Source organism: Arthrobacter sp. ZGTC131 (assembly GCF_002929275.1).
Classification (GTDB): Bacteria; Actinomycetota; Actinomycetes; order Actinomycetales; family Micrococcaceae; genus Arthrobacter.
Genome location: NZ_PJIK01000012.1, coordinates 1 through 55,051 on the forward strand (window position 1 = coordinate 1; position 55,051 = coordinate 55,051).

Annotated in this window: 55 protein-coding genes and 1 pseudogene (1 of these 56 cut by a window edge); 27 read left to right on the forward strand and 29 right to left on the reverse strand. The window is 66.4% G+C overall.

Going from position 1 to position 55,051, the window contains the following annotated elements; all coding sequences use genetic code 11:
• Nucleotides 1-30 precede the first annotated feature (30 nt).
• Entirely contained in the window at nt 31-660 is a 630-nt protein-coding gene (locus tag CXQ90_RS14970; protein WP_104140181.1) for a DUF3618 domain-containing protein, read from the forward strand.
• A gap of 415 nt (nt 661-1,075) precedes the next feature.
• Here CXQ90_RS14970 and CXQ90_RS14975 read toward each other — a convergent pair whose 3' ends face one another.
• Nucleotides 1,076-1,552, reverse strand: coding sequence for a hypothetical protein (locus CXQ90_RS14975; protein ID WP_104140182.1), 477 nt, complete (start codon nt 1,550-1,552; stop codon nt 1,076-1,078).
• 306 nt (nt 1,553-1,858) lie between these two features.
• Complete coding sequence (locus CXQ90_RS14985; protein WP_104140183.1) at nt 1,859-2,869, reverse strand: alpha/beta fold hydrolase; 1,011 nt, start codon at nt 2,867-2,869, stop codon at nt 1,859-1,861.
• A 512-nt stretch (nt 2,870-3,381) separates the two neighbouring features.
• Between CXQ90_RS14985 and CXQ90_RS14990 the strand changes: the two genes are divergently transcribed.
• From CXQ90_RS14990 to CXQ90_RS15015, 6 genes are all read left to right on the forward strand, one after another.
• Nucleotides 3,382-4,086: a GAF domain-containing protein gene (locus CXQ90_RS14990; RefSeq protein WP_104140184.1), complete on the forward strand. Its 705-nt coding sequence runs from the start codon at nt 3,382-3,384 to the stop codon at nt 4,084-4,086.
• A gap of 9 nt (nt 4,087-4,095) precedes the next feature.
• The gene (locus CXQ90_RS14995; RefSeq protein ID WP_104140185.1) at nt 4,096-4,809 is read left to right on the forward strand and encodes a GAF and ANTAR domain-containing protein; all 714 of its coding nucleotides are present in this window, start codon (nt 4,096-4,098) and stop codon (nt 4,807-4,809) included.
• A 412-nt stretch (nt 4,810-5,221) separates the two neighbouring features.
• Nucleotides 5,222-5,467, forward strand: a complete 246-nt coding sequence (locus CXQ90_RS15000) for a hypothetical protein (protein WP_104140186.1) — start codon at nt 5,222-5,224, stop codon at nt 5,465-5,467.
• A gap of 181 nt (nt 5,468-5,648) precedes the next feature.
• A complete protein-coding gene (locus tag CXQ90_RS15005; protein ID WP_104140187.1) occupies nt 5,649-6,737 on the forward strand; it encodes a calcium:proton antiporter in 1,089 nt (362 codons plus the stop codon).
• 148 nt (nt 6,738-6,885) lie between these two features.
• Nucleotides 6,886-8,475: an FG-GAP-like repeat-containing protein gene (locus tag CXQ90_RS15010; RefSeq protein ID WP_104140188.1), complete on the forward strand. Its 1,590-nt coding sequence runs from the start codon at nt 6,886-6,888 to the stop codon at nt 8,473-8,475.
• Nucleotides 8,476-8,659: 184 nt separating this feature from the next.
• Nucleotides 8,660-9,964 carry an ammonium transporter gene (locus CXQ90_RS15015; protein ID WP_104140189.1) on the forward strand — a complete coding sequence of 435 codons (1,305 nt, stop codon included), beginning with the start codon at nt 8,660-8,662 and terminating at the stop codon, nt 9,962-9,964.
• A gap of 92 nt (nt 9,965-10,056) precedes the next feature.
• Here the strand turns inward: CXQ90_RS15015 and CXQ90_RS15020 are convergent, their stop codons facing one another.
• From CXQ90_RS15020 to CXQ90_RS15035, 4 genes and pseudogenes are all read right to left on the reverse strand, one after another.
• Complete coding sequence (locus tag CXQ90_RS15020; RefSeq protein WP_104140190.1) at nt 10,057-10,302, reverse strand: hypothetical protein; 246 nt, start codon at nt 10,300-10,302, stop codon at nt 10,057-10,059.
• A 40-nt stretch (nt 10,303-10,342) separates the two neighbouring features.
• Nucleotides 10,343-10,765, reverse strand: coding sequence for a VOC family protein (locus CXQ90_RS15025; RefSeq protein WP_104140191.1), 423 nt, complete (start codon nt 10,763-10,765; stop codon nt 10,343-10,345).
• 90 nt (nt 10,766-10,855) lie between these two features.
• Nucleotides 10,856-11,668, reverse strand: coding sequence for an alpha/beta fold hydrolase (locus CXQ90_RS15030; protein ID WP_104140192.1), 813 nt, complete (start codon nt 11,666-11,668; stop codon nt 10,856-10,858).
• A gap of 254 nt (nt 11,669-11,922) precedes the next feature.
• Nucleotides 11,923-12,099 (reverse strand): annotated as a pseudogene (locus tag CXQ90_RS15035) (ABC transporter substrate-binding protein); the annotation flags it as partial.
• 241 nt (nt 12,100-12,340) lie between these two features.
• Between CXQ90_RS15035 and CXQ90_RS15040 the strand changes: the two are divergent.
• Together CXQ90_RS15040 and CXQ90_RS15045 are read left to right on the forward strand one after the other, a co-directional pair.
• Nucleotides 12,341-12,955 carry a hypothetical protein gene (locus tag CXQ90_RS15040; protein WP_104140193.1) on the forward strand — a complete coding sequence of 205 codons (615 nt, stop codon included), beginning with the start codon at nt 12,341-12,343 and terminating at the stop codon, nt 12,953-12,955.
• 192 nt (nt 12,956-13,147) lie between these two features.
• Nucleotides 13,148-14,311, forward strand: a complete 1,164-nt coding sequence (locus CXQ90_RS15045) for an ABC transporter substrate-binding protein (RefSeq protein ID WP_104140194.1) — start codon at nt 13,148-13,150, stop codon at nt 14,309-14,311.
• Between the two features lie 130 nt (nt 14,312-14,441).
• On the opposite strand, the gene CXQ90_RS15050 is transcribed toward CXQ90_RS15045, so the two are convergent.
• Nucleotides 14,442-14,879 (reverse strand): hypothetical protein, encoded by a 438-nt coding sequence (locus tag CXQ90_RS15050; protein ID WP_104140195.1) that lies wholly within the window; start codon nt 14,877-14,879, stop codon nt 14,442-14,444.
• A 215-nt stretch (nt 14,880-15,094) separates the two neighbouring features.
• The gene (locus tag CXQ90_RS15055; protein ID WP_104140196.1) at nt 15,095-15,811 is read right to left on the reverse strand and encodes a GntR family transcriptional regulator; all 717 of its coding nucleotides are present in this window, start codon (nt 15,809-15,811) and stop codon (nt 15,095-15,097) included.
• A gap of 119 nt (nt 15,812-15,930) precedes the next feature.
• Between CXQ90_RS15055 and CXQ90_RS15060 the strand changes: the two genes are divergently transcribed.
• The 7 genes from CXQ90_RS15060 to CXQ90_RS15090 all read left to right on the forward strand — a co-directional run bounded on the left by CXQ90_RS15060 (nt 15,931) and on the right by CXQ90_RS15090 (nt 23,329).
• Nucleotides 15,931-17,337, forward strand: coding sequence for a sugar porter family MFS transporter (locus tag CXQ90_RS15060; RefSeq protein ID WP_258064545.1), 1,407 nt, complete (start codon nt 15,931-15,933; stop codon nt 17,335-17,337).
• Entirely contained in the window at nt 17,337-18,368 is a 1,032-nt protein-coding gene (locus tag CXQ90_RS15065; protein WP_104140197.1) for an N-acetylglucosamine kinase, read from the forward strand. The genes CXQ90_RS15060 and CXQ90_RS15065 overlap by 1 nt, the downstream gene beginning before the upstream one ends.
• 91 nt (nt 18,369-18,459) lie before the next feature.
• A complete protein-coding gene (locus CXQ90_RS15070; protein ID WP_104140198.1) occupies nt 18,460-19,536 on the forward strand; it encodes an SIS domain-containing protein in 1,077 nt (358 codons plus the stop codon).
• A complete protein-coding gene (gene nagA / locus CXQ90_RS15075; protein ID WP_104140199.1) occupies nt 19,533-20,681 on the forward strand; it encodes an N-acetylglucosamine-6-phosphate deacetylase in 1,149 nt (382 codons plus the stop codon). The genes CXQ90_RS15070 and nagA overlap by 4 nt, the downstream gene beginning before the upstream one ends.
• 257 nt (nt 20,682-20,938) lie before the next feature.
• A complete protein-coding gene (locus CXQ90_RS15080; RefSeq protein WP_104140200.1) occupies nt 20,939-22,360 on the forward strand; it encodes an FAD-binding oxidoreductase in 1,422 nt (473 codons plus the stop codon).
• Between the two features lie 184 nt (nt 22,361-22,544).
• Complete coding sequence (locus CXQ90_RS15085) at nt 22,545-22,784, forward strand: hypothetical protein (RefSeq protein WP_104140201.1); 240 nt, start codon at nt 22,545-22,547, stop codon at nt 22,782-22,784.
• Between the two features lie 116 nt (nt 22,785-22,900).
• Nucleotides 22,901-23,329 (forward strand): SRPBCC family protein, encoded by a 429-nt coding sequence (locus CXQ90_RS15090; protein WP_146068908.1) that lies wholly within the window; start codon nt 22,901-22,903, stop codon nt 23,327-23,329.
• A gap of 104 nt (nt 23,330-23,433) precedes the next feature.
• Here CXQ90_RS15090 and CXQ90_RS15095 read toward each other — a convergent pair whose 3' ends face one another.
• Together CXQ90_RS15095 and CXQ90_RS22155 are read right to left on the reverse strand one after the other, a co-directional pair.
• Nucleotides 23,434-24,087 carry a helicase associated domain-containing protein gene (locus tag CXQ90_RS15095; RefSeq protein ID WP_104140203.1) on the reverse strand — a complete coding sequence of 218 codons (654 nt, stop codon included), beginning with the start codon at nt 24,085-24,087 and terminating at the stop codon, nt 23,434-23,436.
• A 9-nt stretch (nt 24,088-24,096) separates the two neighbouring features.
• Complete coding sequence (locus CXQ90_RS22155) at nt 24,097-24,276, reverse strand: hypothetical protein (RefSeq protein WP_146068909.1); 180 nt, start codon at nt 24,274-24,276, stop codon at nt 24,097-24,099.
• Nucleotides 24,277-24,422: 146 nt separating this feature from the next.
• On the opposite strand from CXQ90_RS22155, the gene CXQ90_RS15100 reads away from it, so the two are divergent.
• On the forward strand, nt 24,423-25,943 hold the full coding sequence (locus tag CXQ90_RS15100; protein WP_104140204.1) for a CYTH and CHAD domain-containing protein: 1,521 nt from the start codon (nt 24,423-24,425) through the stop codon (nt 25,941-25,943).
• Nucleotides 25,944-26,200: 257 nt separating this feature from the next.
• Nucleotides 26,201-27,334 (forward strand): glutamate--cysteine ligase, encoded by a 1,134-nt coding sequence (locus tag CXQ90_RS15105; RefSeq protein ID WP_104140205.1) that lies wholly within the window; start codon nt 26,201-26,203, stop codon nt 27,332-27,334.
• 89 nt (nt 27,335-27,423) lie between these two features.
• On the opposite strand, the gene ppk2 is transcribed toward CXQ90_RS15105, so the two are convergent.
• Nucleotides 27,424-28,359 carry a polyphosphate kinase 2 gene (gene ppk2 / locus CXQ90_RS15110; protein ID WP_104140206.1) on the reverse strand — a complete coding sequence of 312 codons (936 nt, stop codon included), beginning with the start codon at nt 28,357-28,359 and terminating at the stop codon, nt 27,424-27,426.
• A 105-nt stretch (nt 28,360-28,464) separates the two neighbouring features.
• Nucleotides 28,465-28,851 (reverse strand): hypothetical protein, encoded by a 387-nt coding sequence (locus tag CXQ90_RS15115; RefSeq protein ID WP_308470554.1) that lies wholly within the window; start codon nt 28,849-28,851, stop codon nt 28,465-28,467.
• Between the two features lie 189 nt (nt 28,852-29,040).
• On the opposite strand from CXQ90_RS15115, the gene CXQ90_RS15120 reads away from it, so the two are divergent.
• Nucleotides 29,041-29,739: a DNA alkylation repair protein gene (locus tag CXQ90_RS15120; protein ID WP_104140207.1), complete on the forward strand. Its 699-nt coding sequence runs from the start codon at nt 29,041-29,043 to the stop codon at nt 29,737-29,739.
• Nucleotides 29,740-29,755: 16 nt separating this feature from the next.
• Here the strand turns inward: CXQ90_RS15120 and CXQ90_RS15125 are convergent, their stop codons facing one another.
• The 6 genes from CXQ90_RS15125 to CXQ90_RS15145 form a co-directional block, all read right to left on the reverse strand.
• A complete protein-coding gene (locus CXQ90_RS15125; RefSeq protein ID WP_181038579.1) occupies nt 29,756-30,019 on the reverse strand; it encodes a hypothetical protein in 264 nt (87 codons plus the stop codon).
• A gap of 171 nt (nt 30,020-30,190) precedes the next feature.
• A complete protein-coding gene (locus CXQ90_RS15130) occupies nt 30,191-30,946 on the reverse strand; it encodes a lytic transglycosylase domain-containing protein (RefSeq protein ID WP_104140208.1) in 756 nt (251 codons plus the stop codon).
• A gap of 342 nt (nt 30,947-31,288) precedes the next feature.
• Nucleotides 31,289-31,471 (reverse strand): hypothetical protein, encoded by a 183-nt coding sequence (locus CXQ90_RS22160; protein WP_146068910.1) that lies wholly within the window; start codon nt 31,469-31,471, stop codon nt 31,289-31,291.
• A gap of 107 nt (nt 31,472-31,578) precedes the next feature.
• Nucleotides 31,579-32,172: a histidine phosphatase family protein gene (locus CXQ90_RS15135; RefSeq protein ID WP_104140308.1), complete on the reverse strand. Its 594-nt coding sequence runs from the start codon at nt 32,170-32,172 to the stop codon at nt 31,579-31,581.
• A 45-nt stretch (nt 32,173-32,217) separates the two neighbouring features.
• Nucleotides 32,218-32,877 (reverse strand): cyclodeaminase/cyclohydrolase family protein, encoded by a 660-nt coding sequence (locus CXQ90_RS15140; RefSeq protein ID WP_104140209.1) that lies wholly within the window; start codon nt 32,875-32,877, stop codon nt 32,218-32,220.
• A 43-nt stretch (nt 32,878-32,920) separates the two neighbouring features.
• A complete protein-coding gene (locus tag CXQ90_RS15145; RefSeq protein WP_104140210.1) occupies nt 32,921-33,385 on the reverse strand; it encodes an Lrp/AsnC family transcriptional regulator in 465 nt (154 codons plus the stop codon).
• A gap of 114 nt (nt 33,386-33,499) precedes the next feature.
• On the opposite strand from CXQ90_RS15145, the gene CXQ90_RS15150 reads away from it, so the two are divergent.
• The gene (locus tag CXQ90_RS15150; RefSeq protein ID WP_181038580.1) at nt 33,500-34,495 is read left to right on the forward strand and encodes a DMT family transporter; all 996 of its coding nucleotides are present in this window, start codon (nt 33,500-33,502) and stop codon (nt 34,493-34,495) included.
• A 5-nt stretch (nt 34,496-34,500) separates the two neighbouring features.
• On the opposite strand, the gene CXQ90_RS15155 is transcribed toward CXQ90_RS15150, so the two are convergent.
• Both CXQ90_RS15155 and CXQ90_RS15160 read right to left on the reverse strand, forming a co-directional pair.
• Nucleotides 34,501-34,701, reverse strand: a complete 201-nt coding sequence (locus CXQ90_RS15155; RefSeq protein WP_104140211.1) for a transcriptional regulator — start codon at nt 34,699-34,701, stop codon at nt 34,501-34,503.
• 115 nt (nt 34,702-34,816) lie between these two features.
• On the reverse strand, nt 34,817-36,154 hold the full coding sequence (locus CXQ90_RS15160) for a phosphoribosyltransferase family protein (protein WP_104140212.1): 1,338 nt from the start codon (nt 36,152-36,154) through the stop codon (nt 34,817-34,819).
• Between the two features lie 180 nt (nt 36,155-36,334).
• Here CXQ90_RS15160 and CXQ90_RS15165 point away from each other — a divergent pair, with 180 nt between their 5' ends.
• A complete protein-coding gene (locus CXQ90_RS15165; protein ID WP_104140213.1) occupies nt 36,335-37,336 on the forward strand; it encodes a CapA family protein in 1,002 nt (333 codons plus the stop codon).
• On the opposite strand, the gene ggt is transcribed toward CXQ90_RS15165, so the two are convergent.
• The 6 genes from ggt to CXQ90_RS15195 form a co-directional block, all read right to left on the reverse strand.
• The gene (ggt, locus tag CXQ90_RS15170) at nt 37,320-39,146 is read right to left on the reverse strand and encodes a gamma-glutamyltransferase (protein ID WP_104140214.1); all 1,827 of its coding nucleotides are present in this window, start codon (nt 39,144-39,146) and stop codon (nt 37,320-37,322) included. The genes CXQ90_RS15165 and ggt overlap by 17 nt on opposite strands.
• A gap of 65 nt (nt 39,147-39,211) precedes the next feature.
• Nucleotides 39,212-40,183, reverse strand: coding sequence for a carbohydrate kinase (locus tag CXQ90_RS15175; RefSeq protein ID WP_104140215.1), 972 nt, complete (start codon nt 40,181-40,183; stop codon nt 39,212-39,214).
• A gap of 2 nt (nt 40,184-40,185) precedes the next feature.
• Nucleotides 40,186-41,244 (reverse strand): NAD(P)-dependent alcohol dehydrogenase, encoded by a 1,059-nt coding sequence (locus CXQ90_RS15180; RefSeq protein WP_104140216.1) that lies wholly within the window; start codon nt 41,242-41,244, stop codon nt 40,186-40,188.
• Between the two features lie 40 nt (nt 41,245-41,284).
• A complete protein-coding gene (locus tag CXQ90_RS15185) occupies nt 41,285-42,205 on the reverse strand; it encodes a carbohydrate ABC transporter permease (protein WP_104140217.1) in 921 nt (306 codons plus the stop codon).
• Entirely contained in the window at nt 42,202-43,170 is a 969-nt protein-coding gene (locus tag CXQ90_RS15190) for a carbohydrate ABC transporter permease (RefSeq protein WP_104140218.1), read from the reverse strand. The genes CXQ90_RS15185 and CXQ90_RS15190 overlap by 4 nt, the downstream gene beginning before the upstream one ends.
• A gap of 20 nt (nt 43,171-43,190) precedes the next feature.
• Nucleotides 43,191-44,543 carry a sugar ABC transporter substrate-binding protein gene (locus CXQ90_RS15195; RefSeq protein ID WP_104140219.1) on the reverse strand — a complete coding sequence of 451 codons (1,353 nt, stop codon included), beginning with the start codon at nt 44,541-44,543 and terminating at the stop codon, nt 43,191-43,193.
• A gap of 272 nt (nt 44,544-44,815) precedes the next feature.
• On the opposite strand from CXQ90_RS15195, the gene CXQ90_RS15200 reads away from it, so the two are divergent.
• Nucleotides 44,816-45,739, forward strand: coding sequence for an AraC family transcriptional regulator (locus CXQ90_RS15200; RefSeq protein ID WP_104140220.1), 924 nt, complete (start codon nt 44,816-44,818; stop codon nt 45,737-45,739).
• Between the two features lie 25 nt (nt 45,740-45,764).
• Here the strand turns inward: CXQ90_RS15200 and CXQ90_RS15205 are convergent, their stop codons facing one another.
• Nucleotides 45,765-47,186: a xylulokinase gene (locus CXQ90_RS15205; protein WP_104140221.1), complete on the reverse strand. Its 1,422-nt coding sequence runs from the start codon at nt 47,184-47,186 to the stop codon at nt 45,765-45,767.
• Nucleotides 47,187-47,283: 97 nt separating this feature from the next.
• Nucleotides 47,284-48,471: a xylose isomerase gene (gene xylA, locus CXQ90_RS15210; protein WP_104140222.1), complete on the reverse strand. Its 1,188-nt coding sequence runs from the start codon at nt 48,469-48,471 to the stop codon at nt 47,284-47,286.
• 153 nt (nt 48,472-48,624) lie between these two features.
• Between xylA and CXQ90_RS15215 the strand changes: the two genes are divergently transcribed.
• Nucleotides 48,625-49,815, forward strand: coding sequence for an ROK family transcriptional regulator (locus tag CXQ90_RS15215; RefSeq protein ID WP_258064546.1), 1,191 nt, complete (start codon nt 48,625-48,627; stop codon nt 49,813-49,815).
• Nucleotides 49,816-49,833: 18 nt separating this feature from the next.
• On the opposite strand, the gene CXQ90_RS15220 is transcribed toward CXQ90_RS15215, so the two are convergent.
• A complete protein-coding gene (locus CXQ90_RS15220) occupies nt 49,834-50,859 on the reverse strand; it encodes a LacI family DNA-binding transcriptional regulator (protein ID WP_104140310.1) in 1,026 nt (341 codons plus the stop codon).
• Nucleotides 50,860-51,162: 303 nt separating this feature from the next.
• Between CXQ90_RS15220 and CXQ90_RS15225 the strand changes: the two genes are divergently transcribed.
• The 4 genes from CXQ90_RS15225 to CXQ90_RS15240 form a co-directional block, all read left to right on the forward strand.
• Nucleotides 51,163-52,485 carry an extracellular solute-binding protein gene (locus tag CXQ90_RS15225; protein ID WP_104140311.1) on the forward strand — a complete coding sequence of 441 codons (1,323 nt, stop codon included), beginning with the start codon at nt 51,163-51,165 and terminating at the stop codon, nt 52,483-52,485.
• Between the two features lie 4 nt (nt 52,486-52,489).
• On the forward strand, nt 52,490-53,392 hold the full coding sequence (locus CXQ90_RS15230) for a carbohydrate ABC transporter permease (protein ID WP_104140223.1): 903 nt from the start codon (nt 52,490-52,492) through the stop codon (nt 53,390-53,392).
• Nucleotides 53,392-54,291: a carbohydrate ABC transporter permease gene (locus tag CXQ90_RS15235; RefSeq protein WP_104140224.1), complete on the forward strand. Its 900-nt coding sequence runs from the start codon at nt 53,392-53,394 to the stop codon at nt 54,289-54,291. Before CXQ90_RS15230 ends, CXQ90_RS15235 begins: the two co-directional genes overlap by 1 nt.
• Before the next feature lie 88 nt (nt 54,292-54,379).
• A protein-coding gene (locus CXQ90_RS15240; RefSeq protein ID WP_104140225.1) for a Gfo/Idh/MocA family protein crosses the window boundary here: on the forward strand, nt 54,380-55,051 show its 5' portion. It continues 516 nt past the right edge of the window; only the first 672 of its 1,188 coding nucleotides appear in the window; it begins with the start codon at nt 54,380-54,382; its stop codon lies off the right edge, out of view.

A 55,051-nucleotide genomic window follows, 5' to 3' on the forward strand; every position in this document is an offset into this window, starting at 1 on the left:
GCCCACCCTGAAACCCAATGGAGACCACCGATGAGTGAAAACCCGGACGCCATCCGCGCCGACATCGAAGCAACCCGCGAACGCCTCGGCACCAACGTGGACGCCGTCGCCGACAAAGTGACCCCGTCCAACATCGTCAACCGCCAGACCGAGAAGGCCAAGGACAAGGTAAAGGACGCCGTCTTCGGAGTGAAGGAGAAAGTCATGGGAGCAGCCGACCACGCCTCAGGCAACGTCCACTCGGCCACCGGTTCTGCCGGATCAGCCCTCGGCTCTGCCGGCTCAGCCATCAGCGACGCCGGCTCAGCCATCAGCGACGCGCCGCACCAGGCAGCCGTGAAAACGCAGGGCAGCCCCCTCGCGGCAGGGCTGATCGCCTTCGGCGCCGGGCTCCTCGTGTCCTCACTGATCCCGCCGAGCCAGAAGGAACGGGAGGCAGCCGACGCCCTGAAGACCGCCGCCGAACCGGTCACCACCCAGCTGACCGAGGCCGCCAAGGACGTCGCCCAGGGCCTGAAGGAACCCGCCCAGGAGGCCATGGAAAACGTCAAGGCCACCGCCACCGACGCCGCCGAGCACGTCAAGGGAGAAGGCCAGACAGCCGTCTCCGACGTCAAGACCAGCGCCACGGACGCGAAAGACCACGTCCAGAACACCTAGGACACTGCGTGTCGTCAGCGGGGCCGTGCCATAGGAGTGCGGCCCCGCTGCGTTGCACTATTGAAGGACCTTTGGCAGCAACGTCCAAGGGCGGCAGCCCGGGTGGCAGGAAACAACCCTTCCACCGGCGGTCCAACATAACCGGCTGATTGCTGACAACAACGAAACGAGGATTCGATCGTGCTCAAGAAAGTGCTTTTCGCTCTGCTGCCCACCATCATCAGCCGCCTGGTACGCGCCCGACAGGCCCGAAAGGCCCGCAGCGGCCAAACTCAGGGCCGTCCACGCCGGTGACGCTCAAGGGTGCGCCTCTCTGTTGCCGGCAGGCACGGCGCACCTTCGGGGGCGACAAACCTCCCACCAGCAGCGGCGGTCCCGCGCCCGGCCCTAAGCCCGGCCCTTGTCAGGTCCGGGCTTAGGGTGAATCCGGCAGGGTGTTTGGGACAGGTTCGCCTTGGACTGGCTGGGCCTTCGGCGCGGCCTCGTCCTTGACTTCCGATGTCTGTCCGGTTCGCAGCACGCTCCATAGGGAAATCCCGGCGACTATTGCTGTAACGGCGGCGGCTGCGACCAACCAGGGCTTCTTTGTCAGGATGCCGCGTGTGGCTTTATCAGGGACCGGCGCTTCTGCCTCGGGAATGATCCGCGCTATGCGCTCATGGAGCCGCGGAGTAAGTGTTTCCACTCCCCCGGCCAGTTCATCGGCCATGGCCCTCAAAGTGGCTTGGAGCTGGGGTGATGCTACGTCGATGCCAGCCTCGATTCGTCCCAGTGCGCGGCGCAGGGCGGATTCGACACCGGGCGTCGCCCACTCCCTACCCTTGGCGAGACGGGCGACGAGGATTTCTTGCAGATGACGGGCTTGGACCGCCCTGTCGGTCTTTTCGGACATATGCACAGGAGCCTCCACAGGTCGATGATGTGAGGCTCAGCCTAGGGGCGAAGCGCCCTGAAAAACAGCCTTGACTAACCAGCGTGGGTTCGACCGATACGGGCTGGCGAGCTGCGGGTGCGTCGGAGTAGCTGAGATAGGAGTAGAGCTTGGTCTCCATACGGGGATGCTATGCCCGCGGCGCGGCTGGCGCGGAGGGATTCGCGGACGAGGGCGGCACCGATTCCGCTGGTGCCGCCCGTGACGAGGATCCGCATCAGGATGAGTCCGCGATCCCGATAGCGGGTTCCAGGTACCCATTTTCGGTTAGCCGTGTTTGTCGAGGAACGCTGTGATGACTTCTGCCATGCGCTGGGCTTGGGTCCAATGCAGGTAGTGTCCGCCCTTCAGCGTGACAATTTCGTGGTGTTCAACGTTATTCAGCAGGTCCTGCGTCGCGGCTGTCCGGGTGGGTGTCGAGTCTTCGTTGTCAGCGGCGATAAAGGCCAGAACGGGCAGCCCATCGGGATAGCGGACACCCCTGAGCGCTGCCGCGTTGGTGGCGATTCGAGCCGTTTCGTCGGCCACAGCATCGTTGCCGAAGTTCCAGCTCAGCATCAGGCGCATGCGTTCGAGTTCGTCGGGCGTGTAGGAATCACTGTCCGGAGCCGCGAGGGCGGGGGCGATTGCGGTGACGGTGCGGACCACCCCGGTCACTGAGAGCGCCCGTTCCCAGTTGATACCCGGTTGCGGTTCCTCTGCCGGTTCGCTCCCCGGTTTCGGTATTGTCGCGTCGATTCCAATCACTGCAGCCACTTCCGCCGGGTACTGGTTAGCGTAGTCAAGGGTGTAGAAACCGGCGATGGAGTGTCCAGCCAGGACATATGGCTGTTTGATGTGGAGTCGGGTCAGCACTTCATGGAGTTCCGTGCTGATGTTGTGGTTGGTCCGCTCGCCGGCTTTCATGTCGCTGTACCCGTAGCCGAATCCCTCAACGACAATGACGTCGAAACCTGCGAGTTCGCGGATCAGCGGGGCGAAGTCCAGACCAGGTGCCGGTGTTCCCAGGCCACTAAGGAGGACGATGGGCTGGCCGGAGTGTCCATTCCGGTACACGTTGATCCCGCCGCCGTCGATTGCGATGCGTTCGCCGTAGGGGCTGACGCTGGATTTTTCTGACTGCTCAAGGATCAGGTTTGTCGCCGTCGAGGCCAGCACGAGTCCCAGCACCATCAGTGCCGCGATGCCCGCGGTCCGTAGCGGGCGCCGGCGCTTCGTTCGAGCGCCGCCTGCGGGGTCCGGAGACTGCCTCGCAGTCCGACGAGGAAAGAGGCGCATGATGAGCCTTTCGATGCCCGAAACTGTCTATGCGTGCCCTGCCGGCCGAGGCTGTGGTTGCTGAAGCCGACGTCTTGACGTTGGCCCGGCGGTGATCTGGTCCAAGCCTAGCCCCCAAGCCCTCCCACCGAACCTGGTCCCGCCGCCGGTCAGGCCTAGAAGCGCGGCCTCCCGTGCCCGGGTGGCAGCAACTGCGAGAATGCGTGGCCGTCTACCCCGGTTGCCCAGACAAGGCGTTGCTCGCGCACATGACCGAAACCTGCCGGCAGGCCAACAGCCGCACGCGGCAGGCAGGACGCCCTTAGGCGCTCGGCGGTGAACCGCTCGGCGCAGAAGGGCCTGACCTGCAAACACTGGCAGGATGGGACTATTCTTGGCGATGAAAGACCAGTTGCTCCCGTTCGGCGCGCAACCGGATTCTGCCCGACCGGGACGACTTGGGGATCTGAGGCACACCATGGACATTGCGCACGCCGCCCCGCAGATATTCCCATTCCAACGGGGCGGGGTCCATGGCTGATTCCGACGGTTCGCCGGATGCCCAAACCGAAAACGGGGACCTGTGCAGCGCCTTCCTGAATCAACTGCCCGTGACGGGCGTTGCCGTCTCCATGTTCGGCGGTGCCGCTTCCGAGACCTTGGTGTGCGCGAGCGACACGCTGGCGGCACGCCTGGATGAGCTGCAGTTCGATCTGGGGGAAGGTCCCAGATGGGACGCACTCCAAACGCGCCTTCCCGTGCTGGTCCCTGACGTGCGGCAAACCCACCCGTACGTGTGGCCGGTGTTTACCAAGGCGCTCATGGGGACGGAGGCTGCGGCGCTGTTTGTCTTCCCGCTTACGCTCGGCGCTTTGGACCTGGGGGTCGTGGAACTTCACCACACGCAACCGGGAAACCTGAGCCAAACCGATCTTTCGACGGCAGCGAAGCTCGCCGGGCAGACTGCATGGCACCTGCTTCGACGCGTTCTCGTGGTCAACCCGGCCGACAAAGACCCCGCCGTGGAGGCCGCACTCATGTCGCGGCGGGAAATCCACCAGGCCACGGGAATGGTGCTGGCGCAGGCAGGGGCGACCGCCGCCGATGCCCTGCTGCTGTTGCGCGCGCATGCGTTTGCCAATGGATTGACCCTGCGCGAAACGGCTGATGCGGTTCTGCAGGGCCAGCTGAGTTTTGCCCCGCGGAATGACACGCGCGGCAACCCGGGCCTGCGATAAAATGGGCGCATGGTGACGACAAGCCGCGCTGAGCGCGTGAGCGCGGCCTTCGTAAGGATCACAGACACGCTGGTTGCTGACTACGACGTGCTGGACTTGCTCCACGCCCTCGTCGAGTCCTCAGTCGAACTGCTCGACGCCGCGGCTGCCGGCCTGCTTCTCGCTGGTCCGCACGGCGAATTGCAGGTTGTGGCCTCCACCAGCGAACGCAGCCAGCTGGTTGAGATACTCCAGCTGGAAGCCGGCTCCGGGCCATGCGTGGAGAGCTACCGGACCGGAACGATGGTGGTCGTGGAGGACATCAAAGCCCTGAGCGGTCGCTGGCCGGAATTCCAAGCGGCCGCGCTCTCGCAGGGATTCCGTTCAGTCCACGCCGTCCCCATGCGCGTCCACGGCAAGACCATCGGAGCAATGGGCCTGTTCGGCGAGCAACCCGGAGCCCTGAGCCGGGAGGATTCCGCCATCGGCCAGGCGCTGGCCGATGTTGCGACGATCAGCATCCTGCAGGAACGCACGCTCAAGGAATCAGCCCTCGTCAACGAACAATTGCAGCGCGCCTTGAACAGCCGGGTCCTCATCGAGCAGGCCAAGGGCGTCATTGCCTACACCGCCAGCGTCAACATGGAAGAAGCCTTCAGGCGGCTACGGACCTTCGCACGCGCCAACAACCAATCGCTGCACGACACCGCATCACAGGTCATCGACCGGACTCTGACCCTCTAGCTGAAGCGCTGGCTGACGAGTTTAGTGGGGCTCTTTCCAACTTGCCGTGCTTCCCTTAAAATTCGATTGTTGCCCCAGACCCTGGCAGCGCTTTTTGTAGCGCCATCCTAGGAGGAGCCAATCGAATCCAGGCAGCAGATGCTCAATGCGGTGCGGCTGCCGTTTTTCGAGCAGGAACGCGGGCCAATCGGCCTCCGCGGACGCCACTTCCACTCAACCAGCCACGGAAATACGCGACTCCGCGTCGCCTATAGCCTGCACCATCTGCGACTCACGGTGGACCCCACCGATCACCAGCCCAGGGCATGAACAACTCCAAGGGCTGCCCAGAATTACGACCAAGCGTGATGACACAGGAGATGCGCGATCCACAGCGACAGGCCAGCGCCGTGGTGCGGCATGGAGGCCGGTGATGACTAGCGAAGAAGCTATCCGGGCGGTTGAAGAAGCTGCCGCAAGGTACACGTTCCCAGACTTTGAACACGAGCATTCTGCCCCCGAGCTGCAGGCTGCAGTCGCGAGGGCCGTCGACCGCGGCATGCCCATCAGAGACGTGGCCGCCGCAGCCCACATGACCGCGCTGGAGGTTCTCGACGCGGCCGACGCCCTCACGTATCCCGGGCATACAGCCGCGGACATGGAGCAGTCGGTCCGATAGTTCCCGGCTGAGGGCGCGATGCACCTCACTGGCGACGCAAGCCCCAGGTCCGCAGGCTGACGGGAACCGTTGCGGTCAAGCCCGCCCCGCGGCCATAGTGGTGGACATGACGAGTGCGTTGACAGTGCCGTGTCCGCCAGCGGCAATACTGGCCCGCCCGGCCAACTGCCGAGGTTAGTCCGTGGCCGGCCCGCTCCGCTCGTCGTGGACCACCATCGTTCCGCTGGCCAGTTTGATAGTCCTCGCCCTGACCTGGCAGGTTTCCCCGGCACCGCTCCTGGCGGCCTTCATCGCCGCCGTTCTGGTGGGCGCGGTCCTCTCCGCCGTTCATCACGCAGAGATAGTGGCCCATCGGGTGGGCGAGCCGTTCGGATCCCTTGTCTTGGCTGTGGCCGTCACGGTCATTGAAGTCGCCCTGATTGTCACCCTGATAGCGTCCGGCGGACCCGGCAGCCATTCCTTGGCGCGCGACACTGTGTTCGCTGCCGTGATGATCACCGCCAACGGCATCGTGGGGCTGGCACTGCTGGTCGGGGCGATCCGCCACGGCGTCACCCGCTTCAATCCGGAAGGAACCGGCGCGGAACTGGCAGTCGTCGCCACGCTCGCGACGGTGACGATGGTGCTGCCCACGTTCACGTCCTCGCGTCCGGGTCCTGAATTCTCCCCGCTGCAGCTCGGATTCGCTGCCATCGCATCGCTGGCCCTGTATGGCGTATTCGTCCTGACCCAGACCGTCCGCCACCGGGACTTCTTCCTGCCGGTCGCCGTGCCGGGCGACACCCCGGAGGACGTGCACGCTCCCCCACCGACGGTCCGTGCCACCGTGACCAGTCTTGGCCTGCTGTGCGCAGCACTCGTCGCCGTCGTCGGCCTTGCCAAAACCGTGTCCCCTGTCATCGAGGCGGGCGTGAGCCAGGCCGGCATCCCGGAATCGTTCGTGGGCGTGGTCATTGCGCTGCTCGTGCTGTTGCCGGAGGGGCTGGCGGCCACGCGCGCGGCCGCCGCCGGCCGCATGCAGACTAGCCTGAATCTTGGCTACGGCTCCGCGATTGCCAGCATCGGCCTGACGATTCCGGCGATCGCCGTCGCCACTTTGTGGCTTGAAGGGCCCCTGACACTGGGACTTGGCGGGACCCAAATCGTCCTGCTCGTCCTGACCGTGGCGGTAGGCATTCTGACGGTGGTTCCGGGGCGGGCCACCCGCCTACAGGGCTGCATTCATCTCGTGCTGTTCGCCGCTTTTGTCTTTCTCGCCATGTTTCCCTAGCGCCTCTTTCGCCTTCCCGACATAAAATAGGGGTGGCGAAGGAGCAGGCGGAGATGGACGGAAAGGTTCATCATTGGGAGCTGGTTTTCCCCGCGTGGAAGGTCAGCGGTTGCCCGGTGCCCCAGAGCGGCGAGCGGGGGCGGCAGGCATGATGGCGGCATCGGCGCGGCGCTTCCTGACGGCATTCGTGGTCGGCATTGCGCTGCTCCTCGGTTTCGTTTCCGCGGCACCTCGCGCGCAGGCCGCTCCGCTGTACGGCCACGATATCTCCTGGCCCCAATGCCCGACGGCGGTGGGCGGCTTTGGCCTTCCCCTTCCGCCAGCGTCGTCCCAGTTCGTCGTCATCGGGCTGACGAAAGGGCTGCCTTTCACCGAGAACCCCTGCCTGGCCAGCCAGGTGGCCTGGGCAAGGACCAACGGCAAGCCCGCGCAGGCCTACACTATGGCGGCATTCCCCACCCCGGCGCAGCTCACCACCTACCGGACGCAGGGGCCTTGGTCTTCCGGCACCAGGGCCGGGCAGCTCTCCAACGTGGGCTACGCGGAGGCGCGCTTCGCGGTGGCCAGCCTGACCCGGGCCCGCTTTGCACCGCGGGTGGTGTGGATCGACGTCGAGCCCCGGCCCGCCCAGCCATGGCCCACCGCCACAGCCCAGCAGCAGCGTGAAAACCGCTACCTCATCGAAGGCCTGATGCGGGGCCTCCGCGACGCCGGATTCTCGTACGGCGTCTACTCGTTCGCCTCCGGCTGGGCCAGCATCACCGGCTCCTGGCGCCTCTCCGGCGTCCCGGTCTGGGCCACCGCCGGCCGCCTCGATTTCCCCTCTGAAGCCCTGGATCTCTGCCGGAAGGCCAGCTTCTCCGGCGGCCGCGTCTACCTTTCGCAGTGGTACGACGACGTGCGGGACTACGATCTGACCTGCGAACCCTATGCCTTCACTCCGCTGCCCGTTCCGGCATCCACACTGTCCAGGGCGACTGCAGACTTCAACGGGGACTGGAGGAACGACGTCCTCGCTCGGGTAACGGCCACGGGCGATCTGCGGATGTACCCCGGGACCGGGCTGGGCGGCAGGCTGCCCGGCGCCCGGATCGGCAACGGCTGGAACGCGTTCAATGCACTTGAAACCCCGGGCGACTTCAACGGCGACGGCCCGCTGGACGTCCTTGCCCGGGAAACATCCACCGGAGCCCTGTGGCTCTACCGCGGCAACGGGACCGGCGGATTCCTGTCCCGCGTCCGGGCGGGCAACGGCTGGAACATCTTCAACGCCATTCTGGGCCCGGGTGACTTCAACGGCGACCAGCGCGTGGACGTCCTTGCGCGGGAGACGGCTACCGGAAACCTGTGGCTCTACCCCGGCAACGGCACCGGCGGATTCCTCCCCCGCATCCGGGCAGGCAACGGCTGGAACATCTTCAACGCCCTCGTGGGTCCCGGTGACATGAACAACGACGGAGCCGCCGATGTGCTGGCACGGGAGGCGGCCACCGGAAACCTGTGGCTCTACACCGGCAACGGCACTGGCGGATTCCTGCCCCGCATCCGGGCAGGCAACGGCTGGAACGCCATGACCGTCGTCATGAGCCCCGGCGACTTCAACGGCGACCGCAACCCCGACCTGCTGGCGCGTGACGGTACTGGCGTCCTGTGGCTCTACCGCGGCAACGGATCCGGCACATTCCTTTCAAGGGTGCAGGTGGGCCCCGGCTGGAACGGCCTGGCTCCGCTCTTCTAGCCCGGCCGCCATTGGCCTGGCCCTGCCGGGAGCAGCCCTATGGTCACCGCTCGGACCCGCCCGGCGGTGACAAGCATTTTACGTACGCGAAACCCACCGCAGTTCACCGCGCCTTATGTTGTGTGGACAACGGCATTCGTCGGTCTCAGCAAGATGCCTCACCCCGATTACGAGTGGAGTTCCCGTGAACGCTGGAGATGTTGCCTGGATCCTCGCAAGTTCCGCCCTGGTCTGCATGATGATTCCCGCCCTGGCCCTGTTTTACGGCGGCATGGTGGGATCGCGCCGGATCCTGAACATGATGATGATGTGCTTTGGCGGGGCCAGCCTGGTGGCGGTGCTCTGGGCCCTGTTCGGTTACTCGATGGCCTTTGGCAATTCCGTTTACGGCATGGGCCTGATCGGGGACATCACGCAGTACGCCGGCCTCGAACCGGTGCTGGCCGATGACTCCGAGGCTGCCCTGCCCACAGCGCTTTTCACTGCCTTCCAACTGTTCTTTGCCTGCGTCACCACGGCGCTGGTCGCCGGGGCGGCCGCGGGCCGGATGAAGTTCGGGGCCTGGATGGTGTTCGCCGGCGTGTGGGCCACGCTGGTGTACTTTCCCATTGCGCACTGGGTTTTCGCGTTCAATTCCGCGGACGGCTCCGTGACGGGCGGCTGGATAGCGAACGGAATCAAGGCGATCGACTTCGCCGGCGGAACGGCCGTGCACATGAACGCCGGCGCCGCGGCCCTCGCCCTGGCCCTCGTCCTGGGCCGGAGCTCAGGCTGGCCCAAGATGGAGCACACCAAGCCGCACAGCCGGCCCCTGGTCCTGGTGGGCGCCGGCCTGCTGTGGGTCGGATGGTTCGGTTTCAACGCCGGCTCCGCTTTGACCGCCGGGCACTCCGCGTCTGTCGTGTTCCTGAACACTGCAGTGGCCGCGGCTGCCGGACTCCTCGCCTGGGCACTGGTCGAGCGGATCAGGCGCGGCGCAACCACCAGCATGGGCGCGGCCTCCGGGCTTGTCTCGGCCCTGGTGGCCATCACACCCGCCTGCGGTGCCGTCAGCCCCCTCGGGGCGGTGGCCATCGGCGCCATTGCCGGAGCCGTCTGCTCGCTGGCCATCGAATGGAAGTTCCGCCTCGGGTTCGACGATTCCCTGGACGTCGTCGGCGTGCACCTGGTGGGCGGCATCATCGGCACGCTCCTGATCGGCATTTTCGCCACTGACAGCGCCCCTAACGGGGTCAGCGGCCTGCTGTACGGCGGAGGGCCGGCGCAGCTGGGCATCCAGGCCCTTGCCACGGTGGCCGTGCTGGCCTATTCCTTCGGCCTGACCTGGGTCATTGCCAAGGTCATGGACGTCACCATGGGTCTTCGCATCCACGAGGAGGACGAGCTGCGCGGCATTGACCTGGCCGCCCACTCCGAGTTCGCCTACCTCACGGACGAGGACCCGGTGAACCTGGGATCTCCGGTTGAAGCGAAGGACGCAAACCGATAGTTTGGTTTCAGCACCTCCGCATTCCCCCAAGTGCGAAGTTGCTGTCCAGAGGAACCCCGCGCAGAATGATTTGCGCGGGGTTCTTCGTCTCTTTAGGCCGGCGCGGTGGACGAGCCGGCGGCAAGCCTGTCGGCCGACATCCCGGCAGCGGCGGCCCAGGCCTGGGGCGAACCCGCATGGTGGTACTTCACCGGGACCGGAAAGTCGGCCCGGCTGAACCCGCCGAACAGCTCGGGCAGCGTGTTGCCGAAGTGGGCAGCCGCTTCCCGCATTCCCGCCGCAACCGCCCGTGCCTCGTCGACGTGCCCGTAGGACGCCATGCCCTCGGCCGCAAGCATGGTGTCATGCGGCCAGACCGAGCCCTTGTGCGCCTGGAATTCAGCCGCCGGATCTTTCCTGCGTTCCGCGGCGGCCGAGCCCCGGTCGAAGATCTTCGACGTCCTGGACGGATCGGGACAGCAGGCAGAACTCGTTGCCCTCGGGATCAGCCAGCACCACCCAACTGACGTCCGGGCCCTGCCCCACGTCTGTGCGCCGCGCGCCGAGATCGAGCAGCCGCTCGAGCTCCTCGGCGGTGGACACGCCGTCCGCCCGCAGGTCGAAATGCAGCCGGTTCTTGACGGTCTTGCCCTCGGGGACCGCGATCACATCGATGGAAGGCCAGGCCTTATCCCGCGGCGCGATGCTGATGATGTCGGTATTCTCTTCGACAACATGCCAGCCGAGGACGGCGCACCAGAAGTCGGCCACCACCTGTGGCCGGATCGCGTCGATGGCAATGACAGCTAGTCTGCTGGGCATGGCACCACGATAGTCCAGGAGGTACCGTTACGGGCCCGTTCTACCGCTGATTATCTGCCCCGTGGCGGGAGCCAGCAGCGGGGCTCTCCCCTACGAAGCCTGCTCTTCAACCTCGCGCCAAAAGGCGTGTACGCGGGCGTTCCACTGGTCAGGGACCTCTTGGAACGGCTGGTGGGCTTCCTGCTCCATGACCTCGAAGAGGGCCCCGGGTATCCCGTTGGCAACGGCGCGGCAGAGCTCCGGGCGGCTGGTCGAGTCGCGGCCGCCAGCCAGGACGAGAGTCGGGACGGCGATCTGCGGGAGGCTGTCACTTGTGTCGTGACTGAGAATGGCGTCGATGAAGCGCTGCAGGTCCTCGGTGCGCTGCTTGTGCGGAAATGCCAGCACCTCCTCGATGAACTGGCTCACGGTGCCGTCGTTGTGAGCCCGCGCCGTGTAGATGTCCAGAAAGAGCCCTTCGAGGAACGCCCGCTCGCTCGGAGCCACTTCGGCAAATGAGCGGATGAAAAGGCCCCATGAGCGAAGGTAAGGATCCGGCACGGACCAAGTGCTCTGCAGCACCAGGCTCCGGACGAGCCCTGGGTGGCGGAGTGCCAGTTCTTGGGCGATGATGCTGCCCCCGGAGAAGCCGGCGACGTGGGCGGCGCCAATATCCAGGGCCCTGAGGACCCCGGCGGCGTCGTCTGCCATAGCCTCCACCGAGACAGGTCCGTCCGGCATGGCGGTCCGTCCCGCACCGCGGTTGTCGAACGCGGTCAGCCGGTAGCGGTCCGCGAGCCCGTCGAGCTGGAGCTGCCAGGACTCGACCGTGTCGCCCAGGCCTCCGATCAACAGGACGTCCGGTCCCTCGCCGGCCTGCTCGGTCCAGATGTCCAGGTCACCGGCCCGTACGTGCTTCCCCATTGCTCGGCTCTCCTCTCTGCCGGCCCGGCGTTGCCTGATGGGCCCGCGCGGCTGCACGCCATTAACTGCGCCAGATCATACTCCGACCCGGCGATTAGCGGGAGCAGTGGAAATCTGTCACGTGTCACCTGGATGACCCCTGTTGTGGTCGTCCCTCCGCGATGGGTCGTGCTGGAGGAATACCGTTTGTCGGTAGCCTGAAACCCAAGAATCCCCGCCGGGTGGTTTTCCGGCGGGGATTCGTCGTCGGCGGGCTACTTCTTGGGCAGGCCCGCCGGGTTCAGTTCGGACTTCTGCACGGCTTCGGACGAGAGGCCCCAGCGGTCCAGGATCTTGGCGTAGCTGCCGTCCTCGATCAGGTGGCTCAGTCCGGCCTGGGCGGCGGCAGCGAAGCCGTTGCCCTCTTTCGTGGTGGCTGCGATGCTCGCTTGGCTTCCAGGCTGACGCCCGGCTTTGAGCGCGCCGGCACCGGATTTTCGAGTGTTGCGGGCCATGATTTTCCCCTTGGAAGTAGCGGGTGAGGTTCTTGTGGCAGCCACTATCCGGCAGCGGAAATACCCGGTCAAAGCGCCCCGAAACGGTGGGATACACGGCGTAACGGCGGTTCATCCTGCGTCCGGCGCCGTCATGTCCCCTGTCCGGCAGCCGGCAAACGGCTCTAGGCTCGAAACTATGAACAATCACTTCACGGACGAACGGGACAGCTACGGCAGGCTCCTGGTGGACAGGGAAGTGTGGCGGCAGGCCACCACGCTTGCCGCGGCGGGCGAGCTGACCGCGCGCTGGCTGGAAGGCAAGAGCCAGTACCAGGCGGGCACCCTTGCCCCGAGCTTCGACGCCGAAACCGGACCCATTGCCGGGCAGCTGGCCGAGATCAACCGCAGCGGGTTCTTCACGAAGGAGTCCCAGCCCGGCCTTCCGGCGGAAGCCGGTCAGGCCCAGCGACAGTACGTGACGGGCTTCTGCTCGCCCGAGTCGGCACGGCTCCTCCTGCAGCTTTCGACGCAGACCGAGCTCGTCGCCGTCGCGCACGCCCCGGGTGAGATGAGCAACGCTTCCATTCCCGTGACGCTTGACGGCGACGAGGTGGTCACCGTCCTCGGGACCAGCGAGAGCCCCATTGAATCCGAACAGATCCGGGACTGGGCCGAGGAAAGCAACGAAACGCTTGCCCTGGTCCTAGCCGACTCTTGGTACATCGAGCTGCTCGACCCCGTGTGGGGGCGGAACGACCGCCTCCTGCCCGCCGTCCTGGACACCCTGAAGTCAGCGCAGGATGCACTTTGACGCTTGCGCGCCTCGCTTTTGAGGCCCGCGGCTCCGCGTCCGGCGCTTGGACCCCTGGCGAAATTTGACGGTTTGCGACTTCCGGTGAACGTCCGCGACGTCCGGTGTATCCCTGCTACGGCAGCCGTTGTGGGCGGCGTGAGGCGCTACGTAACCTCAGTCCAACAACCCCAACACCTCGAAGGAAACACCATGTCGGACTCAAAGGACAACCCGGGATCCACCCGCATCGCCGCGGGCGAGACCCGTAGCCCGAAGTACACCCGCAAGCTCAAGCTCGGCATCGCGGCCGGCATCATTGCCGTCCTCGGCGCCGGCGCCGCCGTGGCGTCGACAGCCGCCCGCAGCACTGACGCGGTAGCCGCCAACACCGCAGCCGCCACGAGCCCGGCCGCGGAGCTGAAGCTGGGCTATTTCGGCAACATCACCCACGCCGCGGCCCTGGTGGGCGTGAAGCAGGGCTTCATCGAGCAGAACCTGGGCGGCACCAAGCTCTCCACGCAGGTGTTCAACGCCGGGCCCGCGGCCGTCGAGGCGCTGAACGCCGGCGCGATCGACGCGACCTACATCGGCCCGAACCCGGCGATCAACTCGTTCGTCAAGAGCAAGGGCGAGTCGGTCAGCATCATCGCCGGCGCGGCCTCGGGCGGGGCGCAGCTGGTGGTCAAGCCGGAGATCAAGACCGCGGCGGATTTGAAGGGCAAGACGCTGGCCTCCCCGCAGCTGGGCGGCACGCAGGATGTGGCGTTGCGCGCCTGGCTGGGCAAGCAGGGCTTCAAGACCAACACCGACGGCGGCGGGGACGTGGCGATCAACCCCACCGAGAACGCCCAGACCCTGAAGCTGTTCCAAGACGGCAAGCTCGACGGCGCCTGGCTGCCCGAGCCGTGGGCATCCCGGCTGGTGCTCCAGGCCGGCGCGAAGGTCCTGGTGGACGAGAAGGACCTGTGGGACGGGTCGCTAACCGGGAAGCCGGGCGAGTTCCCCACCACCATCCTGATCGTGAACAAGAAGTTCGCCGCCGAACACCCGCAGACCGTCGAGGCGCTGCTCAAGGGCCACGTCGAGGCGGTCAAGTGGCTCAACGGCACCCCCGCCGCCGAAAAGGCCACCGAGGTGAACGCGGCCCTGAAGGACGCGGCGGGCAAGGCGCTGCCGCAGGACGTCATCGACCGCTCGCTGCAGAACATCGTGTTCACCGTCGACCCGCTGGCCGGCACGTTCACCAAGCTCCTGCAGGACGGCGTGGACGCGGGCACCACCAAACAGGCCGACATCAACGGCATCTTCGACCTCACCACGCTCAACTCGGTCACCGGGCAGAAGGCGTCCGCGGGCGGGCTCGGCAAGGACTGACCGGGGAGAACCAGCAATCCACCAACAGCAGAAAAGGTCCGGCGGGAACATTCCCGCCGGACCTTTTTGCGTGGCCGGGCACGTCGTCTGGCCGACCTTTGTGTGATGCGTCTTGTCCCGCGCGGGGCGCCTATAACGCCGTCGGGACCTCCTCGAAGCGGCACAAATCCTCGGCGGACTTCAACGCATAGTGGAAGACCATGCCGCCGGGACTCTCCTGGCTCCCGATGTATTCGGCCACCACCCACGGCGCCTCGGCAACCGCAACGGCCCAGGCATGGGCTTCTTCCCAGTGCACACTGGACGCCCGGCGGTCGGGATGAAGGTTCATGGCCACCGCCACCCCCGCCGCAGCAGTCCCGTCCGCGGGAAGCCAGCGCGTGAAGCCAACGATTTCCACGGACACGCCCGGGGTGGCCAGGCACGGCCGGCGGGCCATGGTGGTGGCCGCTGCGTCCAGGCCGCCGGGGCCGATGTCCTGCCAGGTCAGGGCGTGCACCTGGCTGCGGAAGAGATTCAGTTCCGCGCTGCACTGCGTCCGGATCCTGTGAACCAAAGCTGTGATCATGGCCCCCCGATTCAAGGAGGGCGCTGGGCCACCCCGTTGATGCTTGTGGACCCACACAACCACCCGGGTACATACTTCTCAATGCCCTGCGACACCCACCGACTCAGGACGCAACACGGGTTAATGGGGCGCCTCACGGCGTAAGAACTGCCCGGATTTTCCGGCGCACGGGCCCGGAGCAGCTTACGAAGCCAGCGGCAGCCGCAGCGGGATTCCTAGACGTGCATCCGGGCCACGAAGCGGAACCGGTCGCCCCTGAAGACCGACTCGGTCCACTCAACGGGACGGCCGTCCGGATCAAGTCCGAGCCGGTGCACCAGCAGCATGGGCGCCCCCATTTCGACGGCCAGCAACCGGACCTCGTCAGGGCCCGCGAGCTTGGTCTCCACCGTATCCTCGACCTCACTGATGCGGATCCCGTAGTCCTCGCGCAGGGCCGAGTACAGCGATCCCCGAACTTCCACGTTGCCCGCAAGGCCCGGCAGCTCGCCCGCGAGGAAAGCCGTTTCGTGGGCGAGCGGCTCCCCGTTGACCAGCCTGATGCGCTCAACCCGGTGCACTACCGCACCCGGCTCCACGGCCAAACGCCTGGCGGTCACGGGATCGGCCGGCACCTCGCTGACGTCCAGGATCCTCGCGGAGGCGGTCATTCCTTGGCTTGCCGCGTCATCCGTAAACGACGTGAGCTGGCGGACGTGCGTCACCTTGGGCGGGGCCACGAACGTGCCCCTCCCTTGGGTGCGGTCCAAGCGACCCTCCGACACAAGCTCGCCGATCGCCTGCCGCACGGTGGTGCGGGACGTGCCGTATTGCTCGGCGAGCGCCCGCTCCGTGGGAATCAGGGTGCCCGGGACCGCGTCCTCAATGAGAGTGAGGATCTGCTCCTTGAGTACGTAGTACTTGGGCAGCGCGGCAGGGGCGGGGGTCTCCATGGATCCGATATTACCTATTGACAGGAAAATTGGTCTACGCCAAAATTGGATAAATTGGTTTATACCAATAGTCCGAACCTGCGGACGCTCCCACTACATCTCCCACGCACAAGGACCCAATGATGTCGTTCCTGCAAGACCTGCGCCAGACTCCCCGCCTTGGCCTTCTGGTCGGCGGCACCGCCGCCACCATCGGAATTATCTACGGCTACGATCTGTCGAATATCGCAGGCGCCCTGCTGTTCATCACCAAGGAATTCCAGCTCTCCACCAGCCAACAGGAGTTGGTGACCACCGCCGTCGTCATCGGCGAAGTGCTCGGCGCCGTCCTGGCCGGCTGGCTCGCCAACAAGATCGGCCGGAAGGCCTGCATGGTGGGCGTCGCCGGAGCGTATGCCGCTTTCGCCGTGCTCAGCGCCCTGGCCGCTGATGTCCCCATGCTGCTCATTGCCCGCCTCCTGCTCGGCCTCACCATCGGCATCTCGGTGGTTGTGGTGCCTGTCTTCGTGGCGGAATCGGCGCCTCCCAAGGTGCGCGGCGCCCTGCTCGTCGCCTACCAGGTGGCCACGGTCATCGGCATCATCATCGGGTACCTGGCTGCCTACGCACTTTCCGCGTCCGAGAACTGGCGGCTGATGCTGGGCCTGGCAGCAGTTCCCGCCGTCGCGGTCCTGGCCGTGACGCTCCGCCTCCCGGACACCGCCCGGTGGTACATGATGCGCGGACGCAAGGAAGAGGCCCGCCGCACCCTGTCCTCCATTGAGCCCAATGCCGACGTGGACGCCGAACTGGCCGACATGCAGCGCGCCATCAGCGAAGAACGCGGCGGGGGCCTGCGGGAGATGCTGCGCTCCCCCTACCTCAAGGCGACCGTATTCGTCGTCGGCCTCGGGTTCTTCATCCAGATCACGGGCATCAACGCCGTGGTCTACTACAGCCCGCGGATCTTCGAAGCGATGGGCTTCACCGGCAACGCCGCGCTCCTTCTGCTGCCCGCACTGGTCCAGGCCGCTGCCCTGGTTGCCGTCTTCGTGTCACTGTCCCTGGTGGACCGGGTGGGACGGCGGCCCATCCTGCTCGGCGGCATCGGCATGATGATCGTCGCCAACGTCATCCTCGTCGCCGTGTTCATGGTGGGCCGCGACTTCGGCGGCGCCCTGACGGTGGTCGGGTTCCTCGGAGTCCTGCTGTTCACGGTGGGCTTCACCTTCGGCTTCGGCGCGCTGGTCTGGGTCTACGCCGGCGAGTCCTTTCCCGCCCGGCTCCGTTCACTCGGAGCCAGCGCCATGCTGACCTCCGACCTCGTGGCCAACGTGATTGTCGCGGCGTTCTTCCTGACCATGCTGCAGCGGCTGGGCGGCGCAGGCACCTTCGCGGTGTTCGGCGCGCTGGCCGTCGCCGGCTTCATCTTTGTCCACCGCCTCGCACCGGAAACCAAGGGCCGGAACCTGGAAGAAATCCGCCACTACTGGGAAAACGGCGCCCGCTGGCCGGAAGCTACCGGCAGCAAGCCGGCGGCCAAGTGATGCCGCGCGTCACGGACCGTGTGCTGGGCTTGGATATCGGCGGCTCCAAGACCCACGCCATTCTCGCTGACGACGGCGGTACCGGGTTCGGTGTCAACGGCCCCGGAGGCGCCGGTCTCGACGGCGGCGGCTCCGGCCTGGACGGGCACGCCGCGTCCGAGTGCACGGCGGGCAGCGCAAACATCGCCTCCGTCGGGCCCGAGGCGGCGGCCTCGGCACTGGAGGAGATCGCCGTCCGGCTCGGCGCGGGAAACCCCGGCAGCCACGGAATTGGCACGGTCGTCGCCGGGGCCGCGGGCGCAGACACCCGCGACGGCCGGGACCGGCTCGCCGCCCTGCTGTCCCGTCAGTTCCCCGGTGCACGGATCCGTGTGGTCCACGACACCCGCATCATCCTCGCCGCCGGAGGGCTCGCGGCCGGCACAGTCCTCATCTCCGGCACCGGCTCCGCCGCCTGGGCACGGACGGCCGATGGCAGCGAGGCCAGGGCGGGCGGCTGGGGATACCTGCTGGGCGATGAGGGGAGCGGTTACGCGGTGGCCCGCAGCGCGGTCCGCAACGCCCTTTCCGAGCACGACGGCGGCCTGCCCGCCGGGCCGCTGACGGCCCGCCTCCTGGACCGGACCGGCGCTGCCGGACCCGCGGAACTGCTGGACCTCTTTTACCGGAAGCCGGAGCGCAGGTACTGGGCCGGTCTGGCCGGAACGGTCCTCGAACTTGCGGCCCGGGCGGACCGGGTCAGCGCCGCGATCGTCGACGACGCGGCCCGGCACCTTGCCGTCCTCGCCGTCGCGGTCAACGAGAGGCTGGGCAGCATCCCCGGGGCCGGGCACGCCGCTCAGCCTGTCCTGCTGGCCGGCGGGATGCTGGTCAACCAGCCGGCGCTGGCTGGCCGGGTTGCGGAGCTCTTGGAGGCGGGCGGCCTGGCCGACGTACGGGTGCTGGACCGCGCCCCCGCCTGGGGCGCCGTGAAGCTGGCCCTCGACGATGCCGCCGCGTCTGTCCAACTGCACGGCCCGGTCCCGGCCTGAGTCCGCCTGCCCCCGTCCATTTCCCGCCCCAATCACTCCGATTCCAAGTACCCAACCCCAAGCCCACGTCCCGATCCTTCGAGGAGACCCCATGACCCCGCCGAACACCACCCTGACCGCAGCAGGGGCCGCCACCCAGCCTCCCGGCGCGCTGATGGCCGCCGAAATCCTCGAGCAGCCGCAGGCACTTGCCCGGCAGCTCGACCACGGCCGTCCCGAAATCCGCCGCCTGGCCGCCGTCCTTCGGAACGCGGACATCCGGTACGTCCTCCTGGCGGCCCGCGGCACCAGTGACCACGCCGCCCTGTACGCGAAGTACCTCATCGAGACGGTCCTGGGCCTCCCGGCCGGGCTCGCGTCGCCGTCGAGCCTTACCGTGTACGGCGCGGAACCCAAGATGGACGGGGTCCTCTGGCTGGCCGTGAGCCAGTCGGGCGGGTCCCCCGATCTTGTAGATTCCACCGCCGCGGCCGCCCGCGGCGGCGCGCTGACCGTGGCGGTGACCAATGCGCCGTCCTCGCCTCTGGCCGGCGCGGCCCGGCACCACGTGGACATCCTGGCCGGACCAGAACGCGCCGTGGCCGCCACCAAGAGCTACACCTCCCAGCTGCTGGCACTCTGGCTGCTCATCGACGCCTGGGCCGGCGGGGACGGAACCGAAGCGCTGGCGCTGCCCGGCCACGCGGCGGATGTTTTGGCCGGACCGGAGATACTGGAGGTGGCAGACCGCTACCGCTACGTGAACCACATCATCACCACCGGGCGCGGATTCTCGTACCCCACCGCACGGGAGGCGGCGTTGAAACTGATGGAAACGTCATATCTTGCCGCGCATGCGTTCTCCGGAGCTGATCTCCTGCACGGACCGTTCGCGATGATCGACGAGGACCGCCCCGTCATCGCCATCGCTTCCCAGGGCGCGGGCGGCCGTGCGCTTCAGCCGGTGCTGGAGCGGCTGGCCGAGCGCGGGGCGGACGTCTGCCTGGTGGGCGATCCCGGGGCGGCGCGCCCGCAGAACCATGTGGTGCCCCTCCCGGCCGTCAGCGAGCAGCTCGCTCCGGTCCTTGAAATACTGCCGCTGCAGCGCCTGGCCCACGCCATGGCCGCGGCCCGCCACCGGGACCCTGATGCGCCCCGGGGCCTGCGCAAGATCACGGAAACCTGGTGAGTCCGACGCTCATCTCCGCCGCCCGGGTGATTACGCCCGGGGCCGTCCTCGAGCCGGGCTGGGTGGAAGTCCGGTCCGGTCGGATTAATGCTGTGGGCGGCGGGTTGGCTCCCCGGGAGCCCGACGCCAGCTTTCCGGACGGGACAGTGGCGCCCGGCTTCATCGACGCCCACATCCACGGCGGCGGCGGCTTCAGCTTCAATGACGCTGACCCCGCTGCCGCCGCCGTCAAGATCGCCGCAGTGCACCGCGGGCACGGGACCACCACGCTCATGGCAAGCCTCGTCACCGCTTCCCTCGCGCACCTGGAGAGCGCGGTGGGGGCGCTGGCGGAACTCGTGGAGGCCGGCGTGCTGGCCGGGATCCACCTAGAGGGCCCCTGGCTCAGCCCGGACCACCGGGGCGCGCACACCAAGAGCCTGCTGCGGAGCCCGGACCCGGCGAGCATCGACCGGCTCATGCTGGCCGGCCGGGGCACCGTCAGAATGGTCACGATCGCCCCCGAGCTGGACGGCGGCCTCGCGGCCATCCGGCAGATCACCGGCCACGGCGCGGTGGCCGCCATCGGCCACACCGGCGCCGACTATGACCTGGCCCGTCAGGCGATCGCCGCGGGCGCCACCGCCGGGACGCACGTGTTCAATGCGATGCGGTCCCTGCACCACCGCGAACCCGGGCCTGCGCTGGCGCTGCTGGAGGACCCGGCGGTTTTTGCCGAGGTGATAGCCGACGGCGTGCACCTGCACCCCTCGCTGGTCCGCTTCATCTCCCGAAGTCCGGCCCGCGCCGTCTTCGTCACGGATGCCATGGCCGCGGCGTGCGCGCATGAGGGGACGTACCACCTCGGCGGCCTGGAGGTCCGTGTGGCCGACGGCGAAGCGCGGCTGGTCAGCGACGGCGCCATCGCCGGCAGCATCCTCACGCTCGACGCCGCCGTAAGGCACGCGGTCCGGCATGCGGGCGTTCCGCTCGCCGACGCCGTCCGCGCGGCCACGCAAAACCCCGCGGACATGCTGGGGCTCGCGGACGTCGGCCGGCTTGAGCCGGGCCTGCGTGCCGACCTGGTGGTACTCAACGGGGAACTCGAGGTGGCGGCGGTCATGAAGTCCGGGAAATGGTGCCGTTCGGGTAGTGCCGCCGGCTGAGCCTGCTCGGCGCTCGGGTGAGACCGCTGGTTGAGCTTGTCGAAACCAGTCCCCCGACAACAATTAAGTTGTTGCCCAGCTGAGATGGTGACCCTAAAATCGGGGACATCGCACCAGGTTCCCGATGAAAATGCCTGCGGGACCATGTCCCTGTTGGGGCCTCCGTAGCTGTATCGGGTGACCGCTCAGGCGCCGACCCAGGCGCTTCCACCAATGTCGACCAGGGGCCTCACCCCTTGACGCGGAAGCATCGACCGATGACCACACTTCATCAACATGATCCGGAAGTTGAGATCCAGCAGGCACTGCACGAGTTGCGCGGGAAGCTGTCGGGATCGCTGATAGAACCGCAGGATCCGCTCTACGACGAAGCCCGGGCAGTATGGAACGGCATGGTCGATATCCGTCCGCGCGCCATTGCCCGGGCCGGCGCTGTCTCTGACATCGACGTGGTGCTGGACGCCGTGCGGCGCAGCGGCATGGCGCTTGCAGTACGCGGCGGCGGGCACAACATCGCCGGCCACGGCACTGTCGAGGGCGGCCTTGTGCTGGATCTGGGACCGTTGAGGGGCGTGAACGTGGACGCCCGGAACAGGCTCGTCAGCGTCCAGCCCGGGGCGACGCTCGCTGACGTGGACCGAGCCACGGCCGCGCACAGCCTGGCCGTTCCCCTGGGGGTGATCAGCGGGACGGGGGTGGCCGGACTTACTCTCGGCGGGGGCGTCGGCTGGCTGACGCGTTCCTACGGGCTGAGCCTGGACAACCTGGACTCTGTCGACGTCGTCACTGCCAGCGGGGAGCACGTGCACGCCAGCGAGCAGGAGAACTCCGAGTTGTTTTGGGGACTGCGCGGCGGCGGCGGGAACTTCGGAGTCGCATCCTCATTCACCTTCCGCGCCCGCCCACTGCCGGTGGCACCCTTGGGTGGAAACCTCTTTTACCGGCAGGAGCACTGGAGAAACGCCTTAGTGGCATTCGCCAGCTGGACCCGGGATTTGCCCGAGGAGATGAACCCGATCATCTCGTTCCTGGTGCTCCCGCCCGCGTTTGGGATGGGCGACGAGCCGTGGATGGTTATCGGGCTCGCCTGGGTCGCCGAAGACCACCAGGCCGGTCTCGAACTCATTGAGCAACTGCGCATCGCCGCCCCTCCCGACGAACAGGAGGTGGGCCCGACTTCGTGGCTGGACTGGCAGAGTGCCATGGACGCTGTGTTCCCCAAAGGCTCACGCGGCTACTGGAAGAACGTCTCGTTCTCCCGCCTGGACGAGGAGGTCGCCGACGTCCTGCTCGGCTTCGTGTCCGAGGTGACGTGGCAAGGGACCGGGATAGACATCCACCATCTGGAAGGCGCGTTCGGGCGAGTGCCGGAAGAGTCCACGGCCTTCCCGAACCGGTCCGCGCGCTACTGGCTCAACGTCTACGGGTATTGGCGCGACCCTGCGGAGGACGAACGGCTAACAGCTTTTGCCCGCAAGGCATACGCGCTCATGCAGCCCTTCTCCGAGCACGGCGAGTACGTCAACTTCCTCGGCGCCGAACTCGGACAACAGGAACCCGACGCCGCGCGTCAGGCCTACGGGCCAGACAAATACCAGCGCCTCATGGCACTCAAGGACCGTTACGACCCCCACAATCTCTTCCGCCTTAACCACAACATCCCGCCAACACCTGTCTAGGTCGCGGTCGTCGTCGCAGTCGTCGCCGCCGCCGTCGTCGTCGGAGCGGCGGCGCGCCTCCTTGACTTCGCGGCCCCGGCATACTGGACTGATACTTGCCGTGTGATGAAGCAGGCGTTGGCGGCTTCAGTCATTCCCGTCCCGGAAAACACCCCGGACGGGCGATAGAGACAGGCCACGGCGCATGAAGAACGGTATTAACAAGGGAACCCGGCTTGCGGCGGTACGCCCCGGCGACGTCCTGACGCTGCAGCGCAGCCGGTTCCGCGTCCTGTCGACGCGATGCGACGCAGACCTGGTAACGCTGAAACTGGACGACGCACCGGACCGCCCACTGACACTCATCGGCGTGGCCGCCATGGCCGTCGACGTCGAGTCCAGCCATGACGGCGGAGCTACTCCGGGGCATCACGCCGAAGAGTGATTTCCCCGCCGTAGGCGCCCTCCGGTTGCACCGTAGCGAAGCGAAATATTCGTGAAGTATGACACCATCCGCCGATATTCGTGGCCGACGAGAATTCTCCTGTCTACTCTGAGCTCATGGAGTACTTTGCGTCAGAGGCGCTGATCAGTGCACGGCCCTCGACCGTCTGGGAGGTCATCACCGACGCCGGGAACCTCACCGTCTGGGAGTCCGGGATCAGCGCCATCGACGGCGAGCTGCGCCACGGCGGAACCATCCGGATCAAGACCGCCGACGCCGGCGGGCGGAGCCTCCGTCTCCGCGTCCGGCAATTGCCCGGTGAAGTCATGACCTGGACCAGCAGCCTGCCGCTTGGCCTGCTGAGACGGGTACGCACCTTCACCCTGTCGCCGCAGGACGGCCTCACGCACTTCACTGTCAAGGAGCAAGTCAGCGGACCGCTGGCCGGGTTCCCCGGAAATACAAGTCCGGACACTGGCCACACCCTGAACGACTACGTCACCGCCGTCATGAACCGTGCCGAGCTTCTAGACCGGGTTTCGTAGAACCCGGAAAAGTATCTGGGCCCGTGGCCCCGGCGTTGAAACAGGAAGAGAGACAGACCTGTCTCCCCCGGACGTGCGCCCTTCCTGTGCACCGGTGAGTCTGGCTATTGGGGCCCGCGAGGGGCAGCTTTCCGGCCGGTGCTCCATCCCGGCAGTGCTGTGTCCAGTGCCTGGGCCCTCGCGGGTGGGAGTTGGCCGTGCTTGTATTTGTATCGTTGGCCGCGCAGCCAGATGCCGAGGTCACGCTCCAGCCCGGTGGCGGTGGGCGTGGTGCGCGGCCAAGGGTTCCCTGCCGCCCGGTAGGCGACCAACTCCTTGAAACGGTCCTGCCATTTTTGCTGGCCCGCGGCCTCGCCGGGCTTCCGCTGCCAGTCAGGCAGCACGGCCAGGCCTTCGCGGATGACGGGGTTGAGGATTCCGGCCTCGGCGTCCCGGCGCCGGCGCCGCAGCCATTGCGCGAGCTCCCGCTCCGCCCGGTCCTCAGCATTCCGGGAAGGATAGCGGCCGGTCGCCTCAACCATCGCAACCACCTGATGCATGCGCTTCAGGCCTGGCACAGCACGCGCGGCGGACCCTTTGGCTGCTGCCGCATGCTCGGCGTGCAGGGCGGGATCCGCAGTCTTCGCTGCGGCGATGTAGTGGGAAACCGCGGCGACGTCGCTCCGGGTCAGTTCCGCGATTTGCTTCCGGGACAAACCTTTCCGGTACATCAGAACCCATTCCGGGTGGGGCACCGCCGCGTGCCGTTTTTTCGTCACGGCCGCATCCTAAAACGAATCGGGGATTTCCTGGTCCGGGAGAATTTCCACGGGATATCCGGCAAGGTACATCCGGCGCGGAGCGTGACCGCCAGTCCGTACCCACAGCAGGGCGGCGTCCGGCGTCCCGTTATGGACGACGCCCCTCCCCGCTGGCCGGCCCGATTCGCGGGAAGGGTTTGAGTCCATGTGACGATGTAATCATGTGCCGGTGAACAGTCTGTGAACCCGGCGCGTGAAGCGACCGCCGAACCAAGCGCGCTGGTGGAGGCGTGGCCGTGACCCGTGGCCGTTTTTGTGCTGCCACGCCAACCGAGCCGGACGTACTATTGGCTATGGCTGCGGCGCATGTCACTGAGATCGAACGGAAGTTTGACGTCAAGGATTCGGTTCTCCTACCGCCCCTGCAGGACCTGCCCGGCGTTGACCGGGTGGAAGGGCCTGTGGAGCACCGGCTGGAGGCCGAGTACTTCGACACCGAGGACCTGCGCCTGGCAGCGGCGCAGGTAACACTGCGCCGACGAACCGGCGGCGAAGACGCAGGATGGCACCTGAAACTGCCCTCCGGCCCGGACGAGCGGACGGAATTCCACGAACCGCTCGGGGAAGCCTCCGACGGGGTCCCCGAACCCCTCCTGAAGCTGGTGCGCGTGCACACCAGGCAGCGGGCCCTGGGCCCCGTTGCCAGGCTGGAGACCAGGCGCATCGTGCACCGCCTCCTGAATAAAAAGGGCGCCGTTCTCGCCGACGTCAGCGATGACCAGGTGCAGGCCGAGGCGCTCAAGCCCGAACAAACCGTCCAGCACTGGCGGGAGTGGGAGATCGAACTCGTCAAGGGCTCCCGGAAACTGCTCGACGCCGGTCAGGACCTGCTGGCGGCCGCCGGCGTCCGGCCCTCCGCCCACCGTTCCAAGCTTGCCCGCGCGCTGGGCCGGGATCCGCAGGAAACCGAAGATGCCGCCCCGCAACCCAAACCCAAGAGCCCTGCGGCGGACGTCGTGCTTGCCTACCTTTGGGAGCAGGTCCGGGAGCTCAAGGCCCAGGACCCCCTCGTGCGCCTGGACACATCGGATGCGGTGCACAAGATGCGCGTGGCCACCCGTAGGATGCGCTCACTGCTGGCTACGTACCGGAAGCTGCTGAAAGACGCTGAGGCGGTGAATTCCCTCCGGAGTGAACTGAAGTGGCTGGCCGGCGTGCTCGGCGAGGCCCGTGACGCCGAGGTCATGCATGCCCGGCTCAAGGACATGATCGCGGAGGAACCGGGAGAGCTCGTCATGGGACCGGTCCTCCGTCGGGTCGATCTTGAGCTCGGTGCCGACTACCAAAAGGCCCACACCAAGGTACTGGAATCACTGGATGGGCGGCGCTACTTCCGTCTCCTCGATGCCCTGGAGTCGCTGCTGGCCGCCCCGCCCCTGGCGCCGCTCGCTTCCAAACCGGCACGCAAGGTGATCCCGCGGCTGATCCAGCGGGACGTGAAACGCCTACGCACGGCGGTTCTGGAAGCAACGAGACATCCTGCCGGCACCGGTGACCACCCGGCCCTGCATGAGGCGCGGAAAGACGGCAAGCGCCTGCGGTACGCCGCCGAAGCCGCAACGCCCGTGAATCCCAAGAGCGCCGGCCAACTGGCCGATGCAGCCCACCGCGTACAGAAGGTCCTCGGTGATCACCAGGACAGCGTCGTCACCCGCGACCTCTTGCGCCGGCTCGGCGCCGAGGCCTTCGTTCAAGGCGAGAACGGATTCAGCTATGGCCGCCTGCACGCCCTCGAGCAATCCATCGCTTTGGAATCGGAAGCCCGCTTTCACCGCGAGTGGAAGAAATTTCCCTCCGGATCATTGACCAAATAGGAGCCGGCGGGGGCGCTGCTAATCCAGCAAGGAAACAGTGACCGGGCGGCGCCGCCACAATTCTGTCTGCTCCGCCAATTCGGCCAGCCGGTGCGCGCGGGCGGACTCCGCGGGCGTGAACGGTGCCTGTGGACGCGAAAAGTACAGGGGCACAAGCCCGGGCTCTGCCTTCGCACGTGCCACGCCACTCGAGGCGGGCAGGAGCTGACACCGGCACGCTGTCCTAGACCGGCACTTTCATCGTCCACACTTATCACGTGCGTACTTTTGGTGTTGAGGAAGAATTCCTGATCGTGGACCCCCGTAACGGCAGTCCCCTGCCCTTGGCCGGAGAAATGCTGCGGCTCCACGACCCCGGCCGCCAGGCGCTGAACCACCCTTTGCCCCTGCCTGTGCTGGCTGTCGAGCTGCAGCAGGAACAACTCGAAGTCATCACCCGCCCGCACAGCAGTCTGAGCGGACTCGCCGCCGAGATACGGGCAGGCCGGTTGTATGCAGACTCACTCGCCCGGAAGGCGGGCGCGAGGATTGCAGCCCTGGCCACGTCCCCGACGCCGGTCACGCCCCTTGCCACTCGCGGCGACCGCTACGACGCGCTGGTGGAGAAATTTGCCCTGACGGCGCGGGAGCAGCTGACGGGCGGCTACCACGTCCACGTTTCCGTCGCTTCGGATGAGGAAGGCGTCGGGGTCTTGGACCGGATCAGGTCCTGGCTGCCGCCCCTCATCGCCCTGAGCTCGAATTCCCCGTTCTGGAACGGCGCTGACACCGGTTATGCCAGCTTCCGCACCCAGGCCTGGAACCGGTGGTCGTCCGCAGGGCCGACTGACGTTTTCGGCTCGGCCGAGGCATACCACGCAATGGTGGCAGGGCTGTCGGGCACCGGGGTCGTCACCAGCCCCGACTTCGACGCGCGTCTGTCCGTCCGCCACCCGACGGTCGAGATCCGGGTGTCAGATGTTTGTCTGGACGCCCGGGACGCCGCTTTGATTGCGGCCCTGGTGCGGGCCTTGGTGGAGACCGCCGCCAGGGAATGGGAGGCCGGGCAGGCACCGGACTTGGTTCCAGCCGCGATCCTGCGCCAGGGCGCCTGGCGAGCCAGCCGGTTCGGCCTGCACGGGGACCTGCTCCATCCGGTGAGGCACACCCCGGATACGGCCAGTAACGTCGTTGCCGCTCTTCACGCGCACGTCCGGGATGCCCTCGACGAGACCGCGGACGCAGCTTACGTCGAGCAGTCCCTGCAAAGGATCCTCAGCCTCGGCACGGGGGCTAGCCGGCAGCGGCAGGCTTACGGGCGCAACGGCAGCCTGGCCGACGTCATCACGCATGCCATCGACGTTACCCACGGGGCAGCCGCCGATCACCAACTCGAGGAACGACTCGTTTAACAACTCCCGAACCGGGACGAAGACACCGCCCTCGCAAGCTCGGGCTGAGTCGTCGGGGACCTACCGGGTAAGCGTCCGAATGATCAGGATCAGTCGCCGACGGCTTCGCGGCCACGACGCACAATGAGCGGGTCGGAGTCATATACGACCGAGGTGTCCTTGTCGTCGTAGTCGAACTGATTGAGGAAGAAGCGAATGGCGTTGATCCGCCCCCGCTTCTTGTCGTTCGACTTGATGGTGGTCCACGGCGCGTGGTCCGAGTCGGTGCGCAGGAACGTCTGCTCCTTGGCTTCCGTATAGTCATCCCACCGGTCCAGGGAGGCAAGGTCCACGGGTGAGAGCTTCCAGCGCCGAACCGGGTCAATTTGGCGGATCGCGAAGCGCGTTCGTTGCTCGTGACGGGTGACCGAAAACCAGAACTTGCACAGGTGGACCCCGGAATCCACCAGCATTTTCTCGAAGAGCGGCGCCTGCCCCATGAAGGTGCGATACTCGTCGTCGGTGCAAAACCCCATGACCCGTTCCACATTCGCCCGGTTGTACCAGGAGCGGTCGAACAACACGATTTCTCCGGCCGTGGGCAGGTGCTGGACGTAGCGCTGGAAGTACCACTGGCCCTGTTCACGATCGGACGGTTTGCCCAGCGCCACGGTCCGGGCCGAACGGGGATCCAGATGCTCGGTGAAGCGCTTAATGGTCCCGCCCTTGCCGGCAGCGTCACGGCCCTCGAAAACGATCACGTTCTTGAGGCCGAGATCCTGGCCCCAGTACTGGAACTTCAGCAGTTCCACCTGCAGGCGGTATTTGTCCAGCTCGTATTCCTCCCGGGACATCCGCTCGTGGTAGGGATAATCCTCCCGCCACGTCTCCACCGCGGAGCCTCCCGGGTCGATGAGCTCCGGGTCCTCGCCTTGCCCGCCCCGCACTGTGTAGCCCAGCGTCACGAGACGATCTATGGCCTCGCGCAGGTTGTCCCTGACCCACCACGGATCTCCGGGCGTCCATGGGCTGCCTGCCTGCGCCATCCGGTTCTCCTTCCGGCATCGCCAAAGCTCGACGGCAGTCTAACAGGACAGGCCATCGAGCCGTAGAGGCCAATTCTTTACGGTCCACGCAAGCACTTGCGGGAATCAGCCGATCGCAAGAATCAGGTAGAGGACGGTGAGTACCAGCGCGGTGGGCGTCATGACGAGGCGCTCCGGCTTGCTGCGGGAGATCCCGTTCATGATCACGCCGAGGGCGAAGTACGCCGTCAGCACCCACATGAAGATCGAAGTGACAGTCTCGCTGCCCAACAGGGGCGCCATGCCGGCTTCTGCGAGCGCCGCGTACCCGAAAAGAGCGTAAAGGACGATTGAAAGTGCACTTCCGGCCCGGAGCTTGGCCGGCAGGACATCGTGCTGTCCTCCCCAAGCAAATCTTCCAAGACGCGCGCCGCCGATAAGGGCTCCTTGAAAGACGGCCAGTCCGGCCAGGATGGCGCAGGCGGCAAACGCGGCTAACTGGTCCAACAGCATAACGACCCCATCTTCCTGTCTTTTTAAGACAATCTCCGTACCTGCCGATCGCCGAACACTCGTCAGGCAGCCGGGCGCACCCTTAGGTGTCACAGGAGCTAGCTGTAGCAGCGCAAGATTAACAGTCGGCGTCGGCGGTCTCGTTCAGCCCCGGGGTCCTTCGGGGCGGAAATAAGTACAGTTAGCGGAATGAAAGACGATGGACAGGAGGCTCAGGTGGCCGGGACGACTGTGGCCGAGGTGATGGCCGAACTGGCCGAGCTCGAGGATCCGCGGGCACGCGAGGTGAACGAGAAGCATGGTGACGACCACGGTGTGAACCTCAGCAAACTTCGTGCGCTTGCTAAGCGGCTGAAGACGCAGCACGAATTCGCGCGCCAGCTCTGGGCGACGGGTGACACCCCGGCGAAACTGCTGGCGATCCTGATCTGCCGCCCGAAGGCGTTCGATCGTGACGAGCTGGACGTCATGCTGCGCGCGGCGCGCACACCCAAGGTGCACGACTGGCTCGTGAACTACGTGGTGAAGAAGAGCCCGCACGCCGAAGAGCTGCGCCTGGCCTGGTCCGCCGATCCGGATCCCGTGCTGGCGAGCGCCGGCTGGGCACTGACCACCGAACGCGTGGCCAGGAAGCCCGAGGGCCTCGACCTCGCAGGACTGCTCGACGTCATCGAGGCGGAGATGAGAGATGCACCGGATCGCCTGCAGTGGGCGATGAACCACTGCCTGGCTCAGATCGGGATCGAGCACGCGGAGCAGCGCTCCCGTGCCGTCGACATCGGTGAGCGCCTGGAGGTGCTCAAGGACTACCCGACTCCCCCGAACTGCACGTCGCCGTTCGCGCCCGTCTGGATCAACGAGATGGTGCGCCGACAGGGCGGAAAGTAGGGAGGACCGGCCCCGGCTATGTTTGCGGCGATGCCGCGCCGAAGAACCGCGCTTCCGGCCCGGAGGGGGGTGCCTCCCGGGCTTTGTCCGCGATGAAGTCCCGGTCGTCCTGCGAAAGGGGTGTGCCCCCGTGGCGGTCACGATCCGCCGGCCGGTCGGTCTCTTTACAGATGATGGCTGCTATGGTCCGCGGCAGGACCATGGATCCGGGGTGGTCGGTGAGCCATCGCTGCGTAGAGGGTGTGAGCTTGTCCCAATTGCCCCTGATGTCCATCTCCATTGATGTTGCCTTCCTAGGCTGGTCGGGCATTTGCATCCCGGCGCAGGCGAGCGGGTCGCGCCCAGCGTACCCCCGTTTCCGGATAAGGAGAAGGGAACAACAACCGGTCTGACAGACGGACCGCAGATAACAATGGGCCCGGGGCCAATGGCGTCCGTGGCTGCCGTGGAATTATCGGCTAGAACCTGCCTGTGCGGCGTAGGCGGTGGCCTGCTCGCGCACGTGGTCCACATAGGAATCAGACTGGTTGTAGGAGTAGACAGCATCCGTCCAGCCCCGGGCAGTGGTGAGGTCACGGCCGCCGACGCACAGGTACGAGGCCGCACTCAGGGCGGCATCGTCGATATTGAGCGGGTCGGATTCTCCGTCGCCGTTCCCGTCCCGCCCTGCCATCTGCCAGGTGGTGGGAATGAACTGCATTGGTCCGACGGCGTGGTCCCAGATAGCATCGCCGTCCAGGACGCCGTCGTCCGTATCAGGGATGGCGGCAAAACCCTCACCGTTGAGGCTGGGGCCGACAATGGGCCGGCTTGCCTGCCCGGCCGGAGTCAGGCTTCCGCCGCCGTAAGTTCCGTGGGCGGATTCCACGAAGCCGATGGCCGCCACCGTGTTCCACCCGATCCCGCAGGTCGGAGAGGCGGCGTTGGCCAGCCCGGCCGCGGCCGCATAGGCCCGGAGCGCCCGGACGGGTATGTCGGTCCGGGCGGCAGTCCGGGCAAGCCACTTGGCGTCAAAGCTGCCCGGGGTGATGTTCACGGCCGGGTCGCTGTTGGTCGACAGCACTTCCAGTTTCGCCTCCGATCGGGGCGGTGGCGGATTGACCCCGATGGTCTCCGCACCCGACACCCGGAGTGCCCAGAAGGTGAGACCGGTAATGACGAAGAATGCGACAAGGATAAGGACTGCCAGGCGTTTCAGACGGAGCATGGTCTAGCTGAACCGTCCCGCGGGCATCCCGGTCCTGGGCGTTGGCTTACCGGCATCCGGGGGTTTCGCGGGCTGCAGCGCCTCCATGGAAGCGTACCGGACGTCGGATCGGACTTCGTCGTAAGCGGTTGCCACGTGGGTGTTTCTCTTTCCGGGTGTGTTGTCTGACCCGGAAAGCAACCTACACCATTGCATAGACAAACCTTGGCGCGAGGCCCACCGGACACCCGCCCATGGCGCGGATTTTGGACTGGCCAGAGCCACCGAGGTCCGGATCCCGCCGGGTATCCGCGCCCATACCCGTCTGCCGTGCCCCGGTCCTATACTCGATGCACCGGCGGATCACTGCAGTCGCAGCGACGGTAGCGGAGAAAGGTCGCGGTCACCGTGGTCAGGAATCCATTCAGTCACGCCAAGCATGGGCATGACGATCAGTCGAAGACCGGGACGCACCATCGTTCCTGGCTTCAGCGCGAAAACGACGCCATCAGCCACGGCAAGAGCAGCCTGTTTTTTATCGCTCACGAAACTCCGCCGCCGCCGTCGGCGACGTGCCTTCAGGGACACGAAATCCTGCCTGGGGAAACTACCTGCAGCAAAGGCCATCCCATCGGCTAAGAGGCAGGCGCCGGTCACCCCTGAACGTCAGCCATGACCCGTTCGCCGTTGAAGTATTCGAGCTCCCAGCCGTCAACGGCATGGTGGTGGGCCAGGTTGAGCACGGCGTTGTCGATGCTCGTCAGGGTACGGCCGACTGCGCGGCTAAGGCTCAGGCGCAGCAGCGTGCCGTGGGCGACCACCAGGACGCGGCCGCCGCGGAACTCCTCGGCCAGCGCTTCCAGCGCTTCCAGCGCGGCCAGCCCGCGGGAGCCTGCCTCGTCTTCGCTTTCTGCGCCGCGGAAACCGCCGGGGATGCGCAGGGCGTCCAGTTCGGGGCCGTCCTGCATGCCTCCCGCGGGTCCGAAGCTGCGCTCGGCGAGGTCCGGCAGGCGCCGGTCGACGCCGAGCCCCAGTCCGGCGGCGATCAGGTCGGCAGTTTCCGCGGCGCGGCTCAGCGGCGAGGACACGATCGCATCCCACTCGTAGTCGGACAGGACGGCGACGGCGTCGCGCGCCTGGCCGCGGCCGACGTCGTTAAGCGGAATGTCGGTGGATCCCTGCAGCCGGCGCTGCGCATTCCAGTCTGTCTGGCCGTGGCGGACAAGGGCTAGCGTCGTTAGGGTCATGCCTTCCATTCTCCGGCACAGCGGAGACCGGTCCGTCACGCCGTATTAGACGGCGTCGGTCGGAGCGGCCCGGTGATCGATCTCGGCGGTCAGTTCGTCGATCCGATCCAGTGCGGCATTAAGGTGCTCCACCGTCGCCCACAGGGCCGGATGCTCTTCGCGGACGCGTTCGAGCGTGGCGCCGGCTGATGTGAGCGCGGCGAGATCGAAACTCACATTTGTGCGCGCCCCCGTTACCGCTGCCCTGAGGGCACCGAACGCGACGACGACATCGGCGATGAGCGCCGGGTTGCCGTTGGAGGCGAGCCACCCCAGGTCCCCGATGGCATCGATGGCCCGCTCGCCCAGCACGGCGGATGCCTTGGCGGCCTCGACGGAGGCCCGGCGTATCGCGTCCTCGCGGTCCGGCCCCGGCTCCAGGCGAAACGCCGCCCCGAAAGCCTGGGATGCCGATGCGTCGTCATCGGCCAGCCGAAGAGCGGCTTCCCGGAGTGAACGCGCCCGGGCGCGAACATTGGCGAGCTCCGTGCGCTCGTGCTCCTCAGGTTCCGTATAGCCGGCAACCATCGAGGTCAGTGACGCAGCGACGGCAAGCATCAGCCCCGCCCCGGCCCCGCCGCCTGGCGAACCGATGGACTCTGCCAAAGCCCGCGTCCAGTCCTCAACCGTCGAGCCTTGCGTAGTTACCGCTTCAGAGTCAGCCATGACACCAAGTGTGCCCTTTAGTCGGCCTGCCGCACGAGCAGCGCTACGGGATCGGCAGCGGTGACAGCGGTTTTGTGACTGCGAAGGCGAAGGTCGTCTTGATCGATGCGAGTGACGGAATGGCGCGGAGATCCGTGCGCAGGAGTTCCTCGTAGGTGGCGAACGAATCGACGACGATCTTGGCGAGATAGTCGTCATCCCCGGCGAGCAGGTATGCCTCAACCACCTCCGGGACCGAGCGGAGCTTTGCCTCGACCGCGTCCACGACCTCCGGGGTGTGCGAGAGAAGCGTCAGCCGGGCAAAGGCGGTGATCTCAAGCCCGACGGCGCCCTGGGAAACAACGGCGGTGTAGCCGGCGATCACCCCGCTGTCCTGCAGATGCCGTACCCGCCGAAGGCACGGCGAGGGAGACAGTCCCACGCGGTCCGCCAGTTCCTGGTTCGTCAGCCGGCCGTCCTGTTGCAGCTCAAGCAGGATATGCCGGTCAATATCATCAAACGTCGCCATTGGCAGATTCTACTACTGGACGGCTGTTTCCCGGCAGAAGCAGCAATCGACTGCCTTTTCAGTTTCCCTACTATTGCTGTGGTGAAGCGAATGCGGATGCAGAAGGAGTTGCCGGTGAATAGCCAGATGCGCACGAGGCTGATGGGCGCAGGTGCACTCGCGGCCACGGTTGTCCTTTGGTCTTCCTTTGCACTGTCGGCCAAGGGAATCGGCGCATCGAGCCTGGCCACCATCGACGTAGCGCTCATCCGCTTCCTGACGCCGGCGGTGCTCCTCGTTCCGTGGATCCCGCGCACGGTACGGGCCCTCCGGCGGGAGCGGCCGGGCGCACTCCTCCTCCTCATCGGCGGATTGCCGCACTTCCTGCTCTTTGCCTTCGGGGCGCACCTGACGACGGCGGGCCTGACCGGCCTGCTTGTGCCCGGCACGGTGCCCCTGTTCGTCACCGTGATCACCTTCGCCGTGTGGCGCAGCCGCGTCCCCGGGCGGCAACTGCTCGCCCTCGGGTCGATCGTCGCGGGTGTCGCGGCGAGCGCCTTCCAGGCGACCCCGACGACGACGTCCGCCGGCATCGGCGTGCTGCTCGCCGGCGGGCTGGCCTGGGCCGTGTTCACGATCGGCCTCCGGCGTACGCAACTTGACCCGATCGGCGTCGTCGTTCTCATCTGTACGCCCTCGGCGCTGGCCGCCACAGGCCTCGCCGTCTCCGGCCTCATGCCGTCGCACCTGGCGGACGGCACGGCAAAACTACCCGACATCCTGGTGTTCACTGCGCTCCAGGGCGTCGGGACGGGGCTCCTGTCCACGCTCTGCTACGCCTACGCCGTGCGCGCGCTCGGCAGCAATATCTCGGCGGCCACGGGCGCCGTAAGCCCGGTTCTGACCGCGGTGGTCGCGGTACCGCTCTTTGGCGAGCTCATGACACCGGCCCTCGCCATGGCCCTGGCGCTCATCGTCATCGGCGTCATCACCTTCAACGCGCTTCCGGCCTACGGTGCTGCCAACCGGCCGGCGGCCTCCAGCTGGATCCGGGCGGCCGGCGTGGAACATGCTGCCTCGCCGTCGTCGGAGCAGGGCCGAAGGGGCAGGGGAATGGGCGCCCCCAATTAACGAGGCTATTGCTTGCCGTATTTGCGGTGGACGGCCTGCTTGCTGACTCCAAGGCACAGCGCAATCGCTTCCCAGGACAGGCCCGCCTGCCGGGCCTTGCGGACCAGGGACGCCTCGGCGCGTCCGACTTCCTTCTGCAGTTCCGCCACCGCAAACAGCGCTTCAGCGGGACCTTTCCCGTCCATCGATGCCACCAGCGTTTTCATCCGCTCCACCTCCACGCGTCAACTTTAGTTGACGAATGGAGGGGCGTCAACATAAGTTGACGGTCCTTCGCAGCGCCCCTTGGCGAGCTGCTTTAACGCGGAAGGAGTGCGTCGGTCAGCGGACGGGCTCCGTTCCCGGCGCACCGTCCTCCGGCAGCAGGTGCTGCACTAACCAGTCCCTGGCCAGAACCGCAGCCTGCTCCAATGTCCCGGGTTCTTCGAAGAGGTGGGTTGCACCCTGGACCAGTTCCAGTCGGTTGGGGCAGCGCATCTGGGCCTGTGCCCCGCGGTTGAGCTCAAGCACCCGGTGATCGGCGCTGCCGACAATCAACAGCGTCGGGGCGCGGACCAGGCCAAGCCAAGGGCCGGCCAGGTCAGGACGGCCGCCCCTTGAGACGACGGCGCCGATCTGCTCCCCCTGTTCGGCTGCCGCCCACAACGCGGCGCCTGCACCCGTACTAGCGCCGAAGTACCCCACACTGCAGGAGGCGGTGTCCGGCCGGCCGCCGAGCCAGGCCGTGGCCGCGGTTAGCCTGCGCGCCAGCAGTTCGATGTTGAACACGTTGCCGCGGTCCCGCTCCTCCGCGGGGCTGAGCAGGTCCAGGAGCAAGGTGCCCAGCCCCGCATGCTGGAGCACCCTGGCGACGAACCGGTTTCGCGGACTGTGGCGGCCGCTGCCGCTGCCGTGCGCGAACACCACCACGCCTGCAGCCGTCCGGGGAAGGTTCAGGTGTCCATGGAGCCGCACCCCGTCCGAGTGGATCTGAACGTCCTGATCGAGGCCAGGGTTTCCGGAGGGTGAGGACGCCCGCTGCGCACGCTGGGCGGCAGCATCGAGCAGCAACGCCACCTCGTCGTCGCTCGTCGGGGAGAAGTCACGGTAGTGCTGGCTGACGGCTGAGAGTTGCCGGGGCGTGGCGAGGCACACCACCTCGTCCGCCTCCTTCAATGTGCCGAGGATGTCGGCCGGGGCAACCGGAACGGCGAGGATCACCCTCGCTGCCCCCAGTTTGCGTGCGATGCTGCAGGCCACGCGGGCGGTTGACCCGGTGGCGATGCCGTCATCGACGATCACGGCGGTGCGGCCGTCCAGATCCATGTGGGCCCGGCCGGCCCGGAAGCGCGCCACCCTGTCATCAAGCAGACGCCGCTCCCGCCGTTCAACAGCCTCCAGGTCTTCATGCTTGACCCGTGCGAAAGACAGGACGCGCTTATCCAGGGCGTATGCCCCGTCTTCCCCGATGGCACCCATCGCAAGTTCGGGCTGGGACGGCACTCCCAGCTTGCGCACCAGGATCACGTCCAGCTCCGCGTCGAGTGCCTTGGCAACCTGGAAGGCCACCGGAACTCCGCCGCGAGGCACGCCGAGAACCACAGCGCCCCCGCCACGGAGGTACTCCAGCCGCAGCCCCAACTGCCGCCCTGCATCAGCCCTGTCCGCGAAAATCCCCATCACTGCTCCTGCTCCCACTATCCCGCACGATGCCGAACGCTGCGAGGCCTTTTTACGGCACGGAACCGCTGAGGCTTCCTGAGTCATTCCGACGGCGGATACCGCCTCCGCCGGTTGATTGGCACCGGCCTGGAAGCGGTGCATTCTGATAGCAGGGGCCTTGCAAGTTGGAGGTGGGGCATGCGGATCGCTCTCCTGGGGGACGTCATGCTGGGCCGGCTGGTCAACGACCGGCTGAAGGCGGCGGAACCCGCCTATCCCTGGGGCGATACCCTCCCGATCCTGCGGCAGGCCGACGTCACGTTCGCCAACCTCGAATGCGTCCTGGCGGACGGCGGAACACCGATGCCCCGCAAGGTGTACCGCTTCCGCTCCGACCTCAAGAACGTTGCGAGCCTGAGGTCTGCGGCGATCGGGGTGGTGGGGCTGGCCAACAACCATGTGCTGGACTTCGGCGCTGATGCCCTCCGGGAGATGCTGGCGGCACTCGATCAGCACGGGATCCTGCGGGCCGGAGCAGGGCTGGACCTGGAGGCCGCCCGGCGGCCGGCAGTCCGGCGGGTGGGTCCGTTGGCCGTGGGCTTCATTGCCTTCACGGACAATCAGCCGGACTGGGAGGCAACCGGCGGCACTCCGGGAATCCACTACGTCCCCGTGGACGATGTGGACGCGGGCGACCGCCGCGTAACGGACTTGCTGGAGCTGGTCCGGCGGACGAAGGGCCGGGTCCAGCTGCTGATCATGTCGGCACATTGGGGCGGCAACTGGGGATCCGACGTCCAGCCCACCCATAGAAGCCTGGCCCGGCTGCTGATAGAGGCGGGGGCCGACGTCGTGTTTGGGCACTCGGCCCACATTTTCCGCGGCGTTGAGGTGTATCGGAACCGCCCCATTATCTACAGCGCCGGCGACTTTGTGGATGACTACGCCGTGGACCCGGCGGAACGCAACGACCAGTCATTCATCTTCCTCCTGGAAACCAGCGGAAGCGCGCCCGGCAGGTTGCGTCTGTACCCGACGGAGATCAACCACTTACAAACCCGGCTGGCGCGTCGGAGCGCGGGGAAAATTGCCGAGCGCATGCAACGGCTGAGCACGCAGCTCGGCACGCAGAGCAGCTGGATCGACGGCGATAGCGTCCTGGAGATACCGATCGCCCCAGGACTCACTTCGACGGTTTGACCACCATCGCCGACCCGCCCCCGCGCCTGACCGGCTCGGCCGCGGCGATCATGCGCCCGTCGGGCCTGAACTCGATGGCGGTGGCCGCGCCGATCTCTGCTGCCGAGGTGAACGCGTCACCCGACGGAGTGAACGCGTGACCGTACGGTGCCAGCCGTTTCTCATATGCCTTGATGAAAGCCGGCTCGGCCGTAACCTTGGCAGCGTTCCGCTGCGCCGCGCGCGGTGCCGCGATCGCGTTGGAGATGCTCATGCCCAGGTCCACCCGGTTCAGGATGGTCTGCAGAACGGTGGTGATGATCGTCGATCCGCCGGGTGAGCCGAGCGCGAGGAAGGGATCACCGTCCTTGAGGATGATGGTGGGCGACATCGAGGAGCGCGGGCGCTTCCCCGGTTCGATCCGGTTCGGGTCGGCCGGGTCAAACACTGTCGAGAAGTCGGTCAGCTCGTTGTTGAGCAGGAATCCGCGGCCGGGTACCACGATGCCGGACCCGCCGGTCTGCTCGATGGTGAGCGTGTACTCCACCACGTTTCCCCACTTGTCGGCGACCGTCAGGTTCGTCGTCGAGATGTTCTCGGTGTCCCTCTCGGCGGCGGGGGCCGCAGCGGCGGCCGGGCACGCGCCGTCGTAAGCGTCCACATCACCGGGCGCCACGGGCTTCACGGCCGCGCGCTTTGGGTCGATCTCGCACGAGCGCTCCTTGCCGAACAGCGGGTCCGTGAGGGCGTCCGTGGGAACGTCAACAAACTTCGGGTCACCCACGTACTTGCCGCGGTCCGCAAACGCGAGCGCGCTGGCCTCGAGGTAGTGGTGCAGGGCGTCCGGTGCTGACATCTCGGAAAGGTTGAACGTGTCCAGGATGTTCAGTGCCTCGCCGACTGTGGTGCCACCGCTGCTCGACGGCGCCATGCCGTAGACATCCAGGTCCCGGTATTCCACGTGCGTGGGCGACTGGTCCAGGGCGCGGTAGGACGCGAGATCCGCCGTCGTCAGGTGGCCGGCCGGGACGGGCAGCTTGGTGGTCTTGGTCTTCGGCGGAGCCTGGGCGGTGTCCGCGATCTCCTTCGCGAGCGGGCCGCGGTAGAAGCCGGGTGTTCCCTTCTGCGCGAGGAGCCGGTACGTTTCAGCGAGATCGGGGTTCTTGAAGACACTGCCGACGGCGGGAGCGTCGCCGCCGGGGAGGAAGAGCTTGCTCGTGGAGGTGAACGCCGCGAAGCGGACCTTATTGTCGAGGGTCTGCTGGCGGAAGGTCTCATCAACCTCGAAGCCTCGGTCCGCAACCTCAATGGCAGGCTTGAGGGCGTCGTCAAGGTCCAACGTGCCCCAGCGGTCCAGTGCGCGCTCCCAGGTGGCCGGCGTGCCGGGGACGCCCACGGACACGCCGCTCGTGACGAGCTCAGGCGTGAAATTGTAGGGCTTGCCGGTCTTGGGGTCGATGAATGCGTCGCGCGGCATCGCTGCCGGGGCAGTCTCGCGGCCGTCGATGGTGCCCACCCGGCCGGTTTCGGCGTTGTAGAACAGGAAATATCCCCCGCCGCCGATCCCGGCGCTGTACGGCTCGGTCACGCCGAGGGTCGCAGCAGCCGCCACGGCGGCGTCCGCAGCGTTGCCGCCGTCGCGAAGGACTTCGATCGCCGCTGCGGAGGCTTCAAGGTCCACGGTGCTTACCGCACCGCCATATCCGGTGGCGGTGGCGGTTTTTTTCGTCTCCCGCGGATCGGCGAACGCAGGGCTGGCGACGGCGCCGCCCGTCACGCTCAAAGCCAAGGCCGCCGTGACGGCCGCAAGTTGACGTCGTAGATGTGGCATGGTCGCTCCCCTGGGTGCGGATGCAAGTGACGGTACTGCCACGGTACTCCGCCGGGATGTGACACTCAACGCTTCGCCGGTTGCGGTCCCCTTGCAGCGTCGGGCGCAGCGGCAGGCAGCGGTCCGAGTTCGGTGGAACGGGGCGGGTTGGCCCCCGGCCGGGAGCAGGTGATCCCGGCGGCACGGTTGGCGTAAGCGGCGAGCGAATGAAGTTGGTCCGGGGCCAGCGATTGCAGCCGCTGCCTTCCTCCCGCTCCGAGCGCTCCAAGCTGGGCCAGGCCGGAGATGAGGGCGGCCATGAAGGAGTCGCCGGCCCCCACGGTGTCAGCCACGGTGATGGCTTCGGCGGGCATCTCCACCCGTCCCGTGCGGGCAAGGATGACGGGTCCGGCCGCTCCCCGAGTCAGTGCAACGATGGCCGGGCCGAGTTCGAGCCAGGCTTCCAGGGTCTCCTCCGGCCTGCGGTGCGGGTAGAGCCAGGCCAGGTCTTCATCGCTGGCTTTGACGATGTCGCTGGCGGCCACGAACAGTTCAGCCTGCGTGCGCGCCGCGGCCACGTCGGGGCTGATCCCCGGCCGGCAGTTAGGGTCAAAACTGATGGTCGAGTGCTCCCGGGCGGCCTCCACGAGGACAAGGGTGGCCTGATCGCCCGGCGAGAACACGGCGGCGATCGATCCGGTGTGGACATGGGTAGAACCTTGGACGGCGGCGAGCGCAGGCAGCGAGGCCCCGTTGATGTCCCAGGTGATGTTGAAGGCGTACGTGGCCGCCCCGTCGGGACTGAGCGTAGCGGTTGCCGTTGACGTGGGTTCGCTGCCGCCGCTGATCACGGTGACACCGTTGGAGTGCAGGTGCTCTTCGAGCATGATCCCGTACCGGTCCTCGGCGAAGTGCGTCACCAGAGTGGTCGGCAGGCCGAGCCGTGCAGAGCCCACAGCCACGTTCAGGGGGCTTCCACCGGGGTGGGCCTGGGTGCCCTCCCCCTGGCGCGGGTCGCTGATGATGTCGACGAGGGATTCGCCAATGACGGTGATCATGGTCAACGGCCCGGGTAGACGACGGCTTTGAGCTGCCCGGGCTGCTTGCCGGCCTTGAGCGCGTCCTCCGATTCGGCGAGCGCGAACTTGCCGGTGACCAAGATGTCCAGGTCCACCTTTCCGTCGGCGATCAGCTGGATGGCCAGCGGCCAGGTGTTGGTGTACCGGAAGACGCCGGAGAGCCAGATCTCACGGTTCTGGATGTACGAGACGGGGAGTTCGACGTCGTCCGCTCCCAACCCGACCAGGACGACACGTCCGGCCGGTGCCACTGCCTTGATGCCGGAGCGGACGGCCTGCGGGGCGCCGGAGGCGTCGATGAACGCGTCAACGTCGAGTCCTTCGACACTGTCGGTCTTCGCATTGAGAGCGTGGGTCGCGCCGTGTTCGAGCGCGAACGCGAGCCGGTCTTCAGCGATGTCGCTGATGTAGATTTCGGTAGCCCCGAAGGCCCGGGCGGTCTGGGCTGCGATGATGCCGATCGGGCCGGCACCGGCAATCAGGACTCGGCTGCCGGGCTTGATGTCGGCGCGTTCGCAGGCCCACAGCCCGACGGAGAGCGGTTCGATCAGGGCGGCGGCTTCGTCACTGACAGTATCCGGGATGTCGTAGGCGAAGTCGGACTGGATGGTCACGAACTCGGCGAACGCGCCGTCAACCGGCGGGGTGGCGTAGAACTCGATGTCCGGGCACAGGTTGTAGCGGCCTGCCTTGCACTGCTTGCACTTCCGGCAGGGGCGCTGGGGTTCGACGGCGACGCGCTGGCCGATGCGGGCCGGGTCAACGGCGCTTCCGACGGCGGCGATGCGGCCGGAGAGTTCGTGGCCGAGGATCAGCGGGTGGTCCACGACGTAGGGGCCGATCCGGCCGTGCTCGTAGTAGTGGACGTCGCTGCCGCAGACACCGACCGCGGCGACCTGCACCAGGACCTGGTCGGCTTCCACTTGCGGGAGGGGCAAGGTTTCCATGGCCATGTCGCCCTGGCTCTTGAGGATGTTGGCGCGCATGGTGGCGGGCAGTCCCGAGCCGGTTGCAGGTGACTGGGTGGTTGTTGTTGTCATCGAAGTAATCCTTGAAAGAGTTTGGCGGGGAACCGGCGGGCTATTTGACGGCGCCGAGGGAGAGGCCCTGGACGAGCTTGTCCTGGGCCGCGAAGCCGGCGAACAGCACCGGCAGGGAGATCACCACGGCGGCAGCGCAGACCTGGGCGAGGAAGAGGCCCTGGCCGGAGACGAAGCCGGTAAGGAACACGGGTGCGGTGCCCGCGACGACGCCGGTGAGGACCCGGGCCAGGAGCAGTTCGTTCCAGCTGAAGATGAAGCAGATCAAGGCGGTGGCGGCGATGCCGGGCATGGCCACGGGGGCAATGACTTTGCGCAGGATGAGCATGAGATTGGCGCCGTCGATCTGTGCTGCTTCGAGCATTTCTTCAGGCACTTCGGCCAGGAAGGAGCGCATCATCCAGACCGCGATGGGCAGGTTCATGGAGGTGTACATCAGGATCAGGAACCAGATGTTGTCCAGTGCCCCGACGGTCCGGGCGAAGAGGTACAGGGGCAGGATCGCCGCGACCACGGGCATCATCTTGGTGGAGAGGAAGAAGAACATCACGTCGGTCCATTTCTTCACCGGCCTGATGGACAGTGCATACGCGGCCGGGAAGGCCAGGAGCAGCACGAGGACCGTGGACAGGATCGAGGCGGTGGCGGAGTTGATCAGCGACGGCCACGGGCTGACGCCGGAGGTTTCGCCGAAGAACTCCCGGTAGGCGTCCAGGGTCAGGTTCGCCGCGATGGACGGCGGGTTCGTTGCCGCGTCGGTTTCGGAGTGGAAAGAGGTGAGGATCATCCATAGGACCGGGACGGCGAAGAGCAGGGCGAGCAGCCAGGCCGCGATGCCGGCGGCGGTGTTGTTGCGGGTTGGGTCCATGCGTGCCTTGCCGCGGCGTGGAGTGCGGCCGGTGTTCAGGGCGGTGGGGCCCGGTGGTGTGCTCTGCGGTGCGGCGGGGGTGAGCGTGCTCATCGTGCTGCCTCCTTCTTGAAGAGTGAAAAGACGGTGCGGAGTGCGAAGGTAGCCACGATGATGGTTCCGATGACCACCACGACGCCGGCGGCGGACGCCAGGCCGTATTCGTTGGCGAAGTAGAACGTCTGGTAGATGGCGTAGGGCAGGTTAGCGGTGCCCAGTCCGCCAGCCGTGAGCGTGAATACGGCGTCGAAGTTCTGCACGATGTAGATCGCCCCGAGCAGTCCGCCCAACTCCAGGTACTGGCGCAGGTGCGGCAGGGTCAGGTGCCGGAAGATCGCCCAGGGTGTGGCGCCGTCCATTTGGGCAGCTTCCACGGTGTCCATGGGACGGGACTGCAGGCCCGCGAGCAGGATGAGCATCATAAACGGCGTCCACTGCCAAACCAAGGAGAGGATCACGGCCATCATCGGCGCCTGGGACAGCAGGTCCAACTGGGGCGCCGTGGCGCTGCCAAAGAGGGACCAGATCCAGGTAAGGATGCCGTTGATCAGCCCGTACGTTGGGTTGAGCAGTGCGTGCTTCCAGATCAGGGCCGCGGCCACGGGCACCACCAGGAACGGCGCAATCAGCAGCGTCCGCGCCAGTCCGCGGCCGATGAACTTCTTGTCCAGCAGCAGGGCCAGGCCGAGCCCGATGAGCAGGCTGATGAGCACTACAGAAACGGTGAGGAGGATGGTGGTGAAGATTGCCTGGCGCAGGTCCGGATCCGTGAGGACCGTGACATAGTTCTCCACGCCGGCGAAGGCCGTCTTATCGGGGCTGAGGCTGTTCCAGTTCATGAACGAGATGATCAGCGTCACCACGAACGGAAGCTGGGTGACCAGGATGAGGAAGATCAGGGCCGGAAGCAGCGGTGCACGCCGTGCCCAGGCCAGGGCGCGTTCCCGCGACCGGGTGTTTCTTGAAGGGGTGGCTGCGTGGTGTCCCGGGCGGGAGATGCGCGCCGTTGCGGTAGTCATGATGTTCTCCTGCGGTTCGGTTAGGGCTGCTTGTACTTCTTGGCGACTTTTTCTGCGGCTTCCTGGCCCTTGGCCAGCGCGTCAGCCACGGTGCCCTGGCCCGCGATGGCGGAGCTGACCCCCTGGGAGACGTTGGTGCCCAGGGCGGCGAACTCGGGAATGCCCACAAACTGGATGCCGACGGCCGGGCGTTCCTGGGCGCCGGGATTTTTCGGGTCGGCGTTCTCAATGGCGAAGCGTTCGGCTTCGAAGAACGGCGCCGCCTTCTGGAATTCGGCATTCTCGTAGGTGGAGATGCGCTTGCCGGAGGGAACCTTTGCCCAGCCGAGCTTGGAGGCCACGAGTTGCTCGTACTCCTTGGAACTGGCCCAAGCAACGAACTTCCCGGCAGCATCCTGCTTCTTTGAGGCGGCCTGCACAGCCCAGGACCAGGTCCACAACCAGCCAGAGGACTTGGTTTCCTTGACCGGCGCCTGGGCATAGCCGATCTTCCCCTTCACGGGGGAGTCCTCGGCTTCCAGGGCGCCGGCGGCGGACGTGGCGTCGTACCACATGGCCACTTTGCTCTGGCTCATGTTGTTCAGGCACTCTGTAAAGCCGGCCTGGGCGGCGCCTGCCTCGCCGTGCTCGCGGACCAGCTTGGTGTAGAACTCTGTGGCTGCCGTGAATTCCGGGGAGTTGACCTGCGCGTTCCAGTCCTTGTCGAACCAGGTTCCGCCGAAGGTGTTCACCACGGTGGTCAGCGGCGCGAACACCTGGCCCCAGCCGGGCTGGCCGCGGAGGCAGATGCCCTTCATGCCCGGTGCCGCACCATCGACTTTGGCTGCGATGTCCGCAACCTCATCCCAGGTGGGCTTGTCCGGCATGGTCAGGCCCTTGGCGTCCAGGATGTCCTTCCGGTACATCAGGAAGGAGGATTCGCCGTAGAACGGTTCGCCGTAGAGCTTGCCGTCCTCGCCGGTAAGGGACGCGGTGTAGGCGGGCAGGATGTCGTCCTGGTCAAACTCGGGATCCGCAGCAACCTTGTCTAGCGGCGCGAGCCAGCCGTTGGCGGAATAGAACGGGATCTCGTAGTTGGACAGCGATGCGACGTCGTACTGGCCGGCCTGGCTGGAGAACTCCTGGCTGATCTTGGCCCGGACGTCGTTCTCCGGCAGGATGGTGTAGTTGACCTTGATGCCGGTTTCCTTGGTGAAGTTATCCGCGGTGAGCCGCTGCAGGTCCTCCATCTGAGGGTTGTTCACCATCAGGACATTGATGCTGTTCGGGTTTCCGGCGGAATTGCCTCCGCCGGCACCTGCACAGGCCGAGGCACTCAGCGCGACGCACAAGGCGCCGGCGGCCAGGGTCGCAGCACGCATTCTTGGGCGCATTAAGGACTCCTTTGTTCTTCATGGGGTGTGCAGCCGCTGCACCTCAACTGCTGTGTCGAAGTACCGGACTGGAGCGGGGCATCAGATCGGAATTTCCAGGTGCCGCGCTTGTGTTCCTCAAGATTAGGCTTGTGGCCTACTGCACAACTAGCGTCCTGGTTGCCAGTTTCTGATACTAATTTTCCCCGGCAGTGTTCCGTGAAGCGCTAATCTAGAGGCAGGTGCCAGTGGTGCCGTCTATTTTTCATGATCCAGACTCAGGGAGAACCCCCATGACCGTGCCAGACGCGGACGGCGGCGCAGCAGCCCGCTTGGCCGAGCGCCTGCTCGGCATGCGCGCTAACCGTGAGGTCATCCCGGCCGACCCGCACCATTCAGTCCGTTGGCACGAGCATGACTATCCGAGTCCGCTGGCGCGCTGGAATTACCATCCCGAGTACGAGATCCACCTAATCCGGAAGGGCACCGGAAAATTCATTGTCGGAGACCACATCGGAACGTTCGAGGCGGGGCACGTGTCCCTCGTGGGATCGGGGCTCCCGCACGACTGGGTCAGCGACCTTGAGCCCGGAGAAGTGCTCGAGAAACGCGACGCCGTGATCCAGTTCGACGGCAAATGGATCCAGCAGTCCGCCTCGGTCATTCCCGAGATGGGCCAGGTCCAGCCCCTCCTCGAACAGTCCGCACGGGGAATTGAGTTCCTCGGACGCTCCGCCGCGACCGCAGCCAGGTCCATCGAAGCCATGGGATCAACCACCGGGCTGGAACGGCTTCACCACCTCCTGGAACTCTTTGCGATCCTGACCCGCGCACCGCAGGAGGAACGCCGCTACCTTGCCGACGAATGGTTCAGGCCGCAACTGGACGGCCAAGCCGCAGCCGTGGTGGACATCGTCCTCGAGTACGTGTTCAGCAATCACGCCGGAACCGTCAAGATGTCAGAGGCGGCGGCACTGGTCGGGATGCCCGAGCCAACATTTTCGAAGTACTTCAAACGGGCCACCGGCCAGAACTTCAGCGACCTGGTGCGCAAACTCCGCCTGGCCCACGCACGGCGCCTGCTGGAGCGCAGCGACAAAGCCATTTCGGATATTTGCTACGAAGTGGGCTTCTCAAACCTGTCCAACTTCAACCGCCATTTCCTCAATGATGCGGGGGAAACCCCTCGGCACTACCGCCAACGGGTGCAGGGCTGACCTCCACTTCCGTCCGCACCGGCTCTCACCGAAGCTGCCCGCCGGCGACCGCGCGGTAGCGCGCGAGCACGTTGGGGGTAGGGTCGGCGGTGACGACGGCGGTCCTTGCGGTCTGCCACTCGGGGAAGAAACCCAGAAGCACGCCAGCCGCCTGCCGGGCCGCGCCGTCGGCCACGTACTCGCCGGGCTCCGGCACCACGACGGGCAGGCCGAAGATGGCCGCCGCCACCTGTTGCACGGCTTCGGACCGCGCGCCGCCGCCAACGAGGATGATCCGCCCCGCCGAAACGCCCAGGTCCGTGAGCGCCTTCAGCCCGTCCGCGAGGGAACAGACAATTCCCTCGACGGCGGCGCGGGCCAGGTTTTCCGGCGTGAAGTTTTGCAGCGTCATGCCGTGCAGCGAGCCCGTTGCGTCCGGGAGATTGGGGGTCCGCTCGCCCTCGAAGTAGGGAACGAACGCCAGGCCGCCGGCGCCCGGGCTTGCCGAAAGCGCGAGCTCCGAGAGCCGTGGCAGTCCCACCGACAGCAAAGCGGCGGTCGCGTCCAGCACCCGGGAGGCGTTGAGTGTGCAGACCAAGGGCAGGTAGTGCCCCGTTGCATCAGCGAAACCCGCAACAAGGCCGAGGGGATCAGCCGTGGGCCTGTCCGCGACGGCGAAGACCGTGCCGGAAGTTCCGATGGACACCACGACGTCGCCCACACCGGCGGCGACGCCCAGCGCCGCTCCGGCGTTGTCCCCGGCGCCGGGGCCGATCAATGCGCCCCCGGGCGTGGTCAAGCCGCTGGCAAGCGGCGCGAGGACGGCAGGCAGGACGGGGATGTGCCCCAGCGTGCTTTCCAGCACCTCGGGGAGGTAGGCGCCCGTAGCGGGCGACCAATAACCCGTTCCGGAAGCATCCGAGCGGTCCGTCCGCAGCGCGGCAAGTCCCTCGGTGCCGCTTCCGGGTCCGAACCCGGCCAGCCGCCAGCTGAGCCAGTCGTGCGGGAGGCAGACGGCGGCCGTGCGGGCTGCGTTGTCCGGTTCGTTCTCGGCCAGCCAGCGCAGCTTGGTGGCCGTGATTGAAGCGACGGGCACTGTGCCGGTGGTCCTGGCCCAATGGAGCCGGCCGTCGTCGTCACTGCCCCGTCCGGCTTCCTTGATCAGGGCCGCTGCGGCCGGGGCGGAACGCGTGTCATTCCACAGCAGGGCGGGGCGGACTACCTCGCCGGACGCGTCCAGGCAGACCATCCCGTGCTGCTGGCCGCCCACCGATACCGCGGCGACGCCGTCGAGGCCTCCGGCCATGGCGATCGCGTCCTGAAGGGCCTCCCACCAGGCGTCGGGGTGCACCTCGGAGCCCGCCGGGTGCCGGGCGGACCCGTGGCGCACCAGCGCCCCGGTCTCGGCGTCACGGATGACGACCTTGCAGGATTGGGTGGAACTGTCGATTCCGGCGACCAGGGGCATGGGGGCTGTTCTTTTCAGTCGGGGCCCCTGCCGGGGCGAGAGGCTGGTACTGCCGGGCCCGGCGGAGCGGACCCGGCAGCGGTTCAGGATTCCAGTATCAGCGGGCGCTGAGCAGGTGCTCGATGGCGAGCTGGTTGAGCCGGACGAAAGCGAACGAGCGCTCGGCGGCCTTGTCGGCGTCGAAATCCTCGAAGGCGGACGCGTCAGCCAGCAGATCCGCGGTGGTCTCACCGGCGTTGAGCGTCGGCTCGGCGAGCTCGGGAATGCCCGATGTCTTCATGGCTTCCTGGACGTCGGGGTCGGCGCGGAAGGACAGGGCGCGTTCCTTCAGCAGCAGGTACATGGCCATGTTGGCCTTGGCGGATTCCCACACGCCGTCGTAGCCGTCCGTGCGCGAGGGCTTGTAGTCGAAGTGGCGCGGGCCGTCATACTTCGGGCCGCCGTTCGGGAAGCCGTTTTCGAGCAGGTCCACGGTGAAGAAGGCGCTGGTGAGATCGCCGTGGCCAAACACCAGGTCCTGGTCGTACTTGATGCCGCGCTGACCGTTGAGGTCGATGTGGAACAGCTTGCCCGCCCACAGCGCCTGCGCGATGCCGTGGGTGAAGTTCAGGCCGGCCATCTGTTCGTGGCCGGTCTCCGGGTTCAGGCCGACGATGTCACCGTGCTCGAGCTGGGCAATGAAGGCCAGGCCATGGCCCACCGTGGGCAGGAAGATATCGCCGCGCGGCTCGTTGGGCTTCGGCTCAAGGGCAATCCGCATGCCGTAGCCCTTGTCCTTGATGTAGGCCGCGGCAGTATCCACGCCCTCCTTCATGCGGTCCAGCGCGGCCGCGAGGTCCTTGGACCCGTCGTATTCGCTGCCTTCGCGCCCGCCCCACATGACGAAGGTTTCCGCGCCCAGTTCAGCGGCGAGATCAATGTTGCGCAGGACCTTGGCAAGGGCGAAGCGCCGGATGGACCGGTCGTTGGAGGTGAAGCCGCCGTCCTTGAACACCGGGTGGCTGAACAGGTTGGTGGTCACCATGGGGGTCTTCAGGCCGGTCTCGGCCAGGGCTGCCTTGAAGTTCTTCAGGATCAGTTCGCGCTCGGAGGACGTGGCATCGAACGGGACCAGGTCGTTGTCGTGGAAGGTGATGCCGTAGGCGCCCATTTCGCTCAGCCTGTGGACGGCCTCCACCGGATCCAGGGCGGAGCGCGTGGGCTCGCCGAAGGGGTCATTGCCGGTCCAGCCGACAGTCCACAGGCCGAAGGTAAAGCGGTCTTCCGGGGTTGGCGTAACAGCCATAGTGAGCACCTCATTGGGCTAGCAGGAGTGTGTTTCTGAAAGAAACGAATTAGTATGGAATCTGAACTATATGGCTTGTGATGAACTTGGGTCAACAGTTTTTGGTACTGTGCCGAAAAACAGCAGAAGGGCAGGACATGCGCGGGGTAGACAGTGCAGGCTGAGGCTCCCGGCCGGGTGCAGGATGTGCGGCGGCAGAACCTGGCCGTGGCATTGGGCGCCATCCAGCGGACGGAACGCTCCACCCGCGCCGAGATCGCCGCGCGCACGGGCCTGACCAAGGCGTCCGTCTCGAGCCTCGTCGCCGGACTGCTGGAAACCGGACTGGTCGAGGAAGTAGGCGTAACCCGCGACGGCGAACGCGGCCGGCCCGGCAGCGGGCTCGTGCTCAACCGGCAGCGGGGGGCGCTGGGCGCGGAGGTCAACGTGGACTACCTGGCCGCCGGCGTCGTGGACCTGCTCGGCGAAGTCCGCGTTCAGGAAGTGGTTGAGCGGCCCCCGGGCGGCAGTCCTGAAAAGATACTCGGGGAGCTCCGGGCGCTGGCCCGGCGGGTCACCACGGCAGCAGATGCCGACGGGATGGTGCTGCTGGGCGGCGGGTTGGCGGTGCCCGGGCTGGTGGATCCGGCCCGCGGACTCGTCCTGACCGCACCCAACCTCGGCTGGCGAAACGCCGCAATGGCGCAGCAACTCGAAGCGCTGCTCCCCGGGGCACCGCTCGGCGTCGTCCTGTCGAACGAGGCCAACAGCGCCGCCCTGGCCGAACTCTGGTACGGCCACGGTTCCTCGTTCCGGGACTACCTCTACGTCTCGGGTGAAGTCGGCGTGGGCGGCGGACTCATCCTCGGGTCCGAGCTCTTCGCGGGCCCCAGCGGACATGCCGGTGAGGTGGGGCACCTGGTGGTCCAGCCCGATGGCCCGCAGTGCAGCTGCGGTGGCCGCGGATGCCTGGAGACGGTGGCCGGGCAGCACGCGATTTGCTCCGCCGCGGGCATCGACGGCACGTCGACTGCCGACCGGATGGCCGCGTTGTTGCGTGCCCTCGACGCCGGCTCACCGGAGGCGGCCCGGGCCGTGGAAACGGCGGGCCTCTATCTGGGCGTGGCACTCGCGTCCGCCGCCCGCATGGTCAACGTGTCCGCAGTGATCCTGGGCGGGCACTTCGCCGCCCTGCAGAAGTGGATCGGGCCGAGCTTGCTGCGGAGCCTCGGCAGCTACGCCCCCGGCGTAGTTCCCGCGGACGGCGTCGCCTTCTCCGACCTCGGGCAGACGGCGGCGCTGCGGGGAGCGGCGGGAAGCCGACTGCGCGAGGTATTTGCCAGTCCGCATGACCTGCTGAACTGACCGGTCAGGGCGGAGCCGTCAGCGGGGAGGAGCAGTCGACTCGCGGACCACAAGGTGGGTGGCCAATTCCACGCGGCGGGAGTCCAGCAGCTCACCCCGGGCCTGCCTTAGCACGAAGCGCAGCGCAGCCCGCCCCATCTCCTGCAGGGGCTGCGCCACGGAAGTCAGTGCGGGCACCGCCTCCTCGGCCTGGAACGTTCCGTCGAAGCCCGCGAGGCTCAGATCCTCAGGAATGCGGATGCGCTGCCGGCGGGCCTCGGCAAGCACGCCCAAGGCAATGCTGTCACTCGCTGCAAAGATCGCTGTAGGACGTTCATCCAGTGCCAGCAGCGTCCGCAGGCCCGTTACGCCATGCTCCGAACGGAATACGCCCGGGATGATGTATTCGTCATTCACCGTCACGCCGCTCGCCATCAGCGCGGCCATGTAGCCGTGCAGGCGGGCCTGGCTGCACTCGGCTTCCGAGGGGCCACCCAGGTAGGCGATCCGGCGATGCCCAAGTTCCAGCAGGTGGGCGGTGGCGGACTTTCCGCCCGCCCAATTGCTCGCCCCGACGCTCACCACATCGCCCGGCGGCGGGTTGAGCGGATCGATGACGACGACGGGAATGTGCCGCCGGTAGAACGCGTCCAGCTGCGCCTCCCCAAAAGCAGAAGTCACAACGATCAGGCCCACGCGGCCTTCGTCCAGGATGCGCTGGGCACGCCGCTCGGGGGTCAGGTGTGATGCCGACTGCTGCTTGGTGACGTTCAACAAGACCTGGACATCCTCGGCGGCGGCGTGTTCCATCACGCCATTGAGGACCTCCACGGCGTAGGCGGAATTGAGGGAATCGAACACCACTTCCACGGTTGGGGTCCGGCCCTCCGCCGTCTTGCGCTGCAGGGGAGACTGGTATCCCGTCACCTCAAGCGCAGCCAGGACCCTGGCCCGCGTGCCGGCCGCAACGTCTTCCCGCCCGTTGATGACTTTGGAGACGGTGGGAGACGAGACTCCGGCTTCCCGCGCGACGGCAGCAAGCGTAGGCCTGCCTGCACCCTGAATTGTTGACACAAGAACTCCCAGAAGTTTCGAAAAGTTTCGATGGCAACAGTTTGTCCCGCGCCTCCCCCTAGGTCAACCATCCAATAGTAAACGTTCTAAACTTTTTTCCGTTTGCGTCTTGACCGGTGATCTGCATCACGGCTACTTTGGGTTGCACGAGCCGCAGGTTTTACGAAAGTTTTCGAAATCTGCGGCCTCACGAAATCATCATCAGCGGCTGAGCGGCCTCCCTTGGACGGCCAGCCTGCCAGCTCTCACACCCGGGCAATCAGCGCCGACCCCGGAGGACGGATGAAATACCAGATGAAAACCCGTAAGTTGCGAACCGCCGTCATGGCCATCTCTGCCGCAGCGCTCTCCGTCAGCTTGGCGGCTTGCGGTTCCAGCGGCCCCGCAGGTTCCACCTCCGCAGGCTCCGGCACCGCCACCATGTGGGGGCTGACCGGCGGCAACCAGCCCGTACTGCAGAAGTCCATTGAGGCATGGAACAGCGCCCACTCCGACAAGACCATCAAGCTCGACTTCTTCGCCAACGATGCCTACAAGACCAAGGTCCGCACCGCCGTCGGTGCAGGCGAGGGCCCTACCTTCATCTACGGTTGGGGCGGCGGAGTCCTGAAGTCCTACGTGGATGCCGGCCAGGTGGAGGACCTCTCGGATTTCATCAAGGAAAACCCTAAGGTGAAGGACCGCTATCTTCCGTCCGTCCTGAAGAACGGTGAATTGGACGGCAAGACCTACGCCCTGCCCAACAACAACGTCCAGCCCGTAGTCCTGTACTACAACAAGGAAGTTTTCAACAAGGTCGGAGCGGAAGCGCCGAAGACGTGGGACGAACTGATGGCACTGGTTCCCAAGTTCAAGGAGGCCGGCATTGCCCCGTTCTCCCTGGGCGGCCAGTCCAAGTGGCCGGACCTGATGTGGCTCGAGTACCTCGTTGACCGCATCGGCGGCCCGGAGGTCTTCGCCAACATCGCTGCAAACAAGCCCGACGCCTGGTCCGACCCCGCAGTGGTCGAAGCCCTCACCAAGATCCAGGAACTGGTAGACGCCGGCGGCTTCGTCAACGGCTTCTCCTCCATCGCTGCAGACAGCAGCGCCGACCAGGCCCTGCTGTACACCGGCAAGGCGGCCATGATCCTTCAGGGCGGCTGGATCTACCAGGGCATGAAGAAGGATGCCGGTGATTTCGTCACTAGCGGCAAGCTCGGCTTCACCACCTTCCCCACGGTTGAAGGCGGCAAGGGCGACCCTGCAAACGTGGTGGGCAACCCGTCCAACTTCTGGTCGATTTCATCGAAGGCCACCCAGGAGGAGAAGGATGCGGCCCTCGAGTACGTCAAGGACGGCATGTTCACGGACGCAAACGTTCAGGACCTCATCAACTCAGGAGCTGTTCCCGTAGTCCAGGGCATCGAAAGCAAGCTTGAGGCCTCACCAGACAAGGAGTTCCTGACCTACGTCTACGGCATGGCCAAGAATGCCCCGGACTTCACCCTCTCCTGGGACCAGGCCCTGACCCCGGCACAGGGCGACGCGATGCTGACCAACCTCGACCAGATCTTCCTCAAGAAGATCACCCCGGAGCAGTTCGTCTCCACGATGAACGCCACGATCGGAAAGTAACGAAGTGACAACCACCAGTTCCATCCGCCGGGGGGTCCGCGACGCGGGCCCCTCGGGGTGGCTGGCAGTGCCAGCCCTCGTTTTCTTCCTGGTGTTTGCAGTTGTCCCGCTGCTCGGCGTGGTATTCCTCAGCTTCACCTCCTGGGACGGACTGCGGGAGATCAAGCTCAGCGGGCTCTCCAGCTGGACCACAGTCCTCACCGACCCCGTCACCGGCAATGCGCTGCTGGTGACCGCCAAGATCATGTTCTTCTCCTTCATGGTCCAGGCACCGATCAGCCTGCTGCTGGGCGTCTTCACGGCGGGCGGCCAGAAGTACCGCGCTGCGCTTGCAGTCCTGTACTTCCTGCCCCTCCTGCTTTCATCAGCAGCCGTTGCCATCGCCTTCAAGGCGCTCCTCGACCCGAACTTCGGCCTCGGCGCCGGGCTCAACCTGCCCATCCTGGCCCAGGACTGGCTCGGCAACTCGGACCTCGTGCTGTTCGTTGTGGTGTTCGTCATCGCCTGGCAGTTCGTGCCGTTCCACACGCTCATCTACCAAGGCGGCGTGCGGCAGATCCCCACATCCCTGTATGAGGCGGCGGAGATCGACGGCGCCGGACGCTTCCGCCAGTTCCTTAACATCACCCTGCCGCAACTGAAGTACACCATCATCACGTCATCCACCCTCATGGTGGTGGGCAGCCTGGCCTACTTCGACCTCATTTTCGTCCTCACCGCCGGAGGCCCCGGTTACAGCACCCGCCTGTTGCCCCTGCACATGTACCTCACCGGTTTCAAGGCCAACGACATGGGAGCCGCCAGCGCCCTTGGCGTCATCCTGATCGTCATCGGGCTGGCCCTTGCCCTGCTCCTGCAGCGGCTGGGCGGCAAGAACCGGAACGCAAGCCAATTGGAAGGTGCCTGATGGCTACAACACAGCTACCGGTTCCGCCGTCGGCCCCGGCCCGCGCGGAAGCAGCTCCCCGCCCCAGCATCAAAGGCCCTGGCCGGAAGCGGCCAAACGTCCTTGGCGGCCTTGGAGGCTGGCTCTGGCTCGCGATCATCATCGTGCCTATCTACTACGTGGTAATCACCAGCCTGAAGAACCAGGCCGGCTTCTTCACCAGCAACCCGATGGCACCGCCCACCGAGCCCACGCTGGCCAACTTCCAGCTGGTGCTCGAAAACGAGTTTGCGCGCTACTTCGCGAACAGCCTCATCGTCACGGTGGGCACCGTGCTCCCGGCCCTGTTTGTCTCGTTCATGGCGGCCTACGCCATCGTCCGCGGCAGGGGCCGGTTCCTGAACTGGACCAACAACCTGTTTCTGCTGGGACTGGCGATCCCCCTGCATGCCACCATCATTCCGATCTACTGGATGATCACCCGCGCCCACCTGTACGACACCCTGCTGGCGCTCATCCTGCCGTCCATTGCTTTCGCCATTCCGGTGTCGGTGCTGATCCTCTCCAACTTCATGCGGGATGTCCCCAATGAGCTGTTCGAATCAATGCGGCTGGACGGCTGCAGCGACTGGGCCATGCTGTGGCGGCTGGCTCTTCCGATGACCAAGCCGGCAGTGATCACGGTGGGAATCTACAACGCCCTGCACGTCTGGAACGGCTTCCTCTTCCCGCTGATCCTGACCCAGAGCCCGGACACCCGCGTGCTGCCTCTCTCGCTGTGGACCTTCCAAGGCGAGTTCAGCGTCAACATTCCCGCGGTGCTCGCCTCCGTGGTGTTGGCCACCCTGCCACTGCTGGTGATCTACGTCGTTGCCCGGCGCCAACTCCTCAGCGGCCTCACTGCCGGCTTCAGCAAGTAGACGCCCGGTGGTCGAGCTTGTCGAGGCCCGGTTTCGACAAGCCCAACCACCGGGATGCTCAACCACCGATTAACTGAAAGGACCACTCTTGACTGACATGAAGCCGTTGCGGGTCGGCATGGCCGGCTACGCGTTCATGGGTGCCGCCCACTCACACGCCTGGCGGACCGCGCCCCGGTTTTTCGACCTGCCGCTGCAGCCGCAGCTCACCGCGGTTGCGGGCCGTAACGCCGACGGTGTGAGGGCCGCCGCCGGGAAACTGGGCTGGGAGTCGGCCGAAACTGACTGGCGGCGCCTGGTTGAACGCGACGATATCGACCTGATCGACATCTGCACCCCCGGCGACACCCACGCCGAAATCGCGATCGCCGCCCTTGAGGCCGGCAAGCACGTGCTGTGCGAAAAGCCGCTGGCCAACTCCGTGAACGAGGCGGAGCGGATGACTGCCGCGGCCGAAGCGGCGGCAAAGCATGGGGTCTTCGCGATGTGCGGATTCAGCTACCGCCGCACGCCCGCGCTTGCGCTGGCCAGGCGGATGGTGGAAGAGGGCCGGCTGGGAACCATCCGGCACGTACGTGCCCAATACCTGCAGGACTGGCTGACCGACGAGAACGCGCCAATGACCTGGCGGCTGGACAAGAGCAAATCCGGCTCCGGCTCCCTCGGCGACATCGGCGCCCACAGCATCGACGCTGCCCAGTGGCTCACCGGCCAAAAGATCAGCGGTGTATCGGCGCTCCTGGAAACGTTCGTGCCCGAG

What these genes read in the sequence shown, in the direction of transcription:
- CXQ90_RS15060 (WP_258064545.1), top strand. Translation starts at nt 15,931, where the DNA reads ATGATGTCGTTCCTGCAAGACCTGCGCCAGACTCCCCGCCTTGGCCTT.
- CXQ90_RS15225 (WP_104140311.1), top strand. Translation starts at nt 51,163, where the DNA reads ATGAAAACCCGTAAGTTGCGAACCGCCGTCATGGCCATCTCTGCCGCA.
- CXQ90_RS15195 (WP_104140219.1), bottom strand. Translation starts at nt 44,543, where the DNA reads ATGCGCCCAAGAATGCGTGCTGCGACCCTGGCCGCCGGCGCCTTGTGC.
- CXQ90_RS15185 (WP_104140217.1), bottom strand. Translation starts at nt 42,205, where the DNA reads ATGAGCACGCTCACCCCCGCCGCACCGCAGAGCACACCACCGGGCCCC.
- CXQ90_RS15100 (WP_104140204.1), top strand. Translation starts at nt 24,423, where the DNA reads ATGGCTGCGGCGCATGTCACTGAGATCGAACGGAAGTTTGACGTCAAG.
- CXQ90_RS15080 (WP_104140200.1), top strand. Translation starts at nt 20,939, where the DNA reads ATGACCACACTTCATCAACATGATCCGGAAGTTGAGATCCAGCAGGCA.
- ppk2 (WP_104140206.1), bottom strand. Translation starts at nt 28,359, where the DNA reads ATGGCGCAGGCAGGCAGCCCATGGACGCCCGGAGATCCGTGGTGGGTC.
- CXQ90_RS15190 (WP_104140218.1), bottom strand. Translation starts at nt 43,170, where the DNA reads ATGACTACCGCAACGGCGCGCATCTCCCGCCCGGGACACCACGCAGCC.
- CXQ90_RS15000 (WP_104140186.1), top strand. Translation starts at nt 5,222, where the DNA reads ATGACTAGCGAAGAAGCTATCCGGGCGGTTGAAGAAGCTGCCGCAAGG.
- CXQ90_RS15200 (WP_104140220.1), top strand. Translation starts at nt 44,816, where the DNA reads ATGACCGTGCCAGACGCGGACGGCGGCGCAGCAGCCCGCTTGGCCGAG.
- CXQ90_RS15235 (WP_104140224.1), top strand. Translation starts at nt 53,392, where the DNA reads ATGGCTACAACACAGCTACCGGTTCCGCCGTCGGCCCCGGCCCGCGCG.
- CXQ90_RS15160 (WP_104140212.1), bottom strand. Translation starts at nt 36,154, where the DNA reads ATGGGGATTTTCGCGGACAGGGCTGATGCAGGGCGGCAGTTGGGGCTG.
- CXQ90_RS15165 (WP_104140213.1), top strand. Translation starts at nt 36,335, where the DNA reads ATGCGGATCGCTCTCCTGGGGGACGTCATGCTGGGCCGGCTGGTCAAC.
- CXQ90_RS14990 (WP_104140184.1), top strand. Translation starts at nt 3,382, where the DNA reads ATGGCTGATTCCGACGGTTCGCCGGATGCCCAAACCGAAAACGGGGAC.
- CXQ90_RS15085 (WP_104140201.1), top strand. Translation starts at nt 22,545, where the DNA reads ATGAAGAACGGTATTAACAAGGGAACCCGGCTTGCGGCGGTACGCCCC.
- CXQ90_RS15135 (WP_104140308.1), bottom strand. Translation starts at nt 32,172, where the DNA reads ATGACCCTAACGACGCTAGCCCTTGTCCGCCACGGCCAGACAGACTGG.
- CXQ90_RS14970 (WP_104140181.1), top strand. Translation starts at nt 31, where the DNA reads ATGAGTGAAAACCCGGACGCCATCCGCGCCGACATCGAAGCAACCCGC.
- CXQ90_RS15010 (WP_104140188.1), top strand. Translation starts at nt 6,886, where the DNA reads ATGATGGCGGCATCGGCGCGGCGCTTCCTGACGGCATTCGTGGTCGGC.
- CXQ90_RS14985 (WP_104140183.1), bottom strand. Translation starts at nt 2,869, where the DNA reads ATGCGCCTCTTTCCTCGTCGGACTGCGAGGCAGTCTCCGGACCCCGCA.
- CXQ90_RS15030 (WP_104140192.1), bottom strand. Translation starts at nt 11,668, where the DNA reads ATGGGGAAGCACGTACGGGCCGGTGACCTGGACATCTGGACCGAGCAG.
- CXQ90_RS15205 (WP_104140221.1), bottom strand. Translation starts at nt 47,186, where the DNA reads ATGCCCCTGGTCGCCGGAATCGACAGTTCCACCCAATCCTGCAAGGTC.
- CXQ90_RS15070 (WP_104140198.1), top strand. Translation starts at nt 18,460, where the DNA reads ATGACCCCGCCGAACACCACCCTGACCGCAGCAGGGGCCGCCACCCAG.
- CXQ90_RS15130 (WP_104140208.1), bottom strand. Translation starts at nt 30,946, where the DNA reads ATGCTCCGTCTGAAACGCCTGGCAGTCCTTATCCTTGTCGCATTCTTC.
- CXQ90_RS15025 (WP_104140191.1), bottom strand. Translation starts at nt 10,765, where the DNA reads ATGCCCAGCAGACTAGCTGTCATTGCCATCGACGCGATCCGGCCACAG.
- CXQ90_RS15040 (WP_104140193.1), top strand. Translation starts at nt 12,341, where the DNA reads ATGAACAATCACTTCACGGACGAACGGGACAGCTACGGCAGGCTCCTG.
- CXQ90_RS15050 (WP_104140195.1), bottom strand. Translation starts at nt 14,879, where the DNA reads ATGATCACAGCTTTGGTTCACAGGATCCGGACGCAGTGCAGCGCGGAA.
- CXQ90_RS15065 (WP_104140197.1), top strand. Translation starts at nt 17,337, where the DNA reads ATGCCGCGCGTCACGGACCGTGTGCTGGGCTTGGATATCGGCGGCTCC.
- CXQ90_RS15180 (WP_104140216.1), bottom strand. Translation starts at nt 41,244, where the DNA reads ATGACAACAACAACCACCCAGTCACCTGCAACCGGCTCGGGACTGCCC.
- CXQ90_RS15115 (WP_308470554.1), bottom strand. Translation starts at nt 28,851, where the DNA reads ATGCTGTTGGACCAGTTAGCCGCGTTTGCCGCCTGCGCCATCCTGGCC.
- CXQ90_RS15045 (WP_104140194.1), top strand. Translation starts at nt 13,148, where the DNA reads ATGTCGGACTCAAAGGACAACCCGGGATCCACCCGCATCGCCGCGGGC.
- CXQ90_RS15120 (WP_104140207.1), top strand. Translation starts at nt 29,041, where the DNA reads ATGAAAGACGATGGACAGGAGGCTCAGGTGGCCGGGACGACTGTGGCC.
- CXQ90_RS15140 (WP_104140209.1), bottom strand. Translation starts at nt 32,877, where the DNA reads ATGGCTGACTCTGAAGCGGTAACTACGCAAGGCTCGACGGTTGAGGAC.
- CXQ90_RS15055 (WP_104140196.1), bottom strand. Translation starts at nt 15,811, where the DNA reads ATGGAGACCCCCGCCCCTGCCGCGCTGCCCAAGTACTACGTACTCAAG.
- CXQ90_RS14975 (WP_104140182.1), bottom strand. Translation starts at nt 1,552, where the DNA reads ATGTCCGAAAAGACCGACAGGGCGGTCCAAGCCCGTCATCTGCAAGAA.
- CXQ90_RS15175 (WP_104140215.1), bottom strand. Translation starts at nt 40,183, where the DNA reads ATGATCACCGTCATTGGCGAATCCCTCGTCGACATCATCAGCGACCCG.
- CXQ90_RS15020 (WP_104140190.1), bottom strand. Translation starts at nt 10,302, where the DNA reads ATGCTTGCGGCCGAGGGCATGGCGTCCTACGGGCACGTCGACGAGGCA.
- xylA (WP_104140222.1), bottom strand. Translation starts at nt 48,471, where the DNA reads ATGGCTGTTACGCCAACCCCGGAAGACCGCTTTACCTTCGGCCTGTGG.
- CXQ90_RS15145 (WP_104140210.1), bottom strand. Translation starts at nt 33,385, where the DNA reads ATGGCGACGTTTGATGATATTGACCGGCATATCCTGCTTGAGCTGCAA.
- CXQ90_RS22155 (WP_146068909.1), bottom strand. Translation starts at nt 24,276, where the DNA reads ATGGACTCAAACCCTTCCCGCGAATCGGGCCGGCCAGCGGGGAGGGGC.
- CXQ90_RS15125 (WP_181038579.1), bottom strand. Translation starts at nt 30,019, where the DNA reads ATGGAGATGGACATCAGGGGCAATTGGGACAAGCTCACACCCTCTACG.
- ggt (WP_104140214.1), bottom strand. Translation starts at nt 39,146, where the DNA reads ATGCCACATCTACGACGTCAACTTGCGGCCGTCACGGCGGCCTTGGCT.
- CXQ90_RS15090 (WP_146068908.1), top strand. Translation starts at nt 22,901, where the DNA reads ATGGAGTACTTTGCGTCAGAGGCGCTGATCAGTGCACGGCCCTCGACC.
- CXQ90_RS14995 (WP_104140185.1), top strand. Translation starts at nt 4,096, where the DNA reads ATGGTGACGACAAGCCGCGCTGAGCGCGTGAGCGCGGCCTTCGTAAGG.
- CXQ90_RS15155 (WP_104140211.1), bottom strand. Translation starts at nt 34,701, where the DNA reads ATGAAAACGCTGGTGGCATCGATGGACGGGAAAGGTCCCGCTGAAGCG.